At 74.4% G+C, this 56,258-nt stretch carries 51 protein-coding genes (2 of these 51 only partly in view); 30 read left to right on the plus strand and 21 right to left on the minus strand.

The genetic code is table 11. The features are described from left to right. Nucleotides 1-1,812, plus strand: the 3' portion of a protein-coding gene (locus RNC47_RS10280) for a penicillin-binding transpeptidase domain-containing protein (protein ID WP_311597577.1). 96 nt of this gene lie to the left of the window's left edge; 1,812 of the gene's 1,908 nt are visible here — the last part of the coding sequence; its start codon lies beyond the left edge, outside the window; its stop codon occupies nucleotides 1,810-1,812. Between the two features lie 146 nt (nucleotides 1,813-1,958). Then, nucleotides 1,959-2,888, plus strand: coding sequence for a class A beta-lactamase (gene bla, locus RNC47_RS10285; RefSeq protein WP_311597578.1), 930 nt, complete (start codon nucleotides 1,959-1,961; stop codon nucleotides 2,886-2,888). Nucleotides 2,889-2,999: 111 nt separating this feature from the next. Here bla and RNC47_RS10290 read toward each other — a convergent pair whose 3' ends face one another. From RNC47_RS10290 to RNC47_RS10305, 4 genes are all read right to left on the minus strand, one after another. Further along, nucleotides 3,000-5,225, minus strand: coding sequence for an MMPL family transporter (locus RNC47_RS10290; protein ID WP_311597580.1), 2,226 nt, complete (start codon nucleotides 5,223-5,225; stop codon nucleotides 3,000-3,002). 104 nt (nucleotides 5,226-5,329) lie between these two features. Continuing rightward, on the minus strand, nucleotides 5,330-5,923 hold the full coding sequence (locus RNC47_RS10295; RefSeq protein WP_311597582.1) for a TetR/AcrR family transcriptional regulator: 594 nt from the start codon (nucleotides 5,921-5,923) through the stop codon (nucleotides 5,330-5,332). A 240-nt stretch (nucleotides 5,924-6,163) separates the two neighbouring features. Continuing rightward, nucleotides 6,164-6,838: a lytic polysaccharide monooxygenase auxiliary activity family 9 protein gene (locus tag RNC47_RS10300; RefSeq protein ID WP_394814753.1), complete on the minus strand. Its 675-nt coding sequence runs from the start codon at nucleotides 6,836-6,838 to the stop codon at nucleotides 6,164-6,166. Nucleotides 6,839-6,953: 115 nt separating this feature from the next. Next, entirely contained in the window at nucleotides 6,954-9,239 is a 2,286-nt protein-coding gene (locus RNC47_RS10305; protein ID WP_311597586.1) for an excinuclease ABC subunit UvrA, read from the minus strand. Between the two features lie 56 nt (nucleotides 9,240-9,295). On the opposite strand from RNC47_RS10305, the gene RNC47_RS10310 reads away from it, so the two are divergent. Then, nucleotides 9,296-10,258, plus strand: coding sequence for a helix-turn-helix transcriptional regulator (locus RNC47_RS10310; RefSeq protein ID WP_311597588.1), 963 nt, complete (start codon nucleotides 9,296-9,298; stop codon nucleotides 10,256-10,258). A 21-nt stretch (nucleotides 10,259-10,279) separates the two neighbouring features. Here the strand turns inward: RNC47_RS10310 and RNC47_RS10315 are convergent, their stop codons facing one another. Together RNC47_RS10315 and RNC47_RS10320 are read right to left on the minus strand one after the other, a co-directional pair. Then, nucleotides 10,280-10,768 (minus strand): glutathione peroxidase, encoded by a 489-nt coding sequence (locus RNC47_RS10315; RefSeq protein WP_311597590.1) that lies wholly within the window; start codon nucleotides 10,766-10,768, stop codon nucleotides 10,280-10,282. A gap of 73 nt (nucleotides 10,769-10,841) precedes the next feature. Next, on the minus strand, nucleotides 10,842-12,032 hold the full coding sequence (locus tag RNC47_RS10320; RefSeq protein ID WP_311597592.1) for a serine hydrolase domain-containing protein: 1,191 nt from the start codon (nucleotides 12,030-12,032) through the stop codon (nucleotides 10,842-10,844). A 126-nt stretch (nucleotides 12,033-12,158) separates the two neighbouring features. Between RNC47_RS10320 and RNC47_RS10325 the strand changes: the two genes are divergently transcribed. Next, on the plus strand, nucleotides 12,159-12,815 hold the full coding sequence (locus RNC47_RS10325; RefSeq protein WP_311597593.1) for a response regulator transcription factor: 657 nt from the start codon (nucleotides 12,159-12,161) through the stop codon (nucleotides 12,813-12,815). A 6-nt stretch (nucleotides 12,816-12,821) separates the two neighbouring features. Then, nucleotides 12,822-14,021 (plus strand): sensor histidine kinase, encoded by a 1,200-nt coding sequence (locus RNC47_RS10330; protein WP_311597594.1) that lies wholly within the window; start codon nucleotides 12,822-12,824, stop codon nucleotides 14,019-14,021. Here RNC47_RS10330 and RNC47_RS10335 read toward each other — a convergent pair. From RNC47_RS10335 to RNC47_RS10345, 3 genes are all read right to left on the minus strand, one after another. Beyond that, nucleotides 13,970-15,211, minus strand: a complete 1,242-nt coding sequence (locus tag RNC47_RS10335) for a vWA domain-containing protein (RefSeq protein ID WP_311597595.1) — start codon at nucleotides 15,209-15,211, stop codon at nucleotides 13,970-13,972. The two genes, RNC47_RS10330 and RNC47_RS10335, sit on opposite strands and share 52 nt — an antisense overlap. After that, nucleotides 15,208-16,452: an AAA family ATPase gene (locus RNC47_RS10340; protein WP_311597596.1), complete on the minus strand. Its 1,245-nt coding sequence runs from the start codon at nucleotides 16,450-16,452 to the stop codon at nucleotides 15,208-15,210. The genes RNC47_RS10335 and RNC47_RS10340 overlap by 4 nt, the downstream gene beginning before the upstream one ends. 95 nt (nucleotides 16,453-16,547) lie before the next feature. Next, complete coding sequence (locus RNC47_RS10345) at nucleotides 16,548-17,915, minus strand: hypothetical protein (RefSeq protein WP_311597597.1); 1,368 nt, start codon at nucleotides 17,913-17,915, stop codon at nucleotides 16,548-16,550. Between the two features lie 443 nt (nucleotides 17,916-18,358). Here RNC47_RS10345 and RNC47_RS10350 point away from each other — a divergent pair, with 443 nt between their 5' ends. Beyond that, a complete protein-coding gene (locus tag RNC47_RS10350) occupies nucleotides 18,359-19,042 on the plus strand; it encodes a glycoside hydrolase family 11 protein (protein ID WP_311597598.1) in 684 nt (227 codons plus the stop codon). Between the two features lie 49 nt (nucleotides 19,043-19,091). On the opposite strand, the gene RNC47_RS10355 is transcribed toward RNC47_RS10350, so the two are convergent. Continuing rightward, nucleotides 19,092-19,994 (minus strand): phosphotransferase family protein, encoded by a 903-nt coding sequence (locus tag RNC47_RS10355; protein WP_311597599.1) that lies wholly within the window; start codon nucleotides 19,992-19,994, stop codon nucleotides 19,092-19,094. 20 nt (nucleotides 19,995-20,014) lie between these two features. Continuing rightward, complete coding sequence (locus RNC47_RS10360; RefSeq protein WP_311597600.1) at nucleotides 20,015-20,800, minus strand: FHA domain-containing protein; 786 nt, start codon at nucleotides 20,798-20,800, stop codon at nucleotides 20,015-20,017. 284 nt (nucleotides 20,801-21,084) lie between these two features. On the opposite strand from RNC47_RS10360, the gene RNC47_RS10365 reads away from it, so the two are divergent. After that, nucleotides 21,085-22,980: a polysaccharide lyase family 7 protein gene (locus RNC47_RS10365; protein WP_311597602.1), complete on the plus strand. Its 1,896-nt coding sequence runs from the start codon at nucleotides 21,085-21,087 to the stop codon at nucleotides 22,978-22,980. Nucleotides 22,981-22,998: 18 nt separating this feature from the next. Here RNC47_RS10365 and RNC47_RS10370 read toward each other — a convergent pair whose 3' ends face one another. Beyond that, nucleotides 22,999-24,162: an RNA-guided endonuclease InsQ/TnpB family protein gene (locus RNC47_RS10370; RefSeq protein ID WP_394814749.1), complete on the minus strand. Its 1,164-nt coding sequence runs from the start codon at nucleotides 24,160-24,162 to the stop codon at nucleotides 22,999-23,001. Nucleotides 24,163-24,275: 113 nt separating this feature from the next. Between RNC47_RS10370 and RNC47_RS10375 the strand changes: the two genes are divergently transcribed. The 15 genes from RNC47_RS10375 (at nucleotide 24,276) to RNC47_RS10445 (ending at nucleotide 43,256) form a co-directional block, all read left to right on the plus strand. Next, nucleotides 24,276-24,434, plus strand: a complete 159-nt coding sequence (locus RNC47_RS10375) for an Arc family DNA-binding protein (RefSeq protein ID WP_311597604.1) — start codon at nucleotides 24,276-24,278, stop codon at nucleotides 24,432-24,434. A 250-nt stretch (nucleotides 24,435-24,684) separates the two neighbouring features. Continuing rightward, nucleotides 24,685-25,026, plus strand: a complete 342-nt coding sequence (locus tag RNC47_RS10380) for a WXG100 family type VII secretion target (protein ID WP_311597606.1) — start codon at nucleotides 24,685-24,687, stop codon at nucleotides 25,024-25,026. Nucleotides 25,027-25,061: 35 nt separating this feature from the next. Then, a complete protein-coding gene (locus RNC47_RS10385) occupies nucleotides 25,062-25,376 on the plus strand; it encodes a hypothetical protein (protein ID WP_311597608.1) in 315 nt (104 codons plus the stop codon). Nucleotides 25,377-25,419: 43 nt separating this feature from the next. Next, nucleotides 25,420-25,809, plus strand: coding sequence for a hypothetical protein (locus tag RNC47_RS10390; protein WP_311597610.1), 390 nt, complete (start codon nucleotides 25,420-25,422; stop codon nucleotides 25,807-25,809). 4 nt (nucleotides 25,810-25,813) lie between these two features. Next, the gene (locus tag RNC47_RS10395) at nucleotides 25,814-27,088 is read left to right on the plus strand and encodes a hypothetical protein (RefSeq protein ID WP_311597612.1); all 1,275 of its coding nucleotides are present in this window, start codon (nucleotides 25,814-25,816) and stop codon (nucleotides 27,086-27,088) included. Nucleotides 27,089-27,105: 17 nt separating this feature from the next. Further along, nucleotides 27,106-27,456 carry a hypothetical protein gene (locus RNC47_RS10400; protein ID WP_311597614.1) on the plus strand — a complete coding sequence of 117 codons (351 nt, stop codon included), beginning with the start codon at nucleotides 27,106-27,108 and terminating at the stop codon, nucleotides 27,454-27,456. Between the two features lie 41 nt (nucleotides 27,457-27,497). After that, nucleotides 27,498-30,008: a hypothetical protein gene (locus RNC47_RS10405; protein ID WP_311597616.1), complete on the plus strand. Its 2,511-nt coding sequence runs from the start codon at nucleotides 27,498-27,500 to the stop codon at nucleotides 30,006-30,008. A gap of 3 nt (nucleotides 30,009-30,011) precedes the next feature. Beyond that, on the plus strand, nucleotides 30,012-34,037 hold the full coding sequence (gene eccCa, locus RNC47_RS10410) for a type VII secretion protein EccCa (RefSeq protein ID WP_311597618.1): 4,026 nt from the start codon (nucleotides 30,012-30,014) through the stop codon (nucleotides 34,035-34,037). Next, on the plus strand, nucleotides 34,034-35,455 hold the full coding sequence (gene eccD, locus RNC47_RS10415) for a type VII secretion integral membrane protein EccD (RefSeq protein ID WP_311597620.1): 1,422 nt from the start codon (nucleotides 34,034-34,036) through the stop codon (nucleotides 35,453-35,455). The genes eccCa and eccD overlap by 4 nt, the downstream gene beginning before the upstream one ends. Next, the gene (mycP, locus tag RNC47_RS10420) at nucleotides 35,452-36,807 is read left to right on the plus strand and encodes a type VII secretion-associated serine protease mycosin (protein WP_311597622.1); all 1,356 of its coding nucleotides are present in this window, start codon (nucleotides 35,452-35,454) and stop codon (nucleotides 36,805-36,807) included. The genes eccD and mycP overlap by 4 nt, the downstream gene beginning before the upstream one ends. A gap of 2 nt (nucleotides 36,808-36,809) precedes the next feature. After that, complete coding sequence (eccB, locus tag RNC47_RS10425) at nucleotides 36,810-38,207, plus strand: type VII secretion protein EccB (protein WP_311597623.1); 1,398 nt, start codon at nucleotides 36,810-36,812, stop codon at nucleotides 38,205-38,207. Beyond that, nucleotides 38,204-39,379, plus strand: coding sequence for a type VII secretion protein EccE (locus RNC47_RS10430; RefSeq protein ID WP_311597624.1), 1,176 nt, complete (start codon nucleotides 38,204-38,206; stop codon nucleotides 39,377-39,379). Before eccB ends, RNC47_RS10430 begins: the two co-directional genes overlap by 4 nt. Beyond that, nucleotides 39,376-40,182 carry a hypothetical protein gene (locus RNC47_RS10435; protein ID WP_311597625.1) on the plus strand — a complete coding sequence of 269 codons (807 nt, stop codon included), beginning with the start codon at nucleotides 39,376-39,378 and terminating at the stop codon, nucleotides 40,180-40,182. The genes RNC47_RS10430 and RNC47_RS10435 overlap by 4 nt, the downstream gene beginning before the upstream one ends. Nucleotides 40,183-40,329: 147 nt before the next feature. Then, entirely contained in the window at nucleotides 40,330-42,330 is a 2,001-nt protein-coding gene (locus RNC47_RS10440) for a serine/threonine-protein kinase (RefSeq protein ID WP_311597627.1), read from the plus strand. Nucleotides 42,331-42,749: 419 nt separating this feature from the next. Beyond that, nucleotides 42,750-43,256, plus strand: a complete 507-nt coding sequence (locus RNC47_RS10445) for a GtrA family protein (protein WP_311597628.1) — start codon at nucleotides 42,750-42,752, stop codon at nucleotides 43,254-43,256. Nucleotides 43,257-43,272: 16 nt separating this feature from the next. Here the strand turns inward: RNC47_RS10445 and RNC47_RS10450 are convergent, their stop codons facing one another. After that, nucleotides 43,273-43,929, minus strand: coding sequence for an MOSC domain-containing protein (locus RNC47_RS10450; protein ID WP_311597629.1), 657 nt, complete (start codon nucleotides 43,927-43,929; stop codon nucleotides 43,273-43,275). A 124-nt stretch (nucleotides 43,930-44,053) separates the two neighbouring features. Between RNC47_RS10450 and RNC47_RS10455 the strand changes: the two genes are divergently transcribed. From RNC47_RS10455 to RNC47_RS10465, 3 genes are read left to right on the plus strand one after another with little or no spacing between them, the layout of a single operon-like run. Beyond that, nucleotides 44,054-44,803: a hypothetical protein gene (locus tag RNC47_RS10455; protein ID WP_311597630.1), complete on the plus strand. Its 750-nt coding sequence runs from the start codon at nucleotides 44,054-44,056 to the stop codon at nucleotides 44,801-44,803. Nucleotides 44,804-44,843: 40 nt separating this feature from the next. Beyond that, on the plus strand, nucleotides 44,844-45,323 hold the full coding sequence (locus RNC47_RS10460; protein WP_311597631.1) for a hypothetical protein: 480 nt from the start codon (nucleotides 44,844-44,846) through the stop codon (nucleotides 45,321-45,323). Between the two features lie 10 nt (nucleotides 45,324-45,333). Beyond that, nucleotides 45,334-45,948, plus strand: coding sequence for a class I SAM-dependent methyltransferase (locus tag RNC47_RS10465; protein ID WP_311597632.1), 615 nt, complete (start codon nucleotides 45,334-45,336; stop codon nucleotides 45,946-45,948). 10 nt (nucleotides 45,949-45,958) lie between these two features. Here the strand turns inward: RNC47_RS10465 and RNC47_RS10470 are convergent, their stop codons facing one another. Further along, entirely contained in the window at nucleotides 45,959-46,396 is a 438-nt protein-coding gene (locus RNC47_RS10470; RefSeq protein ID WP_311597633.1) for a RidA family protein, read from the minus strand. Between the two features lie 65 nt (nucleotides 46,397-46,461). On the opposite strand from RNC47_RS10470, the gene RNC47_RS10475 reads away from it, so the two are divergent. Further along, the gene (locus RNC47_RS10475) at nucleotides 46,462-46,950 is read left to right on the plus strand and encodes a MarR family winged helix-turn-helix transcriptional regulator (RefSeq protein ID WP_311597634.1); all 489 of its coding nucleotides are present in this window, start codon (nucleotides 46,462-46,464) and stop codon (nucleotides 46,948-46,950) included. 3 nt (nucleotides 46,951-46,953) lie between these two features. Here RNC47_RS10475 and RNC47_RS10480 read toward each other — a convergent pair whose 3' ends face one another. Next, nucleotides 46,954-47,616, minus strand: coding sequence for a hypothetical protein (locus tag RNC47_RS10480; RefSeq protein ID WP_311597635.1), 663 nt, complete (start codon nucleotides 47,614-47,616; stop codon nucleotides 46,954-46,956). Nucleotides 47,617-47,879: 263 nt separating this feature from the next. Between RNC47_RS10480 and RNC47_RS10485 the strand changes: the two genes are divergently transcribed. After that, entirely contained in the window at nucleotides 47,880-48,173 is a 294-nt protein-coding gene (locus RNC47_RS10485; protein WP_311597636.1) for a hypothetical protein, read from the plus strand. Between the two features lie 248 nt (nucleotides 48,174-48,421). Here RNC47_RS10485 and RNC47_RS10490 read toward each other — a convergent pair whose 3' ends face one another. Beyond that, nucleotides 48,422-48,826 carry a type II toxin-antitoxin system PemK/MazF family toxin gene (locus RNC47_RS10490; protein WP_311597637.1) on the minus strand — a complete coding sequence of 135 codons (405 nt, stop codon included), beginning with the start codon at nucleotides 48,824-48,826 and terminating at the stop codon, nucleotides 48,422-48,424. A 276-nt stretch (nucleotides 48,827-49,102) separates the two neighbouring features. Here RNC47_RS10490 and RNC47_RS37605 point away from each other — a divergent pair, with 276 nt between their 5' ends. After that, nucleotides 49,103-49,420, plus strand: coding sequence for a hypothetical protein (locus tag RNC47_RS37605; RefSeq protein ID WP_394814750.1), 318 nt, complete (start codon nucleotides 49,103-49,105; stop codon nucleotides 49,418-49,420). Between the two features lie 392 nt (nucleotides 49,421-49,812). Continuing rightward, nucleotides 49,813-50,676 carry an alpha/beta fold hydrolase gene (locus tag RNC47_RS10500; protein ID WP_311597638.1) on the plus strand — a complete coding sequence of 288 codons (864 nt, stop codon included), beginning with the start codon at nucleotides 49,813-49,815 and terminating at the stop codon, nucleotides 50,674-50,676. Between the two features lie 50 nt (nucleotides 50,677-50,726). Here RNC47_RS10500 and RNC47_RS10505 read toward each other — a convergent pair whose 3' ends face one another. From RNC47_RS10505 to RNC47_RS10525, 5 genes are all read right to left on the minus strand, one after another. Continuing rightward, the gene (locus tag RNC47_RS10505; protein ID WP_311597639.1) at nucleotides 50,727-51,062 is read right to left on the minus strand and encodes a hypothetical protein; all 336 of its coding nucleotides are present in this window, start codon (nucleotides 51,060-51,062) and stop codon (nucleotides 50,727-50,729) included. 75 nt (nucleotides 51,063-51,137) lie between these two features. Continuing rightward, nucleotides 51,138-52,160, minus strand: coding sequence for an ABC transporter substrate-binding protein (locus RNC47_RS10510; protein ID WP_311597640.1), 1,023 nt, complete (start codon nucleotides 52,158-52,160; stop codon nucleotides 51,138-51,140). Next, nucleotides 52,157-52,972 carry an ABC transporter ATP-binding protein gene (locus tag RNC47_RS10515; protein WP_311597641.1) on the minus strand — a complete coding sequence of 272 codons (816 nt, stop codon included), beginning with the start codon at nucleotides 52,970-52,972 and terminating at the stop codon, nucleotides 52,157-52,159. The genes RNC47_RS10510 and RNC47_RS10515 overlap by 4 nt, the downstream gene beginning before the upstream one ends. Then, nucleotides 52,972-54,084 carry a FecCD family ABC transporter permease gene (locus RNC47_RS10520; protein ID WP_394814751.1) on the minus strand — a complete coding sequence of 371 codons (1,113 nt, stop codon included), beginning with the start codon at nucleotides 54,082-54,084 and terminating at the stop codon, nucleotides 52,972-52,974. The genes RNC47_RS10515 and RNC47_RS10520 overlap by 1 nt, the downstream gene beginning before the upstream one ends. Before the next feature lie 34 nt (nucleotides 54,085-54,118). Continuing rightward, nucleotides 54,119-55,357, minus strand: coding sequence for an MFS transporter (locus RNC47_RS10525; protein WP_311597644.1), 1,239 nt, complete (start codon nucleotides 55,355-55,357; stop codon nucleotides 54,119-54,121). A 200-nt stretch (nucleotides 55,358-55,557) separates the two neighbouring features. Here RNC47_RS10525 and RNC47_RS10530 point away from each other — a divergent pair, with 200 nt between their 5' ends. Beyond that, on the plus strand, nucleotides 55,558-56,258 hold the 5' portion of the coding sequence (locus tag RNC47_RS10530; protein WP_311597734.1) for a Rossmann-like domain-containing protein. 91 nt of this gene lie beyond the right edge of the window; 701 of the gene's 792 nt are visible here — the first part of the coding sequence; its start codon is at nucleotides 55,558-55,560; the stop codon falls past the right edge of the window.

The following is a 56,258-nucleotide window of genomic DNA, read 5'->3' on the forward strand; positions in this document are numbered from 1 at the left end:
GCGCTGCGCCGGGACGACGGGGACGGAGGCGGTGGGGACGCGGCGGCCGAGGGGGCGCGGCGGTTCCTGGACGCCTGGGCGGCCGACGACCTGGCAGCGGCGGCCGGGCTCACCGACGACCCCGAGGCGGCGCGGTCGCTGCTGGAGTCCGTGCGGGAGAACACCCGTCCGGAGCGGATGGAGTTCGCCCTCACCGGCGAGCCCGAGCCGAGCGAGGCGGCCGCCGAGGGCGACGCGGAGGCCCTGGTCGTGCCGTTCACCGCGACGTTCACGCTGCCCGGGCTCGGCGCGTGGTCGTACGAGTCGACGGCGCCGATGCGCCCCGGAGACGGTGACGGTGCGGACTGGCTGGTGGCGTGGGAGTCGGCGCTGGTCCACCCCGAGCTGGCCGAGGGCCAGACCCTGGTGCTGACGACCGAGGAGGCCGAGCGCGCGCCGATACTCGCCGCCGACGGCAGCCCGCTGGCCGGCCCATCGGCCGTGTGGGACATCGCGGTCCGACCGGCGGACCTCACCGAACCGGCGGCCGCCTGGGCGGCGCTGGAGGCGCTGGACGTGGGCATCGACACCGACGCGCTGGCCGACCGGGTGGCGGCGGCCGAGCCGGAACAGGCCGTCGCGGTGGTGACGCTGCGGGACGAGGTCTTCCAGCAGCACGCCGACGCGCTGCGGGCCGTGCCCGGTCTGGAGTCCGTCGAGGGCACCCGGCAGCTCGCGCACTCCGCGCGGGCCGTGGTCGGCGCGCTCGACCCGGAGACCGGGGCCGGCGTCTCGGGCCTCCAGCAGCGGTACGACGAGCAGCTGTCCGGCGCCGGCTCGGCGGCCGTGGTGGTCGCGGACCGGGCGTCCGGCGCGGCCGTGGAGACGCTCCACGCCTGGGAGGGCGGCGCGGACGGCAGCCCGGTGGAGACCACGATCGACCCGGCGACGCAGGCCGCCGCGGAGGCCGCGCTGGAGGACGCCGGGCGGGCCGGGGCGATCGTGGCGATCCGGCCCTCGACCGGTCATGTGCTGGCCGCCGCCGACTGGCCGCTCGACGGCTTCGACCGGTCGCTGCGCGGGCAGCTGGCGCCCGGTTCCACCTTCAAGGTGGTGACCGCCGCGGCGCTGCTGGAGGGCGGCGCCACGCCGGACGACGTCCTCGGCTGCCCGCGCACCGTCACCGTCGACGGGCAGTCCTTCGAGAACCAGGACGAGTTCGAGCTCGGCCCGGACACCACGCTGCGCGAGGCGTTCGCCGCCTCCTGCAACACGGCCCTGATCGACCACCGCGACCGGTTCGCGCCCGACACCCTGAGCCGCACCGCCGAGGCGTTCGGCATCGGCGGCGAGTGGAGCGTCGGCGCGGCCACCTTCGACGGCTCGGTGCCGGTCGCCGAGAGCGACAACGAGCTGGCCGCCTCGCTGATCGGGCAGGCCAGGGTGCAGACCAGCCCGCTGGTGATGGCCTCGGTCGCCGCGACGGTCGCGCAGGGCGCCTTCCACCAGCCGGTGCTGGTGCCGGCCGCCGTCGACGAGCCGCACCAGGCGTCCGCCGAGCTCGCCCCGGAGACCTTCCAGGCGCTGCGGTCGATGATGCGCGAGACGGTCACGGCCGGCTCCGCCGCCGCGCTGGCGGGCGTGCCGGGCGAGCCGCACGGCAAGACCGGCACCGCCGAGTTCGCCGACGAGGACGGCGAACTGTCCACCAACGCCTGGATCATCGGCTTCCTCGGCGAGCGCGACCTCGCCTTCGCCGTGGTCCTGGAGGACGGCGGCTCCGGCGGCAGCGACGCGGGCCCGGTCGCCGCCGACTTCCTGAGCGCCCTCTAGGCCCTAGCCCGACTATGCCGATCCGGCATGGAACCGCGCGCCGGCGTCTTGGACCGCGCGCCCCGGCCCGCCGGAGGGTGGTCCTCGCCGGGGCTCTCCCCCGGCCACCGATCGCCGAACTCCCTCGACAACCTGGAGGTTCAGCCATGACCCATCCGCTTCGCCCGCGCCGGGGCACCGTCGCCCGGGTGGCCGGCGTGCTGGCGCTCGTCGCGCTCCCGGCCTGCGGCCAGCAGGCCGAGCCCACCCGCGCCGTCGAGGCGCCGGCCGCCGCGCCGGCGTCCACGGCGGACGCCGAGCGCGGGTTCGCCGAGCTGGAGGAGGAGTTCGACGCGCGGCTCGGCGTGTACGCGCTGGACACCGGCACCGGCCGGGAGGTCGCCTACCGGGCGGACGACCGGTTCGCGTTCGCCTCGACGTTCAAGGCGCTCGCGGTGGGTGCGACGCTCCAGCGGTACGGCGTCGAGGGCATGGACGAGGTGGTCACCTACTCGGAGGACGACATCGTGCCCAACTCGCCGGTGACGGAGAACTTCGTCGGGACCGGGATGAGCCTGCGCGAGCTGTCCGCCGCCACCCTCTGGTACAGCGACAACACGGCGGCCAACCTGCTGTTCGACGCGCTGGGCGGCCCCGATGGTCTGGAGGCGGCGCTGGAGGAACTCGGCGACGACGTCACCGAGATGGACCGCGTCGAGCCGGAGCTGAGCGACGGTACCCCGGGCGACGTCCGCGACACCAGCACCCCGCGCGCGCTCGCCGGCGACCTGCGGGCCTACCTGCTGGGCGACGTGCTGGACCGGGAGGAACGCGAGCTCCTCACCACCTGGATGGCGACCAACACCACCGGCGAGACCCTGATCCACGCCGGCGTCCCCGAGGACTGGACCGTCGCCGACAAGTCGGGCACCGCCGGCTACGGCGGCCGCAACGACATCGCCGTGCTGTGGCCGGCCGACGGCGGCAACCCCGTCGTCATGGCGGTCATGTCCAGCCGGGACCAGGAGAACGCCGAACGCGACGACGCCCTCGTCGCCCGCGCCGCCACCGTGGCCCTGGCCGGCCTCGGCCGCTAGCGGAGCGACCGGGACCGGGACGGGACCGGTGCCGGCCGAAGCCGGCCGGCACCGCCCCGATCCGCCGTCAACACGCCGTCAACACGCCGTCAGTGCGCCGTCAGTCCGCCGTCAGAGGGAGCGGCTCAGGCCGTCCTTCTCGCTCTCCGCCGCCGCCGGTTCGGCGGCGGCGGAGAGGGTGGCCTTGAGCCCCTCGCCCTCGATGTCCACGTTGGGCAGCACCCGGTCGAGCCGCTTCGGCAGCCACCACGCCCGCTCGCCGAGCAGCGCGAGGACGGCCGGCACGATGGTCATCCGCACCACGAAGGCGTCGAAGAGGACCGCCACCGCGAGCCCCAGACCCACCGTCATGATCATCGTCTCGGGAGAGCCGATGAAGCCGGCGAAGACGCTGATCATGATCACCGCCGCGGCGGCGACGACCCGGGCCCCGTGCCCGAAGCCCGACTCGACCGCGTCGCGCGGCGAGGCCCCGTGGACGTACGCCTCCCGCATCCGGCTGACCAGGAAGACCTCGTAGTCCATCGCCAGGCCGAACACGATCCCGATCAGCAGGATCGGCATCAGGCTCATGATCGGCCCGGGCTGCTCGACGCCCAGCAGACCCGCCGCCCAGCCCCACTGGAAGACCGCGACGACCACGCCGAACGAAGCCAGCACCGAGAGCAGGAAGCCGAGGGCCGCCTTCAGCGGCACCAGGATCGACCTGAACACCAGGATCAGCAGCAGGAAGGCCAGCCCCATGACCAGCGCCAGGTAGGGCACGAGGGCGCTCTGCATGCGCTGCGAGACGTCGATGTTCAGCGCCGTCTGCCCGGTGACCAGCACGTCCGCGCCCTCGGCGGCGGCCTCGTCCGCCACCCCCGCCCTGATCCGGTCGACGAGGTCCTCGGTCCCGGCCTCGGTCGGGCTGGTGTCGGGGATCACCGTCACGGTGGCGGTGTCGCCGTCCTGGTTGGGGGCCGCCGGCGTCGCGGCCGCGACCCCGTCGAGCCCGGCGAGCGAGTCGGCCACCGACTCGACGACCCGCTGCGGCTGCTCCGCGCGCGTCGCGTCCACCACGACGAGCAGCGGACCGTTGAAGCCGGGGCCGAACGAGTCGGCCAGCATGTCGTACGCCTGGCGCTGCGTCGTCGACGTCGGCTGCGCCCCGTCGTCCGGCAGCCCGAGGCGCAGCCCTGTGGTGGGGAGGGCCACCACCCCGAGCCCCGCGACCGCGACCAGGAGCACGGCCAGCGGACGGCGCGTCACGAACCGCACCCAGCGCACGGCGAGCGTCGGCCCGCCGGTGGCGGCCGACTCCCTGGCGCGCCGGTCGCCCCGGCCGAGGATCCGGTCGCCGACGAAGCCCAACAGGGCCGGCAGCAGGGTGAGACCGACCGCGACGGCGACGACCACGGCCCCGGCCGCGGCCAGACCCATCTTGGTCAGCATCGGCATGTTCACCACGAAGAGGCCGCCCAGCGCGATGACCACCGTCAGGCCGGCGAAGACCACCGCCGAGCCGGCCGTGCCGGCGGCCACCCCGACCGCGTCGTACGCCGAACGCCCCTCGGCCCGCTCGTGCTTGTAGCGGGAGACGATGAACAGCGCGTAGTCGATGCCCACCGCGAGGCCGATCATGACGGCCAGGATCGGCGTCATGCTGTCGAGCCCCAGCGGCCCCGAGAGGGTCGCCACCCCGGCGAAGGCGATGCCGACGCCCACCAGCGCGGTCAGCAGCGGCAGCCCGGCGGCCACCAGCGCGCCCAGGGCGAGGAACAGCACCACCGCGGCGACACCCACGCCGATCACCTCGGTGGGGCCGAGGACCTCCGGCTCGACGGCGAGCGCGTCGCCGCTGCCCTCCACGGTGAGGCCGGCGTCGCGGCCCAGCTCCATGGCCTCGGTCAGGCCCTCGCGGTCGGCGTCGGTCAGGTCGTTCGACGGCTCGGTGTAGCTCACCTGGGCGTAGGCCGTGCGGTCGTCGCCGCTGACCGCCCCGTCCGTGGTGAACGGATCGGTCACCGCCGCGACCCGGGACGAACTCCCGGTCAGCGCCGCGACGACGTCCTCGACGACGCCCCGGTGCTCGTCCGAGGTGATCAGCTCCCCGTCGGGCGCGCGGAAGACGACGCGGGCGCTCGCCCCGTCCGCGGCCGCCCCGGGGAAGCGCTCGTCGAGCAGGTCGAAGGCCCGCTGTGCCTCGGTGCCGGGCACGGTGAACGTCGAGGGGGCGGCCCCCGAGCCGCTCATCATGCCGACGCCGGCGATGCCGAGGACCACGATCCACAGGAACGACACCAGCCAGCGGCGCCGGAAGGACCAGCGCCCGAGCCGGTAGAGAAGGGTAGCCACCGCGTAAGTCTCCTATCGGGTGATAAATCGACCTGGCGAAGAAGCGGGCCCGGCACGTGGGGGGTGCCACCGTGGGCCCGGTGGGGATCTGCCCGCCGCGGGAACTACCGCAGGGCGAGAACGGGAAGGATGACCCGGTCGAGGTAACGGAGGATGGCGTCGAGGTCCCAGTCGCCGGCGTCCACGAGGGGGCCGGCCAGCAGGCAGCCGATCAGCATGTGCGTCAGATAGGCCACGGCGGGCCCCTCGGCGGAGATCTCCCCCCGCTCGACCGCGGCCGCCACCGCCTGTCGCACCGGCGCGAAGTCCCGGTCGATCACGACCTCGCGCAGCACGTCGAGCGCCTCCGCGTCGGTGAGCGCCGTCCGGTAGAGCCCGACCAGCACCTCCAGGTCGGAGTCCTGCTCCGCGAAGTGCGTCAGCCAGTGCCGCAGGTCGCCCCCGAGCGAACCCGTGTCGGCGTGCTCCGCCGTCATGGGCCCGGAGGCGCGCAGCGCGCTGGCCACCAGCGTCCGCTTGTCGCCCCACTGCCGGTAGAGCGTGGCCTTGCTGCTCCTGGTGCGGGCCGCCACCTCCTCCAGGGTGAGCTGCTCGTACCCCTTCTCCCGGACGATCCCCAACGTGGCCTCCAGCAGGGCCCGTTCGCGCTCCGGGGTGAGGCGGGAGTAGCGCTTTCTCGTTACCGCCCTGACTGTCATCACCGGCGCCTCCGGGGCACGCGTCGCTCAGCCGTGTGACATCGATACGACAGCGGTTCGATCCGCGACCGTTTCGATGATGCGAGCCTAGGCCGTCTCGTCACCGGAACGCAAACGAACCGTTCCGCCACACAGCGTGTCGACGGGCGACGTCGACCGGAGAGCCGACCACGAAGGGCCCCGCCCGGACGCGGTCGGCGTCCGGGCGGGGCCCGTGGGTGGCGCTGTCCCGGAAGTGGCTCAGAAGGTCACGTCACTGCAGAGGAAGTAGATCTGGTCCGCGTGCGAGGCCTTCCAGACCGTGTAGACCACGTGGTGTCCCGAGCGGCCCGGCGCGCTGACGTTGACCGTGTAGTTGCCGGCGGGGGCGTACCTGCCGGTGTTGGCCAGCAGTTCCAGGTCACCCCAGTCCAGGGCGTCCGTCTGCGCGTTGTACCCCTGCCTGGTCACGTAGACCCGCAGGTAGTCGGCGCCGTGGAAGGCCTGGTCGACGAGGTTGACCGTGAAGTTGTTGCTGATGGCCGACGTCCGCCACGCGCCCGGGTTGTCGAGCGAGTTGTACCGGCCGTCCTGCGTGTGGCCGGCGCTGCACAGCTGGTTGTCGGGGATGAAGGCCTGGTAGTTGCCGTTCGTGCCCTCGCGGTACAGACCGTTCCAGTTCCACATGGCGTTGGTGTCGTACTGCCACGCCTGCCAGCACATGGGGTCCTGCTGCTGCATGGCCGGGTTCTGGAAGTCGTTGCCCCAGCGCTGCCAACAACCGTAGTTGCGGGAGACGGGGTCGGCGGTCGAGCCGTGGGCGGTGGCGGAGGGGCTGGACCAGGGCGTCACGAACAGCATGGCGGCGGCCAGCACCGCCAGCAGAGCCCGGAAGGTCCAGCGGCGCGCGTCGGTGCGATCGTGTCGTAGCGTCAACACTGCGACTCCTCGTCCGGAGGGGGGTGGATGTCCGGTGCTTTGGGAGCGCTCCCAGTTATGGGCCCTTTCCCTTCCCGACACACGATTGAAACGTTCCCCACCGGACAACCGGTCAGCCGTCGCCGAGCGCCGCGCGTAGGTGGCGGCCGGTGGTCGAGCCGGCCGCCCGGGCCAGCGCGCGCGGCGGGCCCTGGAAGACGACGGTGCCGCCGTCCGGGCCCGCGCCGGGGCCGATGTCGATGACGTGGTCGGCGGCGGCGATCAGGCGCTGGTGGTGCTCGATGGCGACGATCGTGGCGCCGTCGTCGACGAGCTCACGCAGGAGGGCGACCAGGCGGTCGACGTCGCTGCCGTGCAGTCCCGCGGTGGGTTCGTCGAGCACGATCCGCCGTTCCTCGGCGGTCTCCTCGTACCGGCCGAGGTGCCGGGCGAGCCGGAGCCGCTGCCGTTCGCCGCCGGAGAGCGTGTCCAGGCTCTGGCCGATGGCCAGATAGCCGAGCCCGACCCGGTCCAGCCAGCCGAGGCGGCGGACGACGTCGGCCCGGTCGGCGAAGAGCGCGGCGGCGCCGGCCGCGTTCATCGCGAGGGCGTCGGCGATGCTGCGGCCGCGCACGGTGGCGGCCAGCGCCGTGGGGTTGAACCTGGTGCCCTCGCAGGCGTCGCAGGTCGTCCGCACGTCGTCGAGGAAGGCGAGGTCCGTGACGATCACGCCTTTCCCCTTGCAGACCTGGCAGCCGCCGCGCGCGTTGGCGCTGAACCACGACGGGTGCAGCCCGGTGGCCCGGCCGAAGGTGTCGCGGATCGCCTCGGCGACGCCGAGGACGGTGGCCGGCGTCGACCGGACGCCGCCGCTCGGCGGCGCATGGTCGATGACGACGAACTCCGGGTGCCGCCGCGGCAGTTCCCTGGCGAACAGGGTGCTCTTGCCGGAGCCGGCCACGCCGGTCACCGCGGTGAGCACGCCCAGCGGCAGCTCGACGGTGACGTCGTGCAGGTTGTGGGCGGTCACGTGCTCGATCCGCACGGAACCGCGCGGGGCCCGCGCCGCGCCGCCGAGCCGGAGCGGGGTGCGGAGCAGGCGGCCAGTGGGCGTGTCGGTGGCGCGCAGTTCGGCCGGGGTGCCCTCGAACCGGACGGTGCCGCCGGCGCTGCCGGCGCCCGGCCCGAGGTCGACGACGTGGTCGGCGGCGGCGATGACGGCCGGGTGGTGCTCGACGACGAGCACCGTGTTGTGCGCGTCGCGCAGCCTGCCGAGCAGGTCGAGCAGCCGGTGGACGTCGTGCGGGTGCAGGCCGGCGCTTGGCTCGTCCAGGACGTAGGCGACGTCGCTGAGCGCGCTGCCGAGGTGGCGGACGAGCTTGACACGCTGGGCCTCGCCGCCGGAGAGGGTGCTCGACCCGCGGTCCAGGCTGAGGTAGCCGAGCCCGACGGCGTCCAGGGCGTCGAGGCGCTGGCCGATGGCCGCGAGGAGCGGGGCGAGGGCGGGCTCGCGGACGGCGGCGACCACCTGCCGGAGCTCGGTGACGGGCAGCGCGGACCAGTCGGCGATCGATCGTCCTTCGATCAGGCTGGCGCGCGCCCGCTCGCCGAGCCGGGTGCCGCCGCACTCGGGGCAGGGGCGCCTGGCCACCACCCGGGCCAGGGCCTCGCGTTCGGCGTCGGTGAGGCGGGCCGGGGTGCGGCGCAGATAGCCCTTCCGCAGCCGGGGGAGAACGCCGTCGAAGAGGGATGTCCTCGGGTACTCGGGGTCGGGGTCGGTGGGCCGCACCCCCTCGGCGTTGAGGAGGGTGTCGAGCTCCGCGTCGGTGAGCGTGGACAGCGGCGCGTCCGGGTCCACCAGGCGGGCGTGGACGAGGCGTTTCCACCGGTAGGTGCCCGGCGCGAAGGTGGGGAACCTGACGGCTCCCTCGCGCAGGCTCCTCGACCGGTCGAGCAGCGCCTCCACGTCGATGTCGTCGACCACGCCCAGGCCCTCGCAGCGCGGGCACATGCCGGCCGGGTCGTTGAAGGAGTAGGCCGGGGTGAACCCGGCGGACGGCCGGCCGGCCCGGGAGAACACCAGCCGCAGCAGCGGGGCGAGGTCGCTCGCGGTGCCGACGGTGGAGCGCGCGTTGCCGGTGAAGCGGCGCTGGTCGACGACGGTGGTGAAGACGAGCCCGTCGAGCCGGTCCACGTCCGCCTGCGGGTGCTGGGGGAGCCGGTTGCGGACGAACAGCGGGTAGGTGTCGTTGACCAGGCGCTGCGCCTCGGCGGCGATGGTGTCGAAGACCAGCGAGGACTTGCCGGAGCCCGAGACCCCGGTGAACACGGTGAGCCGCCGCTTCGGCACCCGCAATGACACGTCGCGCAGGTTGTGGGTGCGCGCCCCCTCGACGGTGATCCAGTCCGCTCGTTCCATGCCTCGACGCTACGATCGGTTGTGGCCGGATTCTGGCCACAACCGGGAGGTGGGACGTGACCGCCACCACGCCGAGGGAGCGCATGCTGCGGCTGCTCTCGCTGTTGCAGACGGGTCGGCGCTGGGCGGCCGGCGAGCTCGCGGCGGCCCTGGGCGCGCCCCCGCGCACGCTCCGCCGCGACATCGAGCAGCTGCGCGCCCTGGGGTATCCGGTGGAGAGCGTGCGCGGTCCCGGCGGCTACTACCGGCTGGTCGCCGGCGCGGCGCTGCCGCCGCTGATGTTGGAGGACGACGAGGCGATCGCCACCGCCCTGGGGCTGCGGCTCGCCGCGGCCGGCGGCACCGAGGCGGCGGACCGCGCCGCCGCCAAGCTGCGGCGGGTGCTGCCCGCCCCGCTGCGGCGGCGGACGGACGAGCTGCTGGCCGCGGTGGAGGTCGGCGCCCCTGGGCACCCGCAGCCGAGCCCGGAGACGCTGGGCGACCTCGCCGCCGCGATCGCCGCGCGGCGCCGCGTCGTCCTCGACCACTCGGGCCCGCGCGGCTCGTCCCGCCGCACCGTCGACCCGTTCCGGCTGGTGCGGCTGCGGCAACGCTGGTACCTGTTCGGCTGGGACCTCGACCGTCGCGACTGGCGCACCTTCCGGCTCGACCGGATCGCCGGGCCGCGCCCGACCGGGGACGTCTTCCCGCCCCGCGACCTGCCGGCCGACGACCTCGCCGAGCATCTGCGGCGGCGCTTCCGGGCCCCGAGCGCCCATCAGGTGGTGCTCGTCCTGCACGCCGACGCGCGGGACGCCGCCGCCCGCCTGCACCGGGTGGACGGCACCCTCCACCCCCTCGACGACGGGCGCTGCCGCTACACCGCCGACGTCGACTCCTACGAGTGGCTGGCGACCGTCCTCGTGCTGACCGACCTGGAGTTCACCGTCGAGGAGCCGGCCGGCTTCGCCGGCTACCTCGCCGCCACGGCCGAGCGCCTGCTGCGCGGCGCCGGCCGCGTGCCGCCGGCCGGCGGGTGACGTCGGGCCGGCGGGGTGACGTCAGGCCGGCAGGGCGGCCTCGACGGCGGCGGTGACGGCGGCGGAGTCCGGCTCGGTCTGGGGGGCGAAGCGGGCGGCGACGGTGCCGTCGGGCGCGACGAGGAACTTCTCGAAGTTCCAGCGGATGTCGCCGCGGTAGTCGTCGGCGTCGGCCGTCTCGGTCAGTCGCGCGTAGAGGGGGTGGCGGGTCTCGCCGTTGACGTCGACCTTCTCGGTGAGCGGGAAGGTGACGCCGTAGGTGGCGGAGCAGAAGGTGGCGATCTCCTCCGGGGTGCCCGGCTCCTGCCCCATGAACTGGTTGCAGGGCACGCCGAGCACGGTGAAGCCACGCTCGGCGTACCGCCGCTGCAGCTCCTCCAGGGCCGCGTACTGCGGGGTCAGCCCGCACTTGGAGGCGACGTTCACGATGAGGACCGCCTTGCCCCGGTACTGCGCGAGGTCGGCCGGGCCGCCCCGCAGGGCGCCGATCTCGGTGTCCAGTACGGACATTCCATACCCCTTCCCGCTCCACTGGCTCTGTCGGCCGGTCACAGTCTGGCAGTGACCGCGGGCGCCGGCCGACTCAGGTCCCCGCGGCGACGATCAGCTCCCTGGCCTTCGCGGGCACGGCCGGCATGGTCCCCAGGGGCACGTCGTGGTTGGCGAGGACCACCGCGACCCAGCCGGTGTCGGGGAAGAGGTCCACGCTGGTCGAGATGCCCCGGGAGCCGCCGCCGTGCCCGACCACCCACTGGCCCCGCTCCAGCGCGGCCAGCGGTCCGTACGCCTGGAACACCGTCCTGGCCGGGCCGCCACCACCGCCTCCGCCGGCGGGCGCGGGCGGCACCTTCCCGCCCAGCGTGATCGCCGTGTGCCCGGGGTCGAGCAGTTCCCCGCCGGTCAGGGCGCGCGCGAACCGGGCCAGGTCGCCGCAGCTCGCGAAGGCGTCCCCGGCCGGGGTGCCGACGAACAGCCGCTCCTCCAGGACGTCCTCCCACTCGCCCGACTCCGCGCGGGCGTAGGGGTGGGCGATGCGGCGGTCGGTGCGCCACCGCGGCTTGGTGTAGAAGTCCGAGCGGGTCATTCCGGCGGCCTCGAAGACGTGCTCCCTGATGTAGTCGTGGTACGGCTGCCCCGACACGGCGGCGACGATCTCGCCGAGCAGGTGGTAGCCGGCGTTGCTGTACGCGTGCCGGGCGCCGGGTGGGAACGCCGGCCGGTCGGTCCTGATGAACGCCAGGTAGCCGGCCATCACCTCCTCCACGCTGCTCCAGCCGGGCGCCTCGTCCCAGAACCCCGGCATCCGGAACGGGTCGCCGAGGCCCGAGGTGTGGGTGAGGAGGTGGTGGACGGTCACCCTGTCGGCCACCTCGGCCGCGAGGCCGTCGAGGTAGGTGCCGACCGTCGCCTGGTACGCGACCTGTCCCCGCTGGACGAGCTGGGCCACGGCGACGGCGGTGAACAGCTTGGTCACCGAGGCCAGCACGAAGACGGTGTCGGGGCCGTTGGGCACGGCCCGGTCGCGGTCGGCCATGCCGTGGGAGCGGGCCAGCACCGGCCGCCCGTGGTGGGTGAGCAGCACGCTGCCGGAGAACCGGCCCTGCTCGGCCTCCGCCCGCAGGAACGCGTCGAACGCGCCACCGGGCCGCAACTCCGGTGGGACGCGGCCGGGTGCGGCTCCGGCTCCGGCTCCGGCCGGCGTCAGGCCGGTGGTGGTGGCTGCGACGGCGGAGGCGCCCAGGGCGCCCAGGACGGTACGGCGCGTGGTGTTCATCGGCACGTCACTCTTCGACTCGGGTTCGGAGACGGGACGTTGCGAACTTCTACCGGCCGCTGCCGCTCGGCCACCGATCGCCTTTACATACGCGGTCCATAGGCCGGCGTCGGCACACTCGGGGACATGCGGGTTCTTCTGGTCGAGGACGAGCAGCCGCTGGCCAGGTACGTGGCCGCCGGGCTGCGCAGGCACGGCTTCGCCGTCGACCTGGCCGGCGACGGCGCGTCGGCGCTGGAGAAGTGCGCCCACACGCCGTACGACGTGGTGGTGCTCGACCGGGACCTGCCGGTGGTGCATGGGGACACGGTGTGCCGGCGCCTCGCCGGGGACGGGGGGCACCGGGTCCTCATGCTCACCGCCGCCGACTCGGTGGAGGACCGGGTCGGCGGCCTCGCCATGGGCGCCGACGACTACCTGAGCAAGCCGTTCGCCTTCTCCGAACTCGTCGCGCGGGTCTGGGCGTTGTCGCGGCGCAGCGTGCCGGCCCGGCCGCCGGTGCTGCGCGCCGCGGATGTCGTGCTCGATCCGGCGCGGCGGCTGGCCGAGCGCGGCGGTCGGGCGCTGCACCTGACGCCGAAGGAGTTCGGCGTGCTGCACGAGCTGCTGGCCGCCCGCGGGGCCGTGGTCAGCGCCGAGACGCTGCTGGAGAAGGTGTGGGACGAGCACGCCGACCCGTTCACCAACGCCGTCCGCATCACGGTGGGCACGTTGCGCCGCAAGCTGGGCGACCCGACGCTGATCGACACGGTCACCGGAGCCGGCTACCGCGTCCGGTCGTGACGTGACGTGCCCCGGCAGCTGACGGCCCGCGGCCGGCTCACCCTCCTGCTCACCGCCCTGGTGCTGGCCGCAGGGCTCGCCCTGTCCGTCCTGACCTACCTGCTGATGCGGCGGTACCTCGGCCGCCGGACGGGCTTCCTCTCCCTCACCACGACGGGCGGCGAGCCTCCCCCGCCGCCGCTGCCCGAGCAGGCGCTGGCGGCGGGCGACCGGGTGGCGGAGCTGGCCCTGTCCGCGTTCCTCACCCAGGCCGCCATCGCCCTCGCCGTGGTGACGGTGCTGGCCGCCGTCCTCGGCCGGTGGCTGGCCGGGCGGATCCTGCGGCCGGTGCGGGTCATCGCGGACACCGCGCGACGCCTGTCGGCCGACAACCTCTCCGAGCGGGTCCCGGTCACCGCGCCCGCCGACGAGCTCGCCGCGCTGGCGACCACCGTCAACGGCATGCTGGACCGCGTCCAGCACGGCCTGCGCGGCCAGCGCCTGTTCACCGCGAACGCGGCGCACGAACTGCGCACGCCGCTGGCCACCATCCGCACCGCCGTCGACGTGACCCTCGACGGCCGGCCGGGCAGGGACGAGCTGATCGCCATGGCCCACGACGTGCGGGAGGCCGCGGCGCGCAGTCAGCGCACCCTCGACGGGCTGCTCCTGCTGGCCCGCAGCCAGGCCGGGGCGGGCGGCCCCCTCGGGCCGGCCGACCTGTCCGGCGTCGCCGGCGACGCGCTGGACGCCGCGGCCCGCGACATCGCGGCCCGCGCGCTGACGGTGGACGCCGCCCTGCGGCCGGCGCCGGTCAGCGGCCGGCGCGTCCTGCTGGAGCGGATGGCGGGCAACCTGGTCGGCAACGCCGTCCGGCACAACCGGCCCGGCGGCCGGATCGAGGTCTCCACCGGCGTGACCGGCGACGGCCGGTCGTGGCTGCGGGTGGTCAACACCGGTCAGGTGATCGACCCGGCCACCGCCGACCGCCTGGTGGAACCGTTCGTCCGCGGCGACGGGTCGCGCGTCCACGGCGAGGACGGTTCGGGGCTCGGCCTGTCCATCGTCCAGGCCGTCGTCACCGCCCACCACGGCACGCTGCGCCTGACCCCGCTGCCCGGCGGCGGACTCGACGTCACCGTCCACCTGCCGGGCGGTGCCGGGCCGCCCCGTCCTCACCCGATGGTGACCACCCGGGCCCAGGCGGGCGGCGCGTCCGGCCGGTAGCGGGGATCGTTCTCGATCCGCCGGCCGGCGCTCGTCGTCCGGCGGAAGAGGCCGACGACGGTCCGGCACGGTGGCGGCGTCTCCGGCCACGGCGTCTGCCCGTCCGTCAGGACCACGACGACGTCGGGGCGGGCCGGCCCGTCGAGCGCCCTGGCGAACCCGGCGCGCAGGTCCGTGCCGCCGCCGCCCACCAGCGGTATCCCCTCGTCGGCGCAGAGCCGGTGCGCCACCCGGGCCGCCGCGTCGCACGACACCACGGTCACCTGGTCCCGACGGCCGCCCACGGCGCGGGAGATCGCGGTCACCTCGAGCAGCGCGCTGCCCAACTCGGCGTCGCTGACCGACCCGGAGGTGTCGACGACCACGGCGACCCGGGGCGGCCTGCGTCGCAGGCTCGGCAGCACCGCGCGCGGCACCCCGGCCGAGCGCCGGGACGGCCGGCCGTAGGTGTAGTCGTCGCCGACGCCGGGCCCCGAGGCGGCCGAGCGGACCGCGGCCCCCAGCAGCTCCCGCCAGGGCTGCGGCGGATGGAACACCTCATCGGCCCAGCGCCGCCAGCCCGCCGGGGCGTCGCCCGGGTCGCCGACGATGCCCCGCGCCACCCGGAACCGCACGGCGTCCCGCTCGTGTTCGGTGAGGCCGTGCGCGCCGTCCGTGCCCAGCTCCCACTCCCGTGCCAGGCCGTCGGCGCCGCTGCCGCAGTCCAGCCAGGCCAGGTGCTGGGTGTGCGGCCCGAGCCGGATCCGGTCGAGGTACTCCTCCATCAGCTCGCCCTCGGGCAGTCGCAGGGACTTCGGCGTGACGGCGCCCGCCGGGCGGGGCAGGCCGTCGCCGAACGCGTCGTCGTTGATCTCGCAGTCCGCCGCGATGTTCATCCGCAGCCGGTCCCCGCGCCCGACGAGGCCGCGCTCGCGGGCGAGCCGGTCGCCACGCCCGTGGTGGTCGCGCAGCAGGTGCGACACCTCGTGCACCCACACCCCGGCCAGCTCCTCGACCGGGGTCAGCGCCACGAACGCCGGGGCGGCGTAGCAGCGCCAGTACCGGTCGACGCTCATGGTGGGCACCCGGCGCGACGCGACGACGTGCAGCGCGAACAGCGCCGTCGCCAGGTAGGGCCGGGCCCGGGCGGCGTACAGCCGGGCGGCGTGGAGCTTGTCGAGGTCGAGCGCCCCCGGCTGGCTCGCCGTCATCGGCCGGCCCGTCCGGAGACCGCCGCGATCCGGGCCGCCGCCTCGTCGGCGCGCCGGGACAGGGCCACCGTGCCGGCCAGCCGCTCGATCGACGCCGGGACCTGCCAGTCGGCGCGGCGCAGCGTGGCGAGCGTGGTCGCGGGGATCACCACGAGGTCGGGGGCGCCGGTCTCCACGGCCCTGACCAGGAGCCGCCACGCCGCGTCCCAGCGGGCCCGGTCCGGGCGTTCGCGGACCGCGGCCACCACGCCGTCGAGCACCGCCTGGCGCAGGTCGCCGCGCTCGGGCAGCACGGCGGCGGCCGGGTCGGCGAGCAGCGTCTCGGGGTCGGGCAGGTCCATCCGGTCGAGGCTGGCCAGCAGTTCGAGCCCGGGGCCGTCCCCGACGGTGCCCCTGACGAGTTGCGAGAGCACCTCGCGGGAGGAGCCGGCGGCGGTCGCGAAGGCGACCAGGTGGAGCGTCATCTCCCAGCTCCGCGGCGAGGGCCAGGGGCCGCCGCGCCGGGCCTCGCCGGTGGGCAGCCGGTGCACGAGCGTGGGCCGGGCGGCGAGCAGCCCGCAGACGGCGCGGCGGGCGAAGGCCACCGCCTCCGGCAGCCTCGCCGGGTCGAGCCGGGGCAGCGTCGCCCTGGGCCAGGTCCCGCCGAGGCCGCGCACGACGACCTCGTGGTCGTGGGTCCACGTCAGGTGCACGAAGCGGTTGGCGAGCGGCGGGCTGAGCTCCCAGCCGTCGGCCGCCGAGGACCTGGGGTTGGCGGCGGCGACGATCCGCACGCCGGGCGGGAGGCGCAGCGCGCCGATCCGCCGTTCCAGGACGAGGCGGAGCAGGGCGGCCTGCACGGCGGGCGCGGCGGTGGAGAGCTCGTCGAGGAACAGCAGTCCGCGGCCGGCCCGGGCCAGCCGCACCGCCCAGTCCGGCGGGGCCATCGGCACGCCCTGGGCGGCCGGGTCGTCCCCGACGACGGGCAGGCCCGAGAAGTCGGACGGCTCGTGCACGCTGGCGATCACGGTGGTCAGCGGCAGGTCGAGGGCCGCGGCGAGCTGGGTGAGGGCCGCGGTCTTGCCGATTCCCGGCTCGCCCCACAGCAGCACGGGCAGGTCGGCGGCGACGGCCAGGGTCAGGGCCTCCAGCTGGGTGTCGGGGCGCGGTTCGGTGGTCGAGTCGCGCAGCAGGGCCAGGAGGTCCCCCGCGACGTCGAGTTGGTCGGTCGTGGCATCGGTGGGGGCATCGGTCGTGGGCATGCGTCATCACCTGTGAGTGGTGGGAAGGGGCAGGGTTCGGTGGCTCGCCGGCGCCGCGCGTGGGCGCCGCGCGTGGGCGCCGCGCGTGGACGCCGCTAGCGGGCGTGCCGGGGACGGGTGCGGTGGCCGTCGGGCCTGGGCCGGCCAGGGAGCAGGACGCGGCCGGGCCCAGGCCCGGCCAGGCCGGCCCGGAACAGGCCGTGGTCGACGCGCCGTCGCGCGGCGGCCTCGAGCTCGTCCCGCAGCGCGCCGCCGGGCAGCAGCGCCGCTGGGCCGAGCAGGCCCTCGACGACGGCCAGGGCGCCGGCGGTGTCGCCGTGCGCCAGGCGCTCGCGGACGGCGGCCAGTTGGTCGGGGCGGCGGTGCGCCTCGTGGACGGCCCCGAGACAGGGCAGCGGGATGCCGCCCAGCGCGGCCAGCAGCTCCTCGCGTCGGATCTCGTCCGGGTCGTGGTCCAGCGGGACGAGCGTCCCGTCGACGAGGCCGATCCGGTGGCGGGCTCCCCGGCACTCCACCAGCCGGGCCTGCCGCGCCGGGTCGGCTGGTGACGGCGGGTCGGACGGCGGCGGCGGGTCGGACGGTGGGCGGTCGGGGGCCAGCGCCGAGGCGACCAGCGGGTGCAGCCGGTCGACCTCGATCAGTCCGGCGCGGACCAGTTCGAGGTCGGGCAGCGGCCGGATCGCCGCCTCCGGCAGCATCGGCAGCGTGGTGCCCCGGCCGTCGGTGGGCGTCGTGGCGATCCGGACCCCGGGCGGGGCGTCGCCGTCGAGATCGAGGACCAGCCACTGGCGGGCCGCGCAGCGGGCGGCCACGGAGCCGCTCGGCCGCCCTTCGGCGCGCAGCAGGATCCGTGCCTCGGCCGGCCACCGCTCGGCGGGGTCCGGCACGAGCCGGCCCTCCTCGGGCTGCCGGTCGGCCCCGGCCCTGGTGCGCAGTTCGTGGGCTCGTTCGGCGTCCCAGAGGTGCCGGTGCAGGTCGAGGCGGAACCGTCGGCTGGGCCGTGGGTGCGGGTGCCGGCGGGCGGCCGGCTCGGGCTCCGCGCCGTGCCACAGCGCCAGGCTGAGCCGTTGGCCACCGGCCGCCCAGGCCGGCGGGGTCCGCACCACGAGGTGCGGCGACGCGCGGCCGTCTCGTCCGTCGGTGACGTACCTGGCCAGCGGGACGGTGAGCCCCGGGCGCAGCAGTCCGTCGGGGGCGACCCTGGGCAGGTGCCAGCGCAGCAGGTCGGGGGCCAGCCGGCGCAGGTCGGCACGGACCTGGTCGGCGAGCTCCCGGCCGTGGCGGCGCGCCACGGCACGTGGGGTGAGTTCGACGTCGACACCGGCGGCCGCACAGGCCCCCGCCCAGTCGCCGGCGTGCCGGCGGGCGGTCGCGGTCTCGATCACGGTGGGCGGCATGGCGAACGTTCGCACGCGCAGCCAGAGGGAGAGGTGGGAGTCCTCATACGCGGTCCGAGTGAGCATCAGCACTCACCTGTCGCGGATGGGACCTCCGATCTGATCTCGGAGTGATTCATCATCGCGAGGAGCTTACCCGCGCCGTCAAGAGCGACCGGAAGGCTTCCGAAAACTTTTCAGGAACTCCGTGCGCACCGACCGCGATCGAGCGCCAACCTCCCCACTCCGACGCACTCCCGGCGACCGCTCGTTCCCAACTGACCAGCGGAGACTCCCACTTGCTCCACACACTGACGGTTCAACAGATTTCCGTAATCCTTGCGGAAGCTGTTGACAGTTCGAGGACCGAGCCCCACATTGACATGGCATCGACAGCTAGAGCCGCCGTCGATCCAGGGCACCCGCACCGGCCCGCCCTCACACGTCACCGAACGCCGTCGCGTCCCACGACGCCCGCGCGCGGTCGGCGCCGCCCTGGCACCTCCCACCAGCCTTCACGAGGAGGAAGAGTGTCCCCGGACAACACCCCCATCCACCCGCTCAACCGCCGGACCTTCATCGGGGCCGGCGCGCTGGCCCTGGTCACGTCGGCGCTGGTCGTCCCCGGCACCGCCCACGCCCAGACCATCACCACCAACCAGACCGGCACCCACAACGGCTTCTACTACTCGTTCTGGACCGACGCGCCCGGCACCGTCTCCATGACCCTGGGCTCCGGCGGCAACTACAGCACCTCGTGGCGCAACACCGGCAACTTCGTCTGCGGCAAGGGCTGGAGCAACGGTGGCCGCAGGAGCGTCAACTACTCGGGCGGCTTCAGCCCGTCGGGCAACGGCTACCTGTGCCTCTACGGCTGGACGTCGAACCCGCTCGTCGAGTACTACGTCGTCGACAGCTGGGGCAACTACCGCCCCACCGGCACCCATCGCGGCACGGTCAACAGCGACGGCGGCACGTACGACATCTACCACACGATGCGCTACAACGCCCCCTCCGTCGAGGGCACCCGCACCTTCCCCCAGTTCTGGAGCGTGCGGCAGTCGAGGCGGACCGGCGGCACCATCACCACCGGCAACCACTTCGACGCCTGGTCCCGGGCCGGCATGGCCCTGGGCAGCTTCAACTACTACATGATCCTCGCGACCGAGGGCTACCAGAGCAGCGGCAGCTCCAACCTCACGGTCAGCGGCTGAGGTTCCGTCCCGACCGCCCCCTCCCCCGGCTCCGGGAGGGGGCCCCGGGTCAGCCCGCCCCGCCGAGGAAGCGTTCGGCGAGCCGGCGCGCCCGGCGCCGGACCCGGCCGATCTCCTCCGGGCCGTTGAACGCGGCGAACGGCGGCCAGAGGAAGACGAGCGTGGCCAACTCCTCAGCCAGGACCGCCCGTTCCAGCGTCCGCCGGTCCCACGCGCCGCCCGCCAGGTAGGCGTCCACCAGCGCGCGCGGCACGACCACCCCCGACGGCGTCGCGCGCACGCTGAGGAAGGCCAGATCCGTTGCCGCCCGGCCGACCCCGGCGGCCTGCCAGTCGCAGAAGACCGGACCGCCCGCGCCGTGCGTGATGTTGTGGGTGTGGCAGTCGCCGTGCACGAAGGCCGGGGGCGACGCCCCGACCGCCGCCCGGAGTTCGACGCGACGGTCCAGCAACGCGGGCAGCCACGGCCGCGACGAGGCCCAGAACTCCTTGACCTCCCGCGCGACCGGCGCCGCCAGCGCCGCCAGCAGCGGATCCGGCCGCTCCCAACCCCCGCCCACCGGCGGCGACATGGCGTGCAACGCCGCCAGCTCGCCGCCGAGCCGCGCCCACATCCCCGCGCTCCAGGACGCCGCGTCGCGCGACTCCCCGGCCGCGGCGAGGAGCAGCGCCACCCCCGCCGCGCCCTCCAGGACCCCCAACAGCCGCGGCACCCGCACCGGCACCGTGTCGCCGAGCTCCCGGTAGAACCGCGCCTCCCGCCGCGCACCCGCCAGCGCCCCGGCCTCCGCCCCGGCCGCCGTGACCTTCAGGAACGCCCGCTCCCCCCGCTCCGTCCGCACGGCCCGCACCCCGGCCCCCGACCGCGACTCCAACCCCGGAGCCGCCCCGTCCCCCTCCACGACCACCCGGAAGGCGTCCAGCGCCCCACGCGTCAACTCGTCATCCGTCACCGGGACATTCCATCTCGGCCTCAGTCGCCGAGCAGTTCGAGGTCCGACTTGAGGATCGTGGTGCTGATCAGCAGCTCCATGATCAGGTTGTGGTTGAGGGTGTTGCCGACCGGTGGCGGGACGTCCTCCTCCAGCAGGCCGGGGACCGAACCGCTCAGCCGCTTGCGCACGTTGGTCACGATGTGCGCGGCCTTGCGCTCGCTCCACCGCTCCTCGGGGCGCAACTCGCTGAGCTCGGCGGCCACCTGGCTCCAGGTCAGCGGCTGCGGGTAGGGCTCGTTGCGCAGGTACCGCTGGCCGAGGCAGACGATGACCAGCCGCTCGTCGGGCCGGAGCGGCCACAGCTTGGGGCCGGAGGTCTTGGCCTCGTTCTCCACCCCGGGGGCCGAGGGCGCGGCGATCCGCACTTCGAGCAGGTGTTCCTGCCTCGGGCCGAGGATGAACAACGGCGTGTAGCCGCCGGGCAGTTCGGCCCGGTCGCCGCTGAGCACGAGGCGCGAGGGGGAGAGCCGGATCGGCAGCCGGCCCTGGTTGTACAGGGCCCAGCGCGCGTGCTCGCGCGTGATGCGCCCGTGCTGTCTGCTGACGTACGGGTCGCCCAGGCCGACGCAGACGTGGGCCTCGTCCTCGCTGCGCCCGAAGACCAGCGGGAAGCCCGCCTCGGGCGCGACGCTCATGCCGCCGTTCTGGCCCAGGACGAACAGGGTGCCGGGCTCGGCCGACGACGGAAGTCCGCGCGACAGGCTGCCGAAGTCCCTCGGCAGGATGTTGACCTTGCGCGACGAGCTGGAAGCCGGCAACGGCACGGCCCGACCCCTCTCCGTGTGTGACGACCAGACTACCGCCCGCCGCCGACGCCCGGCGCACCCCTGCCCCAGGTTCCTCGGCACCCCTCTCGAAGCACCCGGTCTACGGTCACCGCCGACGTGCCCGCACGGCCACGGCGGCACTCCACGACCGGGGTCGAGGGCGAACTCGAACGCGGAGGACGATCCACGTGAGATATACCCACTTGCCCCGCTCCGCTCCCAGGGGAGGCGGGCGATTGCCGTTGGCGATCGCCCTTCTCGTCGCGGGGACGGCGGCATTCGTGGCGCCGACGAGCGCGCAGGCGGCGGCGGAGGAGCTGACGCCGGGCGCGAGCGCCGTCACGGCCAGCACCAGCGACGAGAACCGGCCGGCGAACGTCGTGGACGGAAACCTCGGCACCCGCTGGTCGGGCGAAGGGGACGGCGCCTGGCTGCAGTTGGACCTCGGTGCGACCAGGACGGTCAGCGAGGTCAAGCTCGCCGTCTACCAGGGCACCAGCCGGCAGAACGTCTTCGAGCTCCAGTACTGGGACGGGTCCCGCTGGGTCACCGCCTACGAGGGCGAGAGCAGCGGCACGACGACCGCCCTGGAGTCGTACGAGTTCGAGCCCGTGCAGACCTCCAGGATCCGTTACCTCGGCCACGGCTACGAGGGCGACGGCGAGGGGGACTGGAACAGCCTCACCGAGGTTGAGGTCTGGAGCGGCTCGGGCGACGACGACGGGGACGGCGGGGACGGGGGCGGCGGCGCCGAACTCCCGTCCGAGGTCCTGGACCTGAGCGACTGGAAGGTCACGCTGCCCGTCGGGGAGGACGAGGACCCCACCGAGATCTTCCAGCCCGAGCTCGACGGCTACTCCCACGACCCCTACTTCACGGTCAACGACGCCGGCGACGCGGTGCGGTTCCGCGCGCCCGTCAACGGCGTCACCACCGGCGGCTCCAGCTACCCGCGGTCCGAACTGCGGGAGATGGAGGAGGGCGGCGGCGACGAGGTCGAGTGGTCCTCGACGTCCGGCACCCACACCATGACGGTCCGGGAGGCGTTCACGCACCTCCCCGAGGACAAGCCGGAGGTCGTCGGCGCCCAGATCCACGGCGGGGACGACGACGTCACCACGATCAGGCTGGAGGGCTCGGAGCTCTGGATCACGGAGGGCGACGAGTCCAACCACCACCTGATCACCGACGAGTACGAGCTCGGCACGGTCTTCGAGGTCAGGTACGTGGTGAGCGGCGGCGAGATCGAGATCTACTACAACGGCCGGTTGGAGACGACCCTCGACCACTCCGACTCCACCAACTACTTCAAGGCCGGCGCCTACACCCAGGCCAACTGCGGCAACTCCTCCCCGTGCGGCTCGTCCAACTACGGCGAGGTGGAGATCCACGACCTGACCGTCACCCACGGCGACGGCAGCGACAGCGGCGACGGCGACCAGACGACGGACGAGACGCAGGCCGCCGTCCGGTACGACTGGGGCACCCCGCATCCGATCTCCGACGAGTTCGACTACACGGGACCGGTCGACCCGGAGCGCTGGGCCGTGCCCTCGGGTGACTTCGGCGGCACGGAGGGCTGCTGGCCTGGGCACGCCGAGAACGGCCGCCGCTGCGCCAAGAACAGCACCGTCGCGGGCGGCATCCTCACCATGACCGGCGAGGCCAACGGCGACACGGGCTGGCTGCGGCAGGACATGGAAACCCAGTACGGCCGCTGGGAGATCAGGTCGCGCTCGCGCAACGTCGGGGCGAGCGGCGGGACCTACCACCCGCTGCACCTCATCTGGCCCACGGCGGGCAACCGGTTGGAGAACGGCGAGTACGACTGGGTGGAGTACTCCAATCCGGACGCCCAGTGCCTCACGTCGTTCATGCACTACCCGGAGAGCCCGACGGACGAGAAGGAACGCGCCGACCTCTGTCCCGTGGACATGACCGAGTGGCACAACTTCGCGTTCGAGTGGACCCCGGACGCGCTGGTCGGCTACGTCGACGGCGAGGAGTGGTTCCGCCACTCGGACGGCGCCAACGAGGACCGGGGGAACATCCAGGACATGCCCTCCGGCCATCTCAACATCCAGCTCGACAACTTCACGGGTGAGAGCGGCCTCCGCCCCGCCGTGTTCGAGGTCGACTGGGTGCGGTTCTACGAGTTGACATCCTCCGCCTCCTAAAGGAAAGGGATTCCTGGCTCAGGCTGCCCCCGGGAGCTGCGCTCCCGGGGGTCTTACACCCTCAGCGCCAGCCGGGTTGAGACCAGCCCGGACGAGCATGACGTGGGCGGAGTTCTTGTCCCTGGGGGATTTGGCTCCACACGCGGTGCAGGTGTAGGTACGTTCCGAAAGAGGGAGTGCGTGCTTGGTTCTCGCTCCGCACGACGCGCAGTCCATGGTGGTGTGCGCGGGGTGCACGAGGCGGACGTCCCGCCCGTGCTTGCGGCCCATCTCGATCAGGGCCGTCTTCGTGGCGCCGATCGCCGCGTCGGCAGCTTTACGGGCCATGGTGGTCTTCGCGAGGAACTTCGGCCGGAAGTCCTCGACGGCGATGGCGTCGTGGTCGGTCACGACACGCTTGGCCCACTTGCGGGCCGTGTCCTGCCGCTGCCGGGCGACCTTCTTGTGCAGCTTCGCAGTCTGCCGCCGCGCCGCGCGGTAGCCCTTCGAGGCCGCCTGCCCGCGAGCGGGCTTGCGGCGGGCCATCATCCGCTGGTAGCGGGCGAGGCGCTGTGCCGCGCGCTTGCCGTGCTCGACGTGCGGCAGGTCGTGGGCGTCGCTCGTGGTGGTGGCTGTCTCCTTGACACCCCAGTCCACGCCGAGCGCGCGGCCCGTGGCGGGGAGCGGCTGGACGTTGGTGGCGACGACAAACGAGGCGTACCAGTGCCCGACGCCGTCCCGGTATACGCGCACCGACGAGGGGGCGGTGGGAAGTTCGCGGGACCACACCACGGTCAAGGCGATGCCGCCCGCCAGGTGCAGACGCCCGCCCTTCAACCGGAACCCGCGCACGGTGTAGTTCAGCGTGGGCAGTGCCTCACGCTTCTTCTTGTGGCGCGGCATGCCCGCGCGTTGCCGGATGGGCAGCCGCTTCTCGATGTCCTTCAGGGCCTTGGCACGGGACTTGGCGAAGTCCCGGATGACCTGCTGCTGCGGCACCGAGGCGCCTTCACGCAGCCACGGCGTGCGGGCGCGGGCCTCGGTCAGCATCTTGTCGAGCTGAGCAGGCCCACACGTCAGCCTGTCCCCGGGGTGCGCCCGGTTGTGGGCGTGCACGGCCCGGGACTTGGCCACGCATTCGTTCCAGATCCACCGGCAGCGGTCCCACTCGGCGAGCAGCGCCGCCCGGGCGGTCGACGACACGCGAAGCCGGTAGGTGTACCGGGCGTACCCAGCACTCTCCGAAGCCCCACACTCTGTCACCACGGCGTCACGCTACCACTGGCAAGACACTAGGACGCCACTACCCTGGGGTCATGGATGAAGAGAAGCGCATCACCCTCCGCCTGCCCGCAGACCTGCACGCCTGGCTGGTCGCTCAGTCCAAGTCCGCCCGCAGGTCCCTCAACTCCGAGATCGTCCACCGGCTGGAGGTCGAGCGCGAAACCACCGAGGCCGACGCCGCAACACCCTGACGGCGATTCGGCTTTCCCTGCCCCGCCCCGCAGGGGTCCGATTCCTCCCCGGCCAGAAGGCCGGGGAGGAATCGGAGGAACCCGGTGACGACGTAACTCGTCGCCTCCTCCCCACGGCCCACCGGTTTCCCCCCCGGCGGTCCGTTCCGCTTGCGGAGCACAGTCGTTCGGGACCCCTGCCGAGCCCCCTCTGCTTCCATCCACCCCAGCGGGTCGAGCGGCCCGCCACACGCGGAAGGAAGAGGCTCCGATGTACGAACAGGTCAAGCTTTCGCCCGAAGAGGTGGACCGCGTCATGGCCATCGTCGCCGGTGCGTACGGCGACATGGAGACGGTCTCCGCACGCATCGGCGCGCACGCCGGCACGGTCGGCACCGCCTACAACGGCATGGGCACCGCGACCGCCGTGGAGACCTACGAGAACCTCCAGCGGGCCGGCCAGGCCCTCGCCAACGCGCTGGACGGGCTCTCCCAGGACCTGGGCGTCACGTCCGCCACCGGCCGGGAGACCGACGACGCGGCGCACGGCACGCTGGGTCGCGTGCTCCCCGTCAACGTGTCCGCCGACACCTCCATCGCCGCCCAGTTCTGAGGCCGCCCCGCGGCACCCGAAGAGGAGAGAGAGCCATGTCGTTCAACGGAATGATCGAGTTCAGGAACGAGAACCTCGACAGCATCCAGACCCAGACCGCCGGCCAGCAGGACGAGTACACCCGGATCTGGCAGGACGTGCAGCGGCAGATCATGGGCCTCGTCGCGGCCGGCCAGGTGGACGCCCAGATCGGCGCCACCCTGGAGGAGCGCGACCGGATCTTCCAGCAGCAGGCCGCCGGCTACGACGACAGCGTGACCTCGCAGAACACCGCGATCCGCAACGTCCAGAACATCGGCAACGAGGGCGGCGCCGCCATGGTCCGCGCCGCCGCCGGCGGCCGGGCCTGACCGGCCCGAGGGGGTTTCGGGAGACGTCATGGACAGGGTCCTGATGAACATCGCCGCCACCCGGGATGTGGAGGCCGAGGCGGCGCGGCGCAACCGGCTCGCCAGCATGATGCAGCGCGCCCGCGCCATCGGCTCGGACGCCGGCATGTTCGGCCGTGTACCGAACGGCGCCGTCGCGGCTGCCGCGCTGAACGCCGCGATCACCAACGTGACCCAGCAGGTCGCCGCGGGAGGGCAGGTGGTCGAGGACATCTCGCGCAGCGCCGACCAGGCGGCCCGGGTCGGCGAACAGAGCGACAACGAGGCGGCGAAGGCGCTGTCGCGGGCACGCGTGGGCGACATCGGTCAGTTCAACGCCGAGGTGGGCAGGCAGATCGAGGTCGAGCGCGGGATCGCCCGGGCGCAGGAGTCCTTCCCGGCGGGGGGCTGGTGAGGTCATGAGCATCGGGTCGGCCAGGAACGAGTTCCTGCAGACGATAGAGACGATCCTCAGCGCCCAGGAGTACCGGATCAGGACGGCGTCCGGGGCGTGGCTCACCCTGGCCGGCGCCGGCGAGGCGGAGACCGCCGCACTCACCAGCACGGCTCGAGGGCCGGCCGCGGAGCGCGGTGTGGGCCTGCGGGAGCTCTCCGACCGGCTGGTCGAGATGTCCGACTTCACGTCGGCCACCGCGGCCCTGGCCCAGCAGGTCTCCGCGCAGCTCCAGCGTGCGGGCGACCACACGGCGAGGGCCGTGCAGGCGGCCCTCCAACTCCAGCAGCGGTTCAACGACCTCGTGGCGCAGCAGCGGACGGGCTCGACCTCGGCACACGCCGCGCAGGCCCTCGAAGGCCAGATCATGGCGCTCACCGCCGAGGCGCGGCAGGTGTTGACCGGGCTGGACCAGGAGTACGCCAACGTCGTCGCGGGCGAGGCGCCGCCGGCACCACGCAGCGGCGGCCCGGGCGGTCCGGCCACCGCGCCGGCCGCGCCCGGGCCCGAGGCGACGCCCACGGCGGCGGGCCCCTCCGCGACCTCCGCCGCGTCGGCCGCCGCCTCGGGCCCCGGGGGGACCGCGTCGGCCGCCACCGCCGACTACCAGGCGCCCAACGGCGCGGCCGTCGGGTCCGGGGAGTATCCGGCGTCCAGTGTGCTGGGGCCCGAGCAGGGCGACTTCGCCGGCTGGACGCGCGACCCGGGCACCGGATACCTGGTGGACCCGGCGACCGGGCGGGAGTTCGACCCGGCGTCCGGCCGGTGGATCGACCCGATCACCGGCAAGCCGTTCGGTGAGGTCACGGAGTACGCGGCTCGGCTCTCCGGCCTGGGCGGCGGCGCCGGCGGCATCGCCTCCCCCGCCGGCCTGGCGATGGTCGGCGGCGGCGCCGGCGGCGTGGGCCCCGGCGGCCTGGCCGGCCTGTACGGCGGCGTGCTGCCGCCGAGCATCGCGGGCGCCGGGGCGCTCGGCGGGCAGCTGGTCGGCCAGGCCATGGCCACCATGAACCAGCGGGCGCACGTCGCGACGCAGCTGGCCATGCGCGAAGCGGCCCAGGGCGGCCGGCCGTTCATGCCGCCGCCCGCCATGGCGGGCGGCGGCGCCGGCGGAGCCGCCCGCGGCGCCCAGGGCCGGGGCACCCCCGGCCAGCAGAACCGACGGCTCACCGACCTCACCGAGGACCCCGAGGTCTGGGCCCCCCGCCCGATCGCGGCCCGGGACGTCCTCGGCATCTAGCGGAAGGGAGCACGCACATGTCCGCAGACGGCCTCTGGTACCTGCCCGAGGGCTTCCGCGAGGGCGCCCGCGCCAACGTCGAGACGGCCGAGGCGGCGGAGAACGCCCGGCGTTACCTCGGCCAGGTGCAGGTCAACGCCGCGAGTTACGGCGGGGCCGACGCCTTCGTCGACGCACTCACGACGACGCGCGACGCCCAGGCCCGTGGCGTCGCCCAGGCGGCGGAGGGCCGGCAGAACATGGCCGCCGCGGACCACCAGGTCGCCGATCTCGGCGAGGAGGTGGACGCCGCCGCCGGTCAGGCCCTCGGCGCGGCGGCGACGTCCACCCGGGTCGCGGCCGACCGGACCGTCGCCGACGGCCTCTGACACCACCCGACGCCAGCCACACCGAGAAGGAGTGACCACGCATGCCGACACCGCCCGCTCTGCACTTCACGACGGAAGAGGTGGAGGCCCAGGCAGGCGTGGCGCCGTGGGACAGGCAACGTCGATTCCGCGACGAGATCGATCCCGACGACATCGCCACCACGGCGACGGCCTACGCGAGGGCCGCCGGTGAGGTCAGGCGCGTGCAGGACCTCGCCGGGCGCGCGTCCCAGATGTCGCAGCACCCGGGCGGTTGGCAGGGCGCTCCCCTGGTGGACGGCGCGGGCCGGGTCGACGAGACGAGCCAGGGCCTGCGGCGAGGCGGCGCGGAGATCGACGAGGTGGTCGGGTACGTCGCACGCGCGATGCGGACGGCGCAGGACACCGAGGCCAACGTCCACGACCTCATCCACGGGCCGAGGGCGGGCACCGGCTTCGGATCGGGTGGGCTGTCGGCGAGCGGCAGCGGGCTCAACGTCCAGTACGAGGACCACCTCGCCAGGGCCCGCGCCGACTGGATCGGCCTGGAAGGAGCGCTGGAGCTCGCGGTCAGACAGTGGGCGGCGGACCATCAGGACCACCTCGGCCCGCCGAGTTACTGGCCGACCGTCTTCTACGACGGCCGCGAGCGAGACGTCGACCACGCGCAGCCGGCCCCCAACCAGTTCGTGTTCGATCTCCCGCAGTCCCTGGCCCAGGAGATCCGGGGCATCCACCTCCGGGAGGCAGCGGAGTCCGCCACCCGCACCCACGGGGAGATGGACGCCGAGATCACCAGGTACCGCAACAACCTGACGGAGATCGCGGGAGAGCTCAGGCGCCTGGGATACGACCCCACGGAAGGGCCGTTCACGCTGATGACGAACGCGCCGATGGCGCGGTTCGCGGCCGAGCAGATCAACGGGCAGGTGGCGGCGGGGGTTCCGGACCCTCACATACTCGAGCTCCACACCCGGGACCTGGGTGGGATCACAAGTGACATCGACGACATGAACAGCCTGGCCCCCCTGATCATGCCGGGGAGTCCGCGAGAGCTGTCGTCGCGGGAGCGCGCCTACCTGCTCGCGTTCTACGACACCCTCAGTCCCGACGCGATCTCAGGCTTGGGGCAGCTGGGCGACAACCACCTCGCCGCCCGGACCCGCGTGGCCAACGGCGTCAACATGCTGATGAACACCGAGATCGGGGGCGTCGACCCGACAGCCGGGGGCATGGTGCCCGCCTCCATCAGGGAGTTCGTCTACGCCGACGAGAACAGTGCCCTCTTCAACCAGTCCGGGGAGCAGTTCAACACGGCCATGAACCGGTTCAACGGGTTCGGCGCGCTCATGGAGACGGCGACCGTGTCCTCGGGAACGCGGTTCTCCAAGGACCTGGGGCACGCCGCCGTGCAGATCCAACAGGCCGTGGCGGAACGTGGCGAAGTGGAGGCCTGGGCGACGGCGTCGGACCATGGCAGCGGCATCAGCCTCGCGCCCAACACGGCGAGCAGCGGCATGCTCGAGGCCGCGGCGCTCAACACCGTCGCCTCCGCCGATCTGTTGAACGACCAGGCGTTTCGCGAGGACCTGCTGTCCCAGCGGTGGGCCGAAAGCCAGGGCGCGGCCGAGCTGGTCCACAGCGGCACGATCGTGCCGTCGGACGTGGCACCCAACAGCCCCGAGGCGGAGCGGTACATCGACGCGGCCCACGGCGTGTTGACACACGCCAGCCAGCACGGCGGGGCGATCACCGGCCCCGACCAGGCCGCCCTGCAACAGTCCATCGGCGACACCGCGCTGAGCTACCTGGACCTGATCTCCCGGGGCGAACCCAGGGTCTCCAGCATCTGGGAGTGGCCGGAGGGCGATGAGGAGGTCATCAACGGCAAGGTGATCCGGCACGGCTTCGACCTCTCCCGCGAGGACCGCCAGGGCCTGTTCAGCTTCATGAACGGTGCCGAGAGCCAGGTGCGGGACCAGTTCTTCTCCGGGGTGGCGCAGTGGCAGCAGTCCACGGCCACCGGCGGCTTCATCCGCGACGAGCACGGGCCCGAGGCGGCCGGACTCTCCCCGGAGGCCTACGCCCGCGCCGGGGCCGGGGAGACGACCACGTTCCGCAACATCGGCACCATCGCGGGCGCCATCGCGGAGGCACAGGGCAGAGGTGACGTGGAAGACCACACCGACGACAAGACCACGGGCCTGAACACCATCACCACGCTCACCAGTGTGGCGAACACCGTCCTGGAAGCCGGCAAGTTCGGCGGCGCCACCTCGCTGGGTGCCTTCGGCCTCAGCGAAGGCCTGCGCCATGTCCTGCCTGACGGGGACGCGGCGGCGCAGCAGGCCCACTGGGAGTCCCTGTCGACCGGTGACGTCGAGACCCGGGTGGCCGTCGCCAACGCGGCACGGGCCGCCAACTACCACGGCATAGCAGGGGAGACGGCTGGCCCGCCGCCCCTCGATCCCAACGGCGACACCACCGTCTCCGGGTGGGCCTACAACGTCGTGGGACGCACCCCGTTCCTCGAAACCATGCGGGACGCCTACAAGACCGAGCAGGGGACCTGAGCCATGACAGCTCCCACCACCGTCTTCCGCCGCCCCCCGCGGGCCGTCGCGCCCGTCGTGTCCGATCAGCAGGTCGTGGTGCAGGCGCCGCCGCAGCTGCCGCAGCCGGAGGATGCCAACGCCTGGATGATGGCGCTGCCGGCGCTCAGCGGGCTCGGCTCGGTGATGTACATGGTGACGATGGGGCGGGGCCCCATCGGGTACGTCGTCGGGGCGCTGTTCCTGGTGTCCTGCGTGGCCATGGTCGTCGGCTCGGTCGTCTGGCAGCGGGCCAAGACCAGGACCGTGGCGCGCAACGACCGGCGGGAGTATCTGCGGTATCTGGAGCGCGTCAGGGCCGACGTGCGGCGGACGGCGCGGGCGCAGCGGGAGGCGTTGGAGTGGGGGGCGCCGGATCCGCGGGGGTTGTGGGTGGTGGCGGAGAGCCGGCGGATGTGGGAGCGGCGGGCGGCCGACGAGGACTTCGGGGTGGTGCGGGTCGGGGCCGGGCCGCGGTATCTGGCGACGCCGCTGGTGGCGGCGGAGACCGCGCCGGTGGAGGATCTGGATCCGCTGAGCGCGGTGGCGCTGCGGCGCTTCGTGGACACCCACGCCGTCGTGCCCGACCTGCCGCTGCTGCTGGCGTTGCGCCGCTTCGCGGCGTTGGCGGTCGCCGGTGAGGGCGCGGCGGCGCTGGCCCGCGCGGTGGTGGCGCACGCGGTGACGTTCCACTCGCCGAAGGACCTGCGGGTGGTGGTCTGCGCCTCCGTCAACGAGGGTTCCGAGTGGGCCTGGGCGAAGTGGCTGCCGCACGCGCACCACCTGCGGGACGTGGACCACGTCGGTCCGGTGCGGATGATCCACCCGTCCCTGACGGTGCTGGAGGAGTGGCTGGGCGCGGAGTTGACCCGCAGGACCCGGTTCAGCCGGACCGCGCCGCCCGATCCGGAGCTGCCGCATCTGCTGGTCGTCCTCGACGGGGGCCTGGTCTCCGGCGCCGAGGCGCTGCTCGACGCGAACGGGCTGCAGGCGGTGACCGTGCTGGAGGTGAACGGGACCGCGGTCGGGCCGCTGGTGGAGGGGCACGGCGTGCGGCTCGAGGTGGACGGCGACCGGCGTCTTGCGGTGGTGGCGGGGGACACGCGGGACGAGTTGGGGCGGGCGGACGGCTTGTCGGCCGGTGAGTGCGAGGCGTTGGCGCGCCGGCTCGGGCGGTTCCGGGTGGAGCTGGGCGCCACGGCGGCCGACGCGGAGGACCTGACGAGCGTCGTCAACTCCCTTCCCGGGCTGCTGGGGATCGCCGACCCAGGTCAGCTCGACCTGTCGTCGCTGTGGCGGCACCGCCCGATGCGTGACCGGCTGCGCGCGCCGCTGGGTGTGTCGGCGGACGGCGGGCTGCTGGAGCTGGACATCAAGGAGTCGGCGCAGAACGGCATGGGCCCGCACGGTCTGGTGGTGGGGGCCACCGGGTCCGGCAAGTCGGAGCTGCTGCGGACGCTCGTGCTGGGGATGGCGGCGACGCATTCCAGCGAGCATCTGAACCTGGTCCTGGTGGACTTCAAGGGCGGGGCGACGTTCGCCGGCATGGCCGAGCTGCCGCACGTGGCGGCCGTCATCACCAACCTCGAGGACGACCTGAGCATGGTGGACCGGATGCGGGAGGCGCTGTCCGGCGAGATCAACCGGCGGCAGGAGGTGCTGCGGGACGCCGGGAACCTGGTCTCGGTCCGCGACTACGAGCGGGCCCGGCAGCGCGGCGCGCACCTGCCGCCGCTGCCCAGCCTGTTCATCGTCGTCGACGAGTTCTCCGAACTCCTGGCGCAGAAGCCGGACTTCGCCGACCTGTTCGCGCAGATCGGACGCCTTGGCCGGTCGCTCGGGCTGCATCTGCTGCTGGCCTCGCAGCGGTTGGACGAGGGGCGGCTGCGCGGTCTGGAGGCGCACCTGTCGTACCGGATCGGGCTGCGCACGTTCTCCGAGTCCGAGAGCCGCACCGCGATCGGCGTGCCGGACGCCCACCACCTGCCCAGCGCGCCGGGGCACGGCTATCTGAAGACCGACACGGCCACCCTGCGGCGGTTCCGGGCCGCCTACGTCTCCGGGCCCTACCGCACCGGCGAGGACGGCGGCGGCCGGGCGCTCGCCGGGGCCCTCGGGGTGCGCCGGTTCCCCGCCGCGTACGTGCCGGTGCCCGCCGACCAGCGGCCGGCCCCCGAGCCGGAACCGGCGCCGGAGCCGGACGAGTTCGGCGAGCACGAGGAGCTCGGCACGACCGTGCTGAGCGTGATGGTCGACCGGATGGCGGGGCAGGCGGCGCGGGCCCACCAGGTGTGGCTGCCGCCGCTCGACACCCCCGAGCCGCTGGACGCCCTGCTCGGCGACCTCGCGGTGCGCGAGGGCCGCGGCTTCGGCAGCTCCCCGGCCCGCCCGCCGCTGACCGCGCCGATCGGCGTCGTCGACCGGCCCTTCCACCAGCGCCGCGACCCGCTGGTGCTCGACCTCACCGGCGCCGGCGGCCATGTCGCCGTCGTCGGCGGCCCGTTGAGCGGCAAGTCCACGGCGCTGCGGGCGTTGGTCACCTCGCTCGCGCTGCGGCACACCCCGGAGGAGGTGCGGTTCTACTGCCTGGACTTCTCCGGCACGCTGTTCGCCCTCGCCGGGCTGCCGCACGTCGGCGGCGTCGCCGGCCGGACCGACACCGAACAGGTCAACCGCACGGTCGCCGAGGTGCTGGAGCTGCTGGCGAACCGGGAGGCCCGCTTCCGGGAGTTGGGGATCGAGTCGATGGCGGGCGTCCGCGCGGCGCGGGCCGAGGGCCGGTTGTCGGACGAGGAGTTCGCGGACGTGTTCCTCGTGGTGGACGGCTGGCAGGTGCTGCGGCAGGGCTACCCGGAGATCGAGGAGGTGCTGATGGGGGTGGCCGGGCGGATGCTGACCTACGGCATCCACCTCGTCGTCACCGGCAACCGCTGGATGGACATGCGGATGAGCCTGCGCGACCTGCTGGGCACCAAGGTGGAGTTGAAGCTCGGCGACGCCCTGGACTCCGAGGTCGACCGCAAGCTGCAACAGACGGTCCCGGCCGACCGTCCGGGGCGCGGCATCAGCGCCGAGAAGCTGCACTTCCTGGTGGCCGTGCCCCGGGTGGACGGGGTCCGCTCCGCCGACGGGCTCGCCGACGGCGTGCAGGACCTGGTGCGGCGCGTCGCCGAGGCGTGGCACGGGCCGCGGGCGCCGAGGGTGCGGCTGCTGCCCGCCACCTGGGACCCGGCCGAGCTTCCCGAGGCCCGGACGCGGCGGCCCGGGGTCGCGATCGGCGTGGAGGGCAACCGACTTGAGCCGGTGTTGCTCGTCCCCGGCGAGGACCCGGGCCTGATCGTCGTCGGCGACAGCGAGAGCGGCAAGACCGGCCTGCTGCGGGCGGTGGCCCGGCAGGTCGTCGCCCGGAACACCCCGCAGGAGGCGAAGATCGTCGTGCTCGACCACCGGATGACGATGCTGCGGGAGTTCGAGGGCCCGCACCTGCTGGGGTACTCGACCACCCTGGAGCGTTCGATGTCGGTGGTCGGCGGCCTGGTCGAGGGGCTGCAGAAGCGGGTGCCGGGCCCCGACATCACGCCGGAGCAGCTGCGTGACCGCTCCTGGTGGAGCGGCCCCGAGGTGTACCTCCTGGTCGACGACTACGACCTGGTCGCCACCTCCCGGGGCAACCCGCTCACCGCGCTGCTCGACTTCCTGCCGCACGCCCGGGCCATGGGGCTGCACATCCTCGTCACCCGGCAGGCCGGCGGCGCGGGCCGGGCCGTGCTGGAGCCGGTGCTCGGGCGGATGAAGGAGCTCAACTTCCCGGCCGTGCTGCTCAGCGTGCCGAAGGACGAGATGCCGATCTGGGGGGTCAAGCCCGCCCAGCGTGCCAAGGGCCGTGGCCTGCTGCTGCACCGCAGGCTCGGCAACGTGCCGGTGCAGCTCGCCCGCGCGGACTCCCCCGCGGCGGTCGGCGCCCGGCGGACCGATCACGGGAACGACCACGTGGGGACCGATGCGTCATGAGTGCCAGACCGACCCTCCGACCAGCAGCCCCGCCCACCGCGGCGGCGTTCGTCCGCATCGGGCTCGCCGGGCCCTCGGGGCGGGTGGACCTGGCCGTCCCGGCGGCCGTGCCGCTGGCCGCCCTGCTGCCGACGCTGCTGCACCACGTGGGCGCGGAACCGGGCCCCGACGGCGGGGTGCGGCACGGCGGTTGGGCGGTGCACCGGGTCGACGGGACCCGGCTCGACGCCGCCGCCTCGCTCGCCGAGCAGGGCGTCGCCGAGTGCGACCTGCTGTTCCTCGCCCACGGCGACGCCGACGCGACCCCGCCGCTCTACGACGACGTCGTCGAGGTCGTCGGCGAGCACGGCGTCCGCGCCACCTGGCCCGCCCGGGCGACCCGCCGGGGCGCGGCCGCGCTGGTGGTCCTCGCGGTGCTGACCGGCTGCGCGGCGCTCGCCGTGGCGCCGGGCGCGGTCCCCGGCTGGCTGGCGCTGGCCACCGCCCTGCTGACGCTGGGGGCGGGCGCGCTGGCGTCGCGCGGCTTCGACGACGTCGACGCGGGCACGTTCGCCGCCCTGTTGGCCGTGGTGCCGGCCGTGGTCGGCGCGGTCCGGCTGCTGGGCGCGGGGCATGACGCGGCCGGCCTGGGCGCGGCGCACCTGCTGCTGGCGTGCGCGGTGGTGGCCGTGCTCGGCATGCTGGGCCCGGTGCTGGTCGGCGGCGGGGACGGCGCGTTCGCCGCGCTGGTCGTCGCCGGGCCGCTGGCCGCCGTGGGGGCCGCGATCCCGGTCATCTGGAGCGGCGTCACCCCGGCGGAGGCGGCGTCGGTCGCCGGCCCGCTGGCGTTGGCGCTGACCACGCTGTGGCCCACCCTCGCGCTGCGCGTCGCCCGGCTGCCCGCTCCGCAACTCGCCTCGACGGCGGAGGAGTTGGAGAGCCTGCCGAGCCAGCTGGCGCACGAGCGGCTCACCGCGCGGGTCGCCGCGGCGCGCCGCCTGCTCGGCGGCATGGTCCTCGGCAGCCACCTGGTGGCGGGCGGGGCGACGCTGTGGCTCTTCGCCACCACCGAGCTGTGGGCGGGGGTGCTGGGCGGCGTGCTGACCCTGCTGATGCTGCTGCGGGCCCGCCTGTTCAGGGAGTTGGGGCAGGTCGCGACGGCGGCGGTGACGGCGTTCCTCGCGGCCTGCGGGGCGGCGGTGTGCACGGTCGCCGACCGGTGGGCGCAGACCGGGCCGCTGCTCGGCGTGGTGCTGCCGCTGGTGCTGACCCTCGCGCTGGTCGCGGGCGGCGTCGGGCTCGCCGCCGGGCGGCGCCGCGCCAACCCCCGGCTGGTGCGGGCGCTCGACGTGCTGGAGACCCTGCTGCTGCTGACGGTGGTGCCCCTGGTGCTGGCCGTGTGGCAGGTCCCCGGCACCCTGCTGAACCTGAGGGCGTGAGGGCGGTGCGCGGCCTCGGGTCGTCCCTCGCCGCGGCGCTCGCGCTGCTCGCCGCCGCCCTGCCGGGCGCCGTCACCCCCGCCGCGGCCTCCGAGCCGTGCCGCACGCAGGTGGGCCCCCAGGAGCTTCCGGCCGGGGTCGAACTCCGGCCCCTGGTCGAGCTGCTCGGTCTCCCCCAGGCGTGGGACCTGGCCACCGGCGCGGGGGTCACCGTCGCCGTGGTCGACTCCGGCGTGGACGCCACCCACCCCGACCTCGACGGGCGGGTGGCGCGCGGCAGCGAGTTCGTCGGCGTGCGCGAGGAGCGGGAGTTCGTGCGGGACACCCCGGCGCGGCAGCGGGACTGCGAGGGCCACGGCACGGCCGTGGCCGGACTGGTCGCGGCGCGCGGCGCCGACGGCGAGGGCGTGATCGGGGTGGCGCCCGGGGCCACCGTCTACCCGGTGCGGATCGCCGACGGCGTCGAGAACGCCACCCCGCGCACGTTCGCCGCCGCCATCGCGGACGCCGTGGCCGCCGGCGCGGGCGTCATCAACCTGTCGCTCGCCATCCCCTCCGACTACGAGCCGATCCGGGAGGCCGTCGAACGGGCCCTGGCCGAGGACGTCGTGGTCGTCGCCGCGGCCGGCAACGAGGGCGACGCCCGCATGTACCCGGCCGCCTACGACGGGGTGCTGGCCGTCGGCGCCGTCGACGCCGAGGGGCAGCCGCTCGACTCGTCCAACCCCGGCGACTGGGTGGACCTGGCCGCGATCGGCGCCGACCAGGTGGTGGTCTCCCCCGGCGGCGAGGGCTACCGGGCGGAGGGCGGGACCAGCATGGCGGCGGCCCAGGTCTCCGCCGTCGCCGCGCTGGTGCGGTCCCGCTTCCCCGAGTTGCCGGCCACCGAGGTGGCCCAGCGGCTGATCCGCTCCGCCACCCCGCTGGGCGGCGGGCGGAACGACCGCACCGGCGCGGGCCTCGTCGACCCGTTCGGCGCCCTCACCGGGCTCGGCGGCCGGGAGGGCGAGGGCGGGGACGACGCGGCCGCCGCGCCCGCCGGCCGCGTCCCCGTCGTGCCCCTTCCCCGGGACGAGCCGCTGCTCGGCCCGACCCGGGCCACCGGCCTCGCCGTCAGCGGCGTGCTGCTGCTCGCCGTGCTCGTCGGGCTGCTCGCGGCACCCGGGCTGCGGCGCGCCGCCCGGCGCGGCTGGCGGGCCGGCACCGCGCCACGCCGCCCGGCCCCCGAGCCACCCGCCCCGCCGGGACCGCCCGCCGCCCGCCTCGCCTGGCTCGGCGGCGACGGCGAGGGCGGCGAGGGCGGCACCACCGACCACAAGGCCCCCCACCAGAACCGGAGTCGGACACCGTAGCCATGGCAACGACACGCGAGCAGGCGGAGGCGCACGCGTACGCCAACCGCCGGATGAGCACCAGCCTCCTCAGGGGCGAGGACGAGGCCCGCCTCGACCCGCGCCGCCGACTGAACCGCGCGCTGGGCGCCAGCCTGGCGGTCGGCGTCCTCGTCATCGCCGGGTTCGGCATCGCCGGCTGGCTCGGCGGCGGACGCGGCCCCGCGCTGCCCACCGACGGCGCGGTGGTGGTCGGCGCCGGCGGCGACTCCTATGTGGTGGTCGACGGCGTGGCGTATCCCGCGCTCAACCTGGCCTCCGCGCTGCTGGCCGGCGGCGGACGGCTCACCGAGGTGCGCCAGGCGACCCTGGACGAGGCGCCGCGCGGGCTGCCCGTCGGCATCCCCGGCGCCCCCGACGCGCTGCCGGACGCCGACGAACTCCGCGACGGCGCGTGGACGCTGTGCGCCACGCCCGCCGAGACCGGCGAGGAGCCGGTGGACACCGCGCTGTACGTCGCCGTGCCCGGGGTGCCGACCGGGGACGCCGAGGGCGGCGGGGCGACGCTGCTGGTGGAGACGGAGGACGACGCGCTGTGGCTGCTGGCCGAGGGCCGGCGGTACGCCGTCGAGCCGGCCGTCCGGGACCTGTTGGGGCTGCCCCGGCGGCCCGTGCGGCTGCCCTCGGAGGTCGTCGCCACGGTCCCCGAGGGCCCGGCGATCACCGTCCCCGAGCCGGAACCGCGCGCCGGCGACGAGCCGTCGGTCGAGCTGCCCTTCGAGGCGGTCGTCGGCGACGTCGCCCACACCGACGACGAGGGCGTCGCCCGCCGCTACTTCCTGGTGCGCCCGGACGGCCTCGCCCCGGTCTCCGAACTCGTCCACACCCTGCTGGTCCCCGAGCCCGGCACCGACCACGCGGTCAGCTTCGCCGACGCCGCGGCCGCGCCGCGCACCGGCGGCGAGCCCGGCGACCCGGCCTGGCCCGAGGAGGTGCCGGAGGCGCTGGCACCGGAGCGCAACCAGCCGGTCTGCGTCTCCACCCCGCCGGGCAGCGTGCCGGGCGACGTGCCCTGGCGGGCGACCGTGCACCTGCCGCCGACCATGCCGGAGCCGGAGGGCACCCCGCCCGTGGCGGCCCTGGACGGCGGGCGGCTGGGACTGTTGGACCGGATCTACCTGCCGGCCGGCTCGGGCGCCGTGGTGCGCGCCGTCACCTCGGGCGGCGCGGGCGGCACCCACACGCTGGTCACCGACGGCGGCACGGCCTACCCGTTCGCCTCGCCGGACGCCGTGGAGCGGCTGGGGTACGACCCGGCGGCGGCGCCGTCCATGCCCACGGCCTATGTGGCGCTGCTGCCGGCCGGTCCGGTCCTCGATCCGGAGGCGGCGGCCGAGGAGCGGAGGGGTGAGGCCGAATGAGCGCCAGGAGAGTTCGGCTCGGGTTCCGGCGCCTCAGGTTCGGCCGCGCCCGGCTGGTGGCCGTGGAGACGGGGCTCGGCGGCGTCGCCGCGGGTCTCGCGGCGCGGGGCGCCTGGGGCCACTGGGGGTACGCCGTCGTCGGCGCCGGGGCGCTGCTCGCGCTGGCCGCGCTGGCGCGGTTCCGCGGGGAGTGGGCCGACCGGCGCCTGCTGGCCAGGCTGCGGCGCGGCAGGCTGGCCGTGGCGCCGCCGACCGCGCCGCGCGCCAGGGGCCTCGGCGTGGCGCGGGCGCTGCTGCCGGCCCTGACCGTCACGGAGTTCGCCGACCGCAACACCCCGGGAGGACGGGGGCTTGGCGTGGTGTCCGACGGCCGCGGCCACGCCGCCGTCGCCGCGTTCCCCGGCGGCACGCTGCCCGCGCTGCCCGCCGGGATCGTGGCCCGGTGGCTGGCCGACGACCCGGCCAGGCCGGCGGCGGCGCAGCTGGTGGTGGAGCAGTTCGGCGTCTGGTCCCGGGACTTCCACCACCGCTTCCAGCCCACCGTCGCCTACCGCCAACTCCCCACCGGCGGCCGCCCGGTCGCGGTGCGGTCCTGGCTGGTGGTGCGCTTCGAGCCGCTCGACGCGCCCGAGGCCGCCGCCCGGCGCGGGGGCGGCGAGGACGGCGCGCGGGCCGCCGTGGCGGCGGCCGCCGCCCGGCTGCGCGCCCGGCTGGCCGCGCACGGCGCCCCGACCACGCCGCTCGACCCGGCCCAGGCCCGCCAGCTGCTGCGGCAGCTCGGCGACCCGGAGCCGAACGGCCGCGTGATGCCGTCCGGTTGGGCGGGCGCGGCGGCCACCCACACGACGCTCACCGCCGACGTGGCCTCCCAGGACGACTGGCGGCGCCTGCTGTCCGGCATGGAGGGCTGCGCCGCCGACCGGGTGGTCGCCGCGGCCACCCTCACCGCGCCCGGCGGCGACCTCCGGGTCCGCACCGCGGTGCGCGTGGTCAGCCCCCTCGCCCAGCACGCGATGGCGCAGCGCGACCGGCTCCGGGCGGCGGGCGTCGCCGGACCGCCGGCCGCCGACCAGGCCGCCGGGCTGCTCGCCACCCTGCCGTTGGCCTACCCATCCCGCCCCCTCGACGAGGCCACCGGCTTCGCCGCTCCTGGAGACTCCCGAGGACGATGACCGCCCCCGACCCCTTCACCCCCGTCCCGGCCGCTCGCCGCCGCGTCCCGGCCGACGACCGCACCATCGACCTGTCCGCGCCCCGGCCGGGCCCGCGCGGCGGCACCGGCGCGGCCCCGGCCGCCCCCGTACCGGCCACGCCCGACCTGTCCACGCTCCCCGAGACCGCCTGGGACGACGACGTCGAGGCGCCGTTCGCGCTCGCGCCCGCCCGGGCCGGCGTCCACCTGGGCACCGGACGGGACGGCCGGCCCGTGGCACTGCCCTGCCCGGGTCCCGCGGGCACCCGCGTCGCGGCCATCGGCGAGTCGCTGTTCGGCCGTCTCATCGCGCTGCGTCTGCTGGCCACCGGCGCGCTGGTGACCGCCGCGGCCAGGGATCCCGGGCCCTGGCAGGGCATCCGCCTGGCGGCCGGCGACCGGCTGGCGTTCGCGGAGGACCCGGCGGCCTGGCCGCGGCACACCCCGGCGCCGCCGGGCGTGGACGCCGGTCCGCAGGCGCTCGTCAGCGACCAGCGCCGCGCCCCGTCCTCCGCCCTGGCCGCCGGCCCCTGGCGCACCGTCCTGCACGTCACCCGCAACCCGCCGCGCGGCGCCGCGTTCTGGCGCCGCCCGGACGTCCTCCTCGCGCTGGGCGCCGACCACGCCGACGCCGTGGGCCGTCTCCTCGGCGCGGAGGCCGCGGGGCTCACCTCCCGGCTCGCCCCGGGCGAGGTGGTCCTGTTCCGTCCCGGAACCGCCGAGGTCCTCCGCCCCGACATCGCCCCGGGAGAACACGAGATCCTCACCGCCGGAACCTCCTGAACTCGGTGACACCCCAGCCACGACGCGTCATGATGGTCCGCGACACGCCGACCCCGGCGGCCCACCTCCCGCGTACGCGACGGCCGCCCGGAGCGAGGCGACCGTGATCGGGCACGTTCGACGTGGCATCGCGTAGGGGGAACGGCAATGGAGGCGTTGCATCCGGGGGACCCGTCGGTCATCGGTCCCTACCGGTTGATGGCGCGGCTGGGCGAGGGCGGCATGGGCCGCGTGTTCCTGGGCAGGTCGCCCGGCGGGCGGACCGTCGCGGTCAAGGTCGTGCACCGCGACCTGGCGCTGGAGCCCCACTTCAGGCGGCGGTTCCGCGCCGAGATCGAGGCCGCGCGGCGGGTCAGCGCCCAGTGGACGGCGCCGGTGCTCGACCACGACATCGAGTCGGACGTCCCCTGGGTCGCCACGGGCTACGTCGACGGCGCGTCACTGCGGGAGGTCGTGGACACGCTGCACGGGCCGCTGCCCGAGCGGACCGTGTGGGCGCTGGCCCACGGCCTGTCGAACGCGCTGCTCAGCGTCCACGGCAGCGGACTGATCCACCGTGACCTGAAGCCGTCGAACGTGATGGTGACCGTGGACGGGCCGAAGGTCATCGACTTCGGCATCGCGCGCGCGGTGGGCGCCACCGCGCTGACGCAGACGGGCAGGGGGCCCGGCTCCCCCGGGTACATGCCGCCCGAGCAGATCAGGGGCGAGGAACTCACGGGCGCGGTCGACGTGTTCGCCCTGGGCACGGTGCTGGCCTACGCGGCGACCGGGATGCCGCCCTTCTCGTGGGACGGGGCCGAGCACCACACCGTGATGTACCGGGTGCTGCACGAGGCGCCCCACCTCGGCCCCGAGGACGGTCCCCTGACGGGCGACCTGCGGACCATCGTGCTCCACTGCCTGGCCAAGGACGCGGCGCAGCGGCTGCCGCTCTCCGGGCTCCCGGCGTTCGCCAGGAAGCGCGCCGGCGACGCGTACTGGCTGCCGGCGGAGCTCACGGCGCTGCTGGCGCGGGCGTCGACGCGCCTGCACGACTTCGAGAGCCCGGGGGTCGACCGGCCGGAGGGGGTCTGGGGGCGACAGCCGCCTTCGCCCCGGAACCTGCTGTCCTCTCGCGGGCCCGAGTCATCGTTCCCGCCGGGCTCGGTCGTGGCAGGGACCACACTGGACCCGGCGGATGCCTGGCGCACCGGGACGCCGGAGCCGCCCCCCATGCCCGAGACGCCCCCCATGGCCCAACCGGTGGCACGACGCCCGCGCCGGGGACGCCTCGCGCTGGCCGCCGTGTCCACGGCCGTGACGCTGTCGCTGACCGGCTGGCTGCTCGTGACCAACCTGGGGGACGACGGCGACGACCAGCAGGCCACCAGCGGCCAGAGCGAGAACGCGTGGGCGGGCGGCCAACTCACCGTGCACGCCAACGAGACGCACGAGCCGCTCCTCTTCATCGACGACGAGAGCGGCGAGCCGGTCGGCTTCGAGGTCGACCTCGTCGAGGCGATCGGCGAGCGCCTGGGCATGTCCGTCACCCTGGAGCTCGCCGACGGCAGTGAGGCCGCCGCGCGGGCCGCCGTTCAGCAGGTCAGCGACACCGCGGCGCACATCGCGGTGGGCAACCTCGTGGACGACGAGCAGCAACGCGAGGCGCTGGGCGTCGACTTCGTCAACCACATCATGGACGGCTGGTCCGTCATGAGCCCCGACCCGGAGCGTTCCGGAGACCTCGACGACCTGTGCGGGACCCGGGTCACCCTCTACGACGGGGACGACACCCCGCAGGCGGAGGCGGTGACCGAGCACACCGCCGACTGCCCGACGCCGGCCGAACTCGTGCCGGTCGGCACCAGGGACGAGATGGCGGAGGCGATCGAGGCGGGCGAGGCCGACGTGGCGGTGATGGTCTACACGCAGGCCGCCTACTACGCCGCCGCCGACAACCCGGACGCCGGGCTGAGCGTCAGCTTCGACCGCGGATCGCGGGGCGCCCGGGGCATCGCGATCCCGGCCGGACAGGTCGAGTTGCGCGGTGCCGTCTTCGACGCGCTGGGCGAGCTGATGCGCGACGGCACCTACGCGGAACTGCTCGCGCGCTGGGACATCGAGGAGGCGGCCATGGAGGCCCCGGACGTCAATCTGGGCAGCTGACCGCCGCGGCCGGGCACGACGAGGCGACCTGCCGGCGCCACCGCCCCCGGCGCCCCATGGACCGCGCGGCGGACGCGGCGCCCCACAGCTGCGGCGACACGATGGCACCTCTATAACGCCACCATGCGCCAGCATGCGCCAAAAGTCATCGCCCGTGGGACCACGGGCGCGGGCACCCGCCTCCGGCGGCGACCGGAGCGCGCCACACCCTTGACCCACCCGACGGCCACACCACCCCGCTGACCTGCGTCTTCACCCGTCCCACCACCACATCGCACCACAGGCGACCCAGCCGACGCAGCAATATGGCTCGCCATAGCGCCACACATGTGCCATGATGGCGCCATCGAGAGCGCACCCGTTGCCCCGCAGGTCGGCGCGGCCCGCGCTCCGCGGAGACCATCGAAGGGGTCGGGACCATGGAGTCAGCACGGAGCCAACAGCAGGCGGCCCCCGGCGCGCTCGCCGCCTTCGCCCGCTTCGTGCTCTGCGGCGGCGGCGTGGGCCTCGCCTCCAGCCTCGCCGTGGCGGCCCTCGCCTCCTGGATCCCCTGGGTCCTGGCCAACGCCCTGATCACCGTGGTCTCCACCCTCCTCGCCACCGAGCTGCACGCCCGCTTCACCTTCGGCGCGGGTGGGCGCGCGACCTGGCGCCAGCACGCCCAGTCGGCCGGCTCCGCGGCGGCCGCCTACGCGCTGACCTCCGTGGCGATGCTCGTCCTGCACCAGCTGGTGGCGGCGCCGGGCGCGCTGCTCGAACAGGTCGTCTACCTGTCCGCCTCCGCGCTCGCCGGTGTCGCGCGGTTCGTGGTGCTACGCCTCGTCGTCTTCGCCCGGAACCGCTCGCGGGCCACGGCCACCGTCCGCGCCGCCCACCCGGTGCGCGCCACCCCCGCCGACCCGGCGTCGCTCTGCCAGGCCGCCTGAGTGCCGGCCCGGCGCGTCACCGCCGCTTCCCGGTCCTTCTGCCCACCAGCTCCCTGATCTCCTCCGGCAGCGCGTCGGCCGCCGACAGCCGCGGCAGCAGCTCCGGTTCGAGCGTGGTCGCGCGGAAGGTGACGGCCACGGTCACGCCGTGGTCCGGCCGGTGCGTGATCTCGACCGGGTCGTCGGCCCGGATCTCCCCCGGCTCCACCACCCGCAGATAGGCGCCCGGCAGCGCCGCCCGCGTGAACCGCTTGATCCAGCCCTCCTGCCGCAGCCACCCCTGGAACGTCCCGCACGGGACCCTCGGGCACGACACCTCCAGCACCACGTCAGGACCTATCCGCCACCGCTCGCCGATCAGTGCGCCGTTGACGTCGACCCCCAGGGTCGTCAGGTTCTCGCCGAACGTGCCGTTGCCGAGCGGCTCGCCCAACTCGGCCTGCCACGTGTCGAGATCCTCGCGGGCGTACGCGTACACCGCCTGGTCGTCACCGCCGTGGTGCGCCACGTCGTACACCCGGTCCCCCGCGAGGCCGACCGCCCCCGTGCCCTTGGGCCCCGGCGCGCTCACCGCGACCGGTCCCGCCACGGGACGCTTGTCGATGCCCGTCGCCCCGAGTCCCTTCCACGGATTGGACCGGGGCCTGCCGATGTTGACCGAGAGCAGCTTCATGCCGGCGACGGTACGGACCGCCCACCGGCGCGTCGACCGGATTTCGGCGGCCCGGACCGGCACCGAATGTGATGATCCGCCAGGAGACCGCATCACCGACGGCTCTGCGAAGGGAACAGCACCCGTGGCGCACCCGAACCTGGACGACGTGTTGGACGAGCTCTACGGCCTCGCCCCCGAGGACTTCACCGTCCGCCGCGACGCGGCCGCCGCCAGCGCCCGCCGGGCCGGCGACCGGGAACTGGCCCGGCGCGTCAAGGCCCTCCGCCGGCCGACGCTCGCCGCCTGGGCCAGCAACCTCCTGGTCCGCGCCCACGCCGACGAGAAGGAGCGGTTCCTCGCCCTGGGCGAGGCGCTGCGGCGGGCCCAGGAGCAGCTCGACGCCGACCGGCTCCGCGAACTGCTCGCGCAGCGGCACGCGTTGGTCGCCGCGCTCGCCGAGCAGGCCGCGGACGCGGCCGCCGAGGCGGGACACCGCCTCGGCGAGGCGGCCCGCCGGGACGTCGAGGGGACCCTGCTGGCCGCGCTCGCCGACCCGGAGGCCGCCCGCGCCTGGAGCGCGGGCCACCTCACCCATCCGCTGCACGCCCCGGCCGACCTGCCCACCATCACGTCCGAGGGCGCCACCACCACCCGCCGGAGACGGAAGCCCGACCAGGCGGCGCGCCGCGCGGCCGAGCGCGAGGCCGAACGCACGGCCGCGCGTGAGGCCGAACGCGAGGCCCGCGCCCGCCGGGCCGCGCGCGAGGCCGCCGAGAAACGCCTCGCCGAGGCCCGGCGCCACGTCGACGAGTTGTCGACGGCGCTCGACCGCGCCAGGGAGGATCTCCGCCAGGCCGAGCGCGAGGCCGAGGCCGCCGCCCGCGAGGGGTGACTACCATCACCGCAACGACCAGCAGGGGGGACACGACGCCATGTGGGCGAGCATCGTCGCGGTACTCGGCACCCTCGCCGGCACGGTGCTCGGCGTCCTCTCCCAACAACACCTGGACCGCCGGGCCCGTGCCGAGCGCCACCGCGACGAACTGGCCGACAAGGTCCGCCAGTTGCTCAAGGCCATAGTCCTCTACCGGGAACTGCACTGGCTGCTGGTCGCGGACATCAGGGACGGCCGGGCGGAGACCCGCGAGGACCGCGCCGCCCGCTACCGCGCCCGCTCGGAGGTCACCGACGCCCGGGACGCGCTGGCCCTCGTCACCACCGACCGCGACCTGATCGAGCGCGCCGAGGCGGCCGCCTGGGCCGCCATCGACCTGTCGGACATCGAACTCGGCCCGGTCACGGAAGGCGGGTTCACCCCGGACGTCGAGACCGCCCTGACCGCCGCCCGCGACCGGACCAGGGCCACCCACAACGCCCTGGTCCGGGCCGCCAGGGCCTACCGACGGCGGTGAGAATGGCCCCATGACGGCGAAGCACGACAGGCAGAACGACAGGCGGTGGAACCACAACATCCACTACCACCCCCGCGTCCTCCAGGCGATCCCCGACGGCGCCCGCCGCGCCCTCGACGTCGGCTGCGGCGAGGGCATGCTCGCCCGCGAGATCCGCCGGACCGTGCCGCACGTCACCGGCATCGACCTGCACGCCCCCAGCATCGACGAGGCCCGCGCCCACCACGACGACATCGACTACGTCCTCGGCGACTTCCTCACCCACCCCTTCGAACCCGCCTCGTTCGACGTCATCGCCTCCGTGGCCACCCTGCACCACATGGACGCCGCCACCGGCCTCACCCGCATGCGCGAACTGCTGCGCCCGGGCGGCGTCCTCGCGATCGTCGGCCTCGCCCGCGACACCCTCCCCAAGGACCTGCCGCACGTCCTCGCCGGCGTCGTCGGCAACGCGGCCCACCGCGCCGCGAAAGGCCACTGGCACCACCCCTCCCCCACCGTCTGGCCCCCGCCGGCGACCTACCGGGAGATGCGGGCCCTGGCCGCCGACCTCCTCCCCGGCTCCCGCTACCGCCGCCACCTCCTGTTCCGGTACACCCTCATCTGGCGCCGGCCACCGGCCTGAGCGGCGCGGCTCACGCGCCGCGCCCGACGACGGCGGTGACCCGGATCTCGACGCGCATCCCGGGCGCGCCGAGCGCCGGCACCCCGATCTCGGTCCAGATCGGCGCGCGGTCGCCCATGCGCCGGCGGAACTGCTCCACCATGACGCGGTTGTGGTCCTCGCCGATGAACCCGGCGGAAGCCGGCACGTGGTAGGAGTTCACGGCGACGACGTCCCGCCAGCCGGCGCCGGCCTCGGCCAGCGTGCGTTCGACGTTGTCGAAGGCCCGGACGATCTCCTCCTCCAGGTCCTCGGGGAAGACGAAGTCGTCGTCCCATCCCCCCTGGCCCGAGGTCTCGACGCGGTCACCCGTCCGGACCGCCTGGCTGTAGTGCATGGCGGCGAGCTGCCGCTCACCGTAGCCGGGCGTGACGAAGAACTCGGGACTGGACTCATTGACTTCAACCATGAAGCGAACCTACCACGCAATGACTTCACATGTGAAGTGATTCGATCGCTTGGTAGGCTGCCCCCATGGCCGCCGCCCCCGCCCCCCAGGACCCGGACGAGGCCCCCTGGCTCACCCCGGACGAGAAGGACGCCTGGACCGGCCTGGTCTCCCTCGTCCTGCTGCTGCCCGGCCGCCTCGAGTCGCCACTGCACCGCGAGGCCGGCCTGACGCTCTTCGAGTACCTGACCCTCAGCCACATCTCGGAGGCACCCGACCGCCGCCTGCGGATGAGCGAGCTGGCCTACCTCGCGAACGGCTCGCTCTCCCGCCTGTCCAACGTCGTCAAGCGCTTCGAACAGCGCGGCTGGGTCGAGCGCTCCCCCGACCCCGAGGACGGCCGCTTCACCATCGCCGCCCTCACCGACGCCGGCTTCGAGGTGGTCGTCGCCGCCGCCCCCGTCCACGTCCGCTCGGTGCGGCAGCTCGTGCTCGACCCCCTCACCGCCGCCGACCAGCGGGCCCTGGCCCGCATCGCCGCCAAGCTCCGGACCCGCCCCGTCGACCTGGCCTGACGCTCAGCCCGGCAGATACGGGCCGAAGTGCTCCGCGACGACCTCCGCGACACCGGCGGCGTCCCGCGAACCGTCGACCTCCACCACCCGAACCCCCAACCGCCGCGCCACACGCACCGCGTCCGCCGCGACGAGCTCGTCCCGAGCGAGCCGGTTGGCCTGCGCCCGCGCCGGATCACTGACCCGATGGCCGACCGCCCCCGCCCGCGGCAACTCACGCACCTGCCGCCACCGGAACCCGTCCGTCGGCACCATGACGACCATCCGCCGCGGCGAGTCGACGATCGGCACCACCAACTCGGGCCGCAGCCCCCACCCCTCGGCGATGATCGGCCGCCCCGAGACGAGCGCCCGCAGATCGTCCAACGCCCACTCGAACCGCTCAGGAAAACCGGCCAACGTCTCGGCGGCCATCTCCTCCGGCGTCCTGCGCACCCACACGTCATCCACCCCCGGCCCCCCGACCGGCTCCCCCCGCGCCACCCGCCCCGCGACCCGCCGATCCTCGTGCGCCCGGGCGTCCTGGTAGTCGTAGTGATAGACGGTCACGCCATACCGAACGGCCAACAACCGCGCCACGGTCGACTTCCCGGCCCACTGCCCACCCCCGATCCACAGCGCGTTCCCCAACGTCCCGAAGGGATCCCACACTTCGCCGCTCGTCACCCGCCCAGCCCTCCACCTCGCGAACGCACCCACCGCCCACCACCACCCCATCCTGCGGGATACCCGCACGAGCGCGGCAAGGCACCACGACCCCTTAGCGGATGAGCGGGGCCATGCGGCTTCCTCGGCATGGGGGTCTCCGACTATCGGAGTGAGGATCGTTTCACTATTCACCGTTTCGGGTGAAGTGCAGATTCACGACGTCAGATCTTGGACACCCATCATTGCGATCCGCATCGGTCTCGCACTCATGGAGGTTGACCATGCGACGTGCCGCAATCCTGTTGGCGTCAGTCGCCGTGGCCGGAGCAGTGGCGATGGCTCAATCCACTTCGGCGCTGGCAGCGCAAGGCACATTGACTCTTGTTCCCCAGTCCTACCAGAATCCATCGGGGTGCTACAACGCCACCATTTCTCCGCTCATCGTCATCAACAATACGGACCAGACGGCTACTGTCCACAGCAGTCCTGATTGCAGCGGCGACGTGGTCGGTGAAGTAGCCGCAGGAGGAGCGTCGGGAACGTTCGAATTCGGCGCAAGCGTCTCCATTCCCTGACGTCACAGTCAGCGAATGACAGGCCCGGTCGAATCTGACGATCGGGCCTACCAGCGGGCAGACTCCCCCGCACCGCCCGACGCAACGGCGCCTATGCGCGGCCTCGGCCTCGCACTCGATACAACCCGCATTCATCCCTTCGCGGTCTCATACTCCAGCCGTGGATCGTGATCTTGTTGCTGGAGTGCGGTGGAGAGGGGGCCGCCGCCGGTCGTCGACGAGATCGAGCTGGTCAGCAGAGGCGTCCGCTACTCGAGTCCTCCGAGACGGCGGGCATTTTTGATCTCGTGGAACCTGGCAGCCGTCATCGGCGTCCACTCCCTCCTCTGTTCAGCGGCACGAAGGGCTTCCCCGACCTCGCTGAGCTTCGCGGAGGACAACACGCCCACCCGCTCGATCAGGTCGTCCCGGGCCACGGTGGTCAGCCAGGTGCAAGGAGTAAAGCCCGGACGCGGGAACGCGAACCGCAGCACGCCTTCGAAGGGCAGTCCCTCCAGGGCGCCTATCGCCACTTCAACGCCCAGGCCGCTCATGTCGACGCCCGCTGGAGCAACGACCTGCATCGCCTGGAACTCGGATGACTCCTCGTCCGACAGCAGCACGACCGGGCGTCGCTCGTCGAAGTCGACCCACCACACTTCGCCGCGTTGCATGTGTCCTCCTGGCACGAGACGGCGGGCGAACGCTGCGTGTCCCAAGCGGAATACGCAAGGGACACGGCCCCGTCTTCGCACGCCGTGACCGAGGGGGTGGTGAAGACGGATGCGACCGCCCATGATCACCGGCGTGCGAAGACTGAAGATCATGCGGTGGCCACGGGTCACAGCGTAGACCCTGCCCCTGCCCGCTGGCAGGAGACGTTCGAGGCCCTGATGTCCCGAATAGCAGGCCGGTTCGCACGGGGTTGAACCCGGCGCGGGGTGGGGGACTTGGTGCTGGCACTGCTTTCGGACCTGCCGCGCACGAACGGCATGCAACACCTGCTCGGCCTGGCCCAGTGGGATGCCGACACCGTGCGCGACGATGCCCGCGAATGCGTCGTCGCGCACCTCCCCGACGAGGACGCGGTGCCGGTCCCCCGCTACGCGGGTTCATCATCGAACTGCCGGAAGACCGTCGCCCCCGGCCAGCCTGACCACCTCAACCACGTACCACTCGTTGGCCGCGCCTCGACGCCACGGTACCGTCACGATCGCAGAGCAAGGCCAGCGTTGGTCACCGCAAGCGCCACGAGTCAACCCGACTAAATGCGGGAGGGCTCCTCGCGCTATGACGTCACTGGTCAGCAAGGGTGGTCCCCGCACCCGCGGGGGTGGTCCCAGGCGCTGCATCGCCGCTTCGGCGGGTGCCGTGTGGTCCCCGCACCCGCGGGGTTGGTCCGCCGGACGCCAGGCCGTTTGCCTTGAGTCCCCGCGCCCCGCGGAATCATTCGATGGCGCTGGGCGCCGTCGGAGTGGACCGCACGTCGTCCCGCACGCCCCGGTCGCGCCCGGGGGCACCGGGCGTCAGCCCTCGATGACGCGTTGACCGCTCCCACCGCTCCGGCCGAGGCGCAGCGGACGGGACCAAGTCGTTGACGCCGCTTGAACGGCTCGTGGCCGGGCACTCGGGCGGGGCGCCGGGAAGGGAGCGTGGCGGCATGGTGGAGTGGCGGCTCAGCGGGAGCTATCGAAGCGGCAGTGGGACGGTTCGTTGGGAGCGGTTCGGGGAGTCTGGTGCCGAGCCGGTGGTGCTGCTGCACGGCACGCCGTTCTCGTCGTTCGTGTGGCGTGGGGTCGCCCGTGGGTTGGCCGGGCGGTACGCCACATATGTATGGGACATGCCCGGGTACGGGGTGTCGGAGAAGGCCGCCGGCCAGGATCTGTCGCTCGCCGCGCTCGGTGAGGTCTTCGCCGGTCTGCTCGATCACTGGGGAGTGACGCGGCCTCGTGTGGTGGCGCACGATTCGGGTGGGGCCGTCGCGTTGGGTGCCCATCTGCTGCATGGTGTCGAGTACCGGCGGTTGGCGCTGGTGGACGCCGTGACGGTCGCGCCGTGGGGCAGTCCGTTCTTCCGGGAGGTCGGCGAGAGCACGGACGTGCTGGCCCGGCTTCCGGCGGGGCCGCACGAGGCCCTGCTTCGCGCGTATGTGAGCACGGCCAGTGGGCCGGGTCTGCGGCCGGAGGTCATGGAGGCGCTGGTCCGGCCGTGGCTCGGCGAGGAGGGGCAGGCGGCGTTCTACCGGCAGTTGGCGGCGCGGCGGCGGGACAAGGAGTACACCGATGTCCTGGAGCGCCGCTACGAGCGCGTCGTCGTGCCCACGCTCGCGTGCTGGGGCGCCGAGGACAGCTGGGTCCCCGTGGAGCGGGGGAGGGAGTTCGTCTCCCGGGTCCGCGGCGCCCGGCTGCACGTCGTCCCTGACGCCGGGCACCTCACGCCGGAGGACGGCCCGGCCGAACTCGCGGCGGTCCTGGCCACGTTCCTGGCGGGCGACGACGCCTACCAGGTGACCGGTAGGGCTTGAGCGGGGCGGCCACCGGGTCGTCCCGGCCGTCGAACGCGAGGAACGCGGCGTCAGCGGGCGAACCGCCGCGCGCGGTCCCGGGCCCATTCCACGGCCTTGGCCACCTGATCGCCCGCGACGGGCGCGCCGGGCATCCGGCTCAGGCGCTCCAGCTGGTCGGCGAAGCGCAGGTGCTCTCGGTGCGCGTGTTCCCGGCAGGGGAGACAGGTGACGCTTTCCGGACGGGGAGAGGTCATCGCGTAAGGGGCCTGAATCCCGCAACCGGTGGTGACGACACTCGGCGCGTCGGGTACGCGGCCCAGCGTCGACGCGATCGCGCCGCGGAAGGCGGCGCCGGCCTGCATCACCTTCCGCTCGACGTGGATGTGCGGATCCGTTTCGCTCATCTCCGCCCTCGCCTCCGACCGAGCCGTCCCACGATCAGGCTAAGGCGTCGGCCACTCGGTCGCTCGGCCGCGTGGCTACGACAGGTCGAGGTCCGCGGTGCGCAGGTATGCGGCGAAGCCTTCGGCGCCGTCGACGATGCGGGGGCCGCTGATGGCCTCGTTGTAGTCGAGGACGTAGAAGTTGCCGTCGCGGACGGCGGGGAGTTCGGCGGTGATGGGAGAGGTCCGCAGGAACTCGATCTTCTCCTCGACGGGTTGGTCCTCGTAGTCGACGACCACGATCACCTCCGGTTCGGCCTCCACCACGGACTCCCAACTGACCGTGGTCCAGCGGTCGGTGAGGTCGGCGAAGACGTTCTCGCCGCCGGCGATGTCGATGATCTCGTGGGGCGGGGCCTGGTTGCCGGAGGTGAAGGGCTGGTCGGTGCCGGAGTCGTAGACGAAGACGCGGGGCGGGCGCCCTTCGGGCGCCTGGTCCGCCACGGCGGCGACCCGGTCGCGGAGTTCGGTGACGACCTGCGCGGCCCGCTCCTCGACGCCGAAGATCCGGCCGAGGAGTTCCAGGTCCCGGTACAGGCCCTCGAAGGGGGTGAACTCGGCGGGGTGGCCCGGGTAGTTGTAGCAGGTCTCGCTGTGCATGAAGCTCTGGATGCCGAGGCCGTCGAGTATCTCGGGGGTGATGCCGCGCTCGTCGCTGAAGCCGGATCGCCAGCCGGCGACGACGAGGTCGGCCTCGGCGTCGACGACGAGTTCGCGGTTGAGCAGGTCGTCGCTGAGCATCTCGACCCGGGCGTACTCCTCGGCCCAGGGTGACTCCTCGACGGGCGGGTTCGCCGGCGGCATGACGTAGCCGTGGACGTGGTCGGTCAGGCCGAGGGCGAACAGCTTGTCGGCGCTGCCGCCCTCGTAGACCACGGCGCGTTCGGGTCTCCGGTACTCGACGTCCTCGCCGCAGCGCGGCACCGTCACGGTCTCGGCCTGGCCCTCGCCATCGGCCGCCGGCTCGACCTCCGCGCCGCAGGCGGGCAGCAGCAGGGCGGCGGCGAGGAGGGGTGGAACGGCGAGCCGGGCACGGCGGGTTCGGGTGCGGGTGGTCATGGGCGTCCTTCCAGGGAGTGCAGGGAGTACAGGAGTTGGGGGGCGCCGGTCAGCGGGTGCGGGACGACGGTGGCGTCGACGCCGAACACCTCGCGCACCAGCTCCGGGGTGAGGACGTCGCCTGGCGTGCCGGCGGCGACGAGCGTGCCGTCGGCCAGGACGCCGACGCGGTCGCAGACGGCGGCGGCCAGGTTGAGGTCGTGCAGCACCACCAGCACCGTGGCCCCGGTGCGGCGCAGCAGCGACAGGAGCTGTATCTGGTGGCGGATGTCCAGGTGGTTGGTGGGCTCGTCGAGGACCAGGACGGCGGGTTCCTGGACGAGGGCGCGGGCGGCGAGTACGCGTTGGCGTTCGCCGCCGGAGAGGGTGAGCACGCCGCGGTCGGCCAGGTGGAGGACGTCCAGGTCGGCCATGGCGCGGCGGCAGAGGTCGCGTTCCCGGGCGTCGAGCGGCTGGTTGCCGCGCAGGTGCGGGGTGCGGCCGAGGGCGACGATCTCCCAGGCGGTGAAGTCGAGTTCGGTGCCGTTCTCCTGGGTGAGGGCGGCGACGGACCGGGCGCTCTCGCGGCGGGGCAGGGTCAGCAGGTCGCGGTCGTCGAGCCGGACGGCGCCGCCGGTGGGGGCGAGGGCCCGGTAGACGCAGCGCAGGGCGGTGGACTTGCCGCTGCCGTTCGGCCCGACGAGGCCGGTGACGCGTCCGGCGCCGGCCTCCAGGGAGAGGTCGCGCACCAGGGCCCGGCCGTCGATGGTGACGCGCAGGGCGTCGAGTCGCAGGCGAGCCGGGCGAGTCGGGGGAGTCGGGTGCCCGGTCATCAGCGGCCTCCGAAGAGGTAGCCGCGGCGCCGCATCAGGGCGACGAAGACGGGGACGCCGACGAGCGCGGTGACGACGCCGATGGGCAGTTCCCGGGGCGCGGCCAGCGTCCTGGCCACCAGGTCGGCCCAGACGACGAACACGGCGCCGACGAGCGGGGCGAGCACCAGGACGCGGGCGTGGGTGGCCCCGACGAGGATGCGGACCAGGTGGGGGATGACGAGGCCGACGAAGCCGATGGCGCCGCTGACCGCGACCATGGCGCCGGTCATCAGGGCGGTCAGCGCGAACAGCGCCCGGCGTACCGCGGCGCCGTCGACGCCCAGGCTGGCGGCGGTCTCGTCGCCGAGCGCCATGGCGTCGAGCGGGCGGGCGAAGCGGTGCAGCGCGAGGGTGCCGAGGAGGACGATCGCGGCGACCACGGGCAGCGATCCCCAGGTGGCGGCGCCGAAGCCGCCGAAGGTCCAGAACAGCACGGTGTGGGTGGCCTCGCCGTCGGGCACGAGGTAGACCAGCACGCTCATCACGGCCTGGAAGCCGTGGGCCAGGGCGATCCCGGTGAGCACGAGGCGCAGCGGGGTCAGGCCGGCGCGGCTGCGGGCGGCGGTGTGGACCAGGACGGCGGCGGCGAGCGCGCCGGCGAAGGCGCCGGCGGAGAGGGCGTAGATCCCGAGCGAGGAGAAGGCGCCGAAGACGGTGACCGACACGGCGCCGACGGAGGCGCCGGATGAGACGCCGAGGACGAACGGGTCGGCCAGCGCGTTGCGGACCAGCGCCTGTACGGCGACGCCGACCACGCTCAGTCCGGCGCCGACCGTGGCGGCCAGCAGCACGCGGGGGGTGCGGACCTGCCAGACGATCTGGTACCTGGTCAGCTCGTCGGCCGGGATCGGGCCGCCGGTCAGCGCCGCCCACAGGTAGCGGGCCGTGTCGGCGGGCGGGACGACGGCGGAGCCGAGGCCGATGGCGAGGACGACGGAGCCGAGCAGCGCGGCGGACAGCAGGAGGACCGGCAGCAGGAGACCGCGGCCGGCCGCCACGGCTCGGGGTCTCGGGGGCGGGGTGTCGACGGGCGGCGGCGCACCGCCGACCGAAGTGTTAATGGAAACCATTTGCAATAAGAGTGACAGTGCGCCGGCGGTTCCGTCAACGGGCGGAGAAGCGCCGGGCGCTGGGGACGAGCGCGGCGGCGGCCGGGGCGAGGAAGCAGACGGCGGCGCAGACCGCGAGCACGGGCCCCGGACCGAAGGCGTCGGCCGCCGGGGCGATCAGCGCCAGACCGACGGGCGCGAGGCCGTAGGAGACCAGGAAGTCGAGCGCGGAGACGCGCGCCAACAGCCGCGGCTCGACCTCCCGTTGGGTCGCGGTGAACCAGGGCACGTTGAACAGCTCGATGCCCACGCCGGCGAGCGCGTAGGCGGCCACCACCAGGGCCGCGGGCACCGGCAGCCACAGGCTGAGCGGCGCCAGGCCGTAGGCGGCCAGGCCCGCGAGGGCCGCCCAGCCGGCGGACCTCGGGTGCCAGCGCGCGACCACCAGGGCGCCGAGCAGCGCGCCCGCCGTGTAGGCGGTGGTCGCGGCGACCAGCACCGCCTCGACGCCGTAGCGGTCGCGGCTGACCAGCGGCAGCAGCACCCCGGTCGCCGAGTAGCCGGTGGTGATGACGGCGGCCAGCGCGCCGAGCCCGGCGAGGAACCAGGGGTGCCGCCTGGCCTCCCGCACCCCGTCGACGAACTCGGTGACGAAGCCGGTCCGTTCACCGGGAACGGGGGCGGGGGCATGCTGGCCGCGCGGCGGGAGCGCGGCCGCGGCGAGCCACAGCAGGCCCATGCCGAGCAGCAGCGTGGGGACGCTGAGGAAGGCGGCGAGCAGGGCCGCGAGCCCGGGTCCGGTCAGCGTGGTGACCCGCACGGACAACGTCAGGGCGGCGTTGGCCCGTTGCCGGAGCGGCGCGGCCACCACCTCCGCCGTCAGCGCCTGGAAGGCCGGCCGGCAGGCGCCCTGGCCGGCGCCGATCACGACGCCGGCCAGCGCCATCACCGGCACCGAACGTCCCACGCCGGCCGCCAGCACGGGGCTGGCGAGGCCGGCGGCGAGCCCGGCCCACCACACCACCGCCCGGCGCGAGTAGCGGTCGGCGAGCACCCCGCCGACGACCACGGCGACGAGGAAGCCGGCCGTGCGCGTCGCCAGCACGAGGCCGAGGGCAGCGGCCGTGACGGTGCCGTCCAGCAGGGCGAGCCCCAGCACGAACGGCATCGCCCAGGTGGCGAGCCCCGACGCGGTGCTGCCCGCCCACAGGCGCAGGAAGGCCGGGTCGCGCAGCGGCGACCGCGACTCCGGGACGGGGGCGGCTGCGACGATCTGCGTCGACGGTCCGGACACGGCGGTCCCCTCCTCAACTCGGGTGGCACGACAGCCTAGACGAAAATGACAATCATTTGTAATACTCCCCGGGGTCATCACCGGTGCGCCCATCGCTACCTGAGGGAGATTCCGTGCCACACACGGCGACCGACCCCGCGTTCGTCGACCGACATCCCACACCACCGCCGACCGTCCCGCGCCCCACGACCGTCGAGGAGCTGGTGACCGCCGCGCTGGCGGGCACGGCGGGACCCGACCCGGCGGCGATCGTCGCCACCAGCGTGTTCTGGCTCCACCACGGCACCCGGCTGGCCGGCGGGGACACCACCTACCTCAACCAGTACCTGCTGGTGCGCTGCGGCCGGTCGTTCGGCGCCTGCGCCGTCGAGGACGGCGAGACCGACCCGGCGCTGTGCCGCGCCTACTCGGGGCGGCCGCTCGCCGCGCTGCTCGGCGACGACGCCCCACGCCCCCTCCGGCTCGCGGCGCTCGACGCCCTGCTGGCGGAGGCCGCGCCGCACCGGGAGGCCGCCGCCGAGCCGGTCACCCTGCCGGCCGGCACCCCGGAGGAGCGGGCCAGGGCCCGCGACGCCGCCATCGCCGGACTGCTGGACATCGCCCCGGGCGCCCGGGTCGCCCTGATCGGGGTCGTCAACCCGCTGCTGGCCGCCATCCGGGACCGCGGCGGGGTGCCGCTCCCCTGCGACCTCAACCTCCGCGCCACCCAGTGGGGCGAGCCCGTCACCGACTCCATGGCCGAGGTGCTCGACGCCGCCGACGCCGTCGTCGCCACCGGCATGACCCTCGGCAACGGCACCTTCGACACCATCCTGGGCCGCTGTCGGGAACGCGGACTGCCGCTCGTCGTCTACGCGCAGAGCGGCAGCGCCGTCGCCCGCGCGTTCCTCGGCGCCGGCGT

Origin of the sequence: Streptomyces millisiae (assembly GCF_031845425.1) — a bacterium.
In the GTDB taxonomy this organism is placed as follows: Bacteria; Actinomycetota; Actinomycetes; order Streptomycetales; family Streptomycetaceae; genus Streptomyces; species Streptomyces millisiae.

Excerpts from the sequence above, each read along its gene's own strand:
- RNC47_RS10475 (WP_311597634.1), top strand. The coding sequence starts at position 46,462 with ATGGCCGCCGCCCCCGCCCCCCAGGACCCGGACGAGGCCCCCTGGCTC.
- RNC47_RS10335 (WP_311597595.1), bottom strand. The coding sequence starts at position 15,211 with ATGACGGCGAGCCAGCCGGGGGCGCTCGACCTCGACAAGCTCCACGCC.
- RNC47_RS10325 (WP_311597593.1), top strand. The coding sequence starts at position 12,159 with ATGCGGGTTCTTCTGGTCGAGGACGAGCAGCCGCTGGCCAGGTACGTG.
- RNC47_RS10450 (WP_311597629.1), bottom strand. The coding sequence starts at position 43,929 with ATGAAGCTGCTCTCGGTCAACATCGGCAGGCCCCGGTCCAATCCGTGG.
- RNC47_RS10460 (WP_311597631.1), top strand. The coding sequence starts at position 44,844 with ATGTGGGCGAGCATCGTCGCGGTACTCGGCACCCTCGCCGGCACGGTG.
- RNC47_RS10375 (WP_311597604.1), top strand. The coding sequence starts at position 24,276 with ATGGATGAAGAGAAGCGCATCACCCTCCGCCTGCCCGCAGACCTGCAC.
- RNC47_RS10430 (WP_311597624.1), top strand. The coding sequence starts at position 38,204 with ATGAGCGCCAGGAGAGTTCGGCTCGGGTTCCGGCGCCTCAGGTTCGGC.
- RNC47_RS10520 (WP_394814751.1), bottom strand. The coding sequence starts at position 54,084 with ATGGTTTCCATTAACACTTCGGTCGGCGGTGCGCCGCCGCCCGTCGAC.
- eccCa (WP_311597618.1), top strand. The coding sequence starts at position 30,012 with ATGACAGCTCCCACCACCGTCTTCCGCCGCCCCCCGCGGGCCGTCGCG.
- RNC47_RS10380 (WP_311597606.1), top strand. The coding sequence starts at position 24,685 with ATGTACGAACAGGTCAAGCTTTCGCCCGAAGAGGTGGACCGCGTCATG.
- RNC47_RS10465 (WP_311597632.1), top strand. The coding sequence starts at position 45,334 with ATGACGGCGAAGCACGACAGGCAGAACGACAGGCGGTGGAACCACAAC.
- RNC47_RS10345 (WP_311597597.1), bottom strand. The coding sequence starts at position 17,915 with ATGCTCACTCGGACCGCGTATGAGGACTCCCACCTCTCCCTCTGGCTG.
- RNC47_RS10400 (WP_311597614.1), top strand. The coding sequence starts at position 27,106 with ATGTCCGCAGACGGCCTCTGGTACCTGCCCGAGGGCTTCCGCGAGGGC.
- RNC47_RS10515 (WP_311597641.1), bottom strand. The coding sequence starts at position 52,972 with ATGACCGGGCACCCGACTCCCCCGACTCGCCCGGCTCGCCTGCGACTC.
- RNC47_RS10320 (WP_311597592.1), bottom strand. The coding sequence starts at position 12,032 with ATGAACACCACGCGCCGTACCGTCCTGGGCGCCCTGGGCGCCTCCGCC.
- RNC47_RS10490 (WP_311597637.1), bottom strand. The coding sequence starts at position 48,826 with ATGCAACGCGGCGAAGTGTGGTGGGTCGACTTCGACGAGCGACGCCCG.
- RNC47_RS10390 (WP_311597610.1), top strand. The coding sequence starts at position 25,420 with ATGAACATCGCCGCCACCCGGGATGTGGAGGCCGAGGCGGCGCGGCGC.
- eccD (WP_311597620.1), top strand. The coding sequence starts at position 34,034 with ATGAGTGCCAGACCGACCCTCCGACCAGCAGCCCCGCCCACCGCGGCG.
- eccB (WP_311597623.1), top strand. The coding sequence starts at position 36,810 with ATGGCAACGACACGCGAGCAGGCGGAGGCGCACGCGTACGCCAACCGC.
- RNC47_RS10500 (WP_311597638.1), top strand. The coding sequence starts at position 49,813 with ATGGTGGAGTGGCGGCTCAGCGGGAGCTATCGAAGCGGCAGTGGGACG.
- RNC47_RS10440 (WP_311597627.1), top strand. The coding sequence starts at position 40,330 with ATGGAGGCGTTGCATCCGGGGGACCCGTCGGTCATCGGTCCCTACCGG.
- RNC47_RS10485 (WP_311597636.1), top strand. The coding sequence starts at position 47,880 with ATGCGACGTGCCGCAATCCTGTTGGCGTCAGTCGCCGTGGCCGGAGCA.
- bla (WP_311597578.1), top strand. The coding sequence starts at position 1,959 with ATGACCCATCCGCTTCGCCCGCGCCGGGGCACCGTCGCCCGGGTGGCC.
- RNC47_RS10295 (WP_311597582.1), bottom strand. The coding sequence starts at position 5,923 with ATGACAGTCAGGGCGGTAACGAGAAAGCGCTACTCCCGCCTCACCCCG.
- RNC47_RS10435 (WP_311597625.1), top strand. The coding sequence starts at position 39,376 with ATGACCGCCCCCGACCCCTTCACCCCCGTCCCGGCCGCTCGCCGCCGC.
- RNC47_RS10315 (WP_311597590.1), bottom strand. The coding sequence starts at position 10,768 with ATGTCCGTACTGGACACCGAGATCGGCGCCCTGCGGGGCGGCCCGGCC.
- RNC47_RS10505 (WP_311597639.1), bottom strand. The coding sequence starts at position 51,062 with ATGAGCGAAACGGATCCGCACATCCACGTCGAGCGGAAGGTGATGCAG.
- RNC47_RS10385 (WP_311597608.1), top strand. The coding sequence starts at position 25,062 with ATGTCGTTCAACGGAATGATCGAGTTCAGGAACGAGAACCTCGACAGC.
- RNC47_RS10510 (WP_311597640.1), bottom strand. The coding sequence starts at position 52,160 with ATGACCACCCGCACCCGAACCCGCCGTGCCCGGCTCGCCGTTCCACCC.
- RNC47_RS10305 (WP_311597586.1), bottom strand. The coding sequence starts at position 9,239 with ATGGAACGAGCGGACTGGATCACCGTCGAGGGGGCGCGCACCCACAAC.
- RNC47_RS10405 (WP_311597616.1), top strand. The coding sequence starts at position 27,498 with ATGCCGACACCGCCCGCTCTGCACTTCACGACGGAAGAGGTGGAGGCC.
- RNC47_RS10470 (WP_311597633.1), bottom strand. The coding sequence starts at position 46,396 with ATGGTTGAAGTCAATGAGTCCAGTCCCGAGTTCTTCGTCACGCCCGGC.
- RNC47_RS10395 (WP_311597612.1), top strand. The coding sequence starts at position 25,814 with ATGAGCATCGGGTCGGCCAGGAACGAGTTCCTGCAGACGATAGAGACG.
- RNC47_RS10445 (WP_311597628.1), top strand. The coding sequence starts at position 42,750 with ATGGAGTCAGCACGGAGCCAACAGCAGGCGGCCCCCGGCGCGCTCGCC.
- RNC47_RS10340 (WP_311597596.1), bottom strand. The coding sequence starts at position 16,452 with ATGCCCACGACCGATGCCCCCACCGATGCCACGACCGACCAACTCGAC.